General features: G+C 71.9%; 53 protein-coding genes and 1 riboswitch (1 of these 54 cut by a window edge). Of the genes, 37 read left to right on the top strand and 16 right to left on the bottom strand.

Annotation, left to right across the window (positions count from 1 at the left end):
• Positions 1-159: 159 nt before the first annotated feature.
• Positions 160-900 carry a GntR family transcriptional regulator gene (locus tag ACIRVH_RS13285; protein WP_403951763.1) on the bottom strand — a complete coding sequence of 247 codons (741 nt, stop codon included), beginning with the start codon at positions 898-900 and terminating at the stop codon, positions 160-162.
• A 225-nt stretch (positions 901-1,125) separates the two neighbouring features.
• Between ACIRVH_RS13285 and ACIRVH_RS13290 the strand changes: the two genes are divergently transcribed.
• The 8 genes from ACIRVH_RS13290 to ACIRVH_RS13325 all read left to right on the top strand — a co-directional run bounded on the left by ACIRVH_RS13290 (position 1,126) and on the right by ACIRVH_RS13325 (position 9,826).
• Positions 1,126-2,286 (top strand): ABC transporter substrate-binding protein, encoded by a 1,161-nt coding sequence (locus ACIRVH_RS13290; protein ID WP_403951766.1) that lies wholly within the window; start codon positions 1,126-1,128, stop codon positions 2,284-2,286.
• Positions 2,283-3,182, top strand: a complete 900-nt coding sequence (locus tag ACIRVH_RS13295; protein WP_403951769.1) for an ABC transporter permease — start codon at positions 2,283-2,285, stop codon at positions 3,180-3,182. Before ACIRVH_RS13290 ends, ACIRVH_RS13295 begins: the two co-directional genes overlap by 4 nt.
• Positions 3,167-3,985, top strand: coding sequence for an ABC transporter permease (locus ACIRVH_RS13300; protein WP_403951771.1), 819 nt, complete (start codon positions 3,167-3,169; stop codon positions 3,983-3,985). The genes ACIRVH_RS13295 and ACIRVH_RS13300 overlap by 16 nt, the downstream gene beginning before the upstream one ends.
• A gap of 3 nt (positions 3,986-3,988) precedes the next feature.
• Positions 3,989-5,065, top strand: coding sequence for an ABC transporter ATP-binding protein (locus ACIRVH_RS13305; protein WP_403951774.1), 1,077 nt, complete (start codon positions 3,989-3,991; stop codon positions 5,063-5,065).
• Between the two features lie 14 nt (positions 5,066-5,079).
• Positions 5,080-6,546 carry an HAD-IA family hydrolase gene (locus ACIRVH_RS13310; RefSeq protein WP_403951776.1) on the top strand — a complete coding sequence of 489 codons (1,467 nt, stop codon included), beginning with the start codon at positions 5,080-5,082 and terminating at the stop codon, positions 6,544-6,546.
• 92 nt (positions 6,547-6,638) lie between these two features.
• Positions 6,639-9,008, top strand: coding sequence for a nitrate- and nitrite sensing domain-containing protein (locus ACIRVH_RS13315; RefSeq protein WP_403951779.1), 2,370 nt, complete (start codon positions 6,639-6,641; stop codon positions 9,006-9,008).
• Positions 8,998-9,435 (top strand): roadblock/LC7 domain-containing protein, encoded by a 438-nt coding sequence (locus ACIRVH_RS13320; protein ID WP_403951782.1) that lies wholly within the window; start codon positions 8,998-9,000, stop codon positions 9,433-9,435. Before ACIRVH_RS13315 ends, ACIRVH_RS13320 begins: the two co-directional genes overlap by 11 nt.
• Positions 9,436-9,442: 7 nt before the next feature.
• Positions 9,443-9,826, top strand: coding sequence for a DUF742 domain-containing protein (locus tag ACIRVH_RS13325; protein WP_403951784.1), 384 nt, complete (start codon positions 9,443-9,445; stop codon positions 9,824-9,826).
• Here ACIRVH_RS13325 and ACIRVH_RS13330 read toward each other — a convergent pair.
• Complete coding sequence (locus ACIRVH_RS13330) at positions 9,801-10,631, bottom strand: helix-turn-helix domain-containing protein (protein ID WP_403951787.1); 831 nt, start codon at positions 10,629-10,631, stop codon at positions 9,801-9,803. The genes ACIRVH_RS13325 and ACIRVH_RS13330 overlap by 26 nt on opposite strands.
• Before the next feature lie 122 nt (positions 10,632-10,753).
• On the opposite strand from ACIRVH_RS13330, the gene ACIRVH_RS13335 reads away from it, so the two are divergent.
• A complete protein-coding gene (locus tag ACIRVH_RS13335; protein WP_403951789.1) occupies positions 10,754-11,176 on the top strand; it encodes a hypothetical protein in 423 nt (140 codons plus the stop codon).
• 6 nt (positions 11,177-11,182) lie between these two features.
• Positions 11,183-12,205 carry an NAD(P)-dependent alcohol dehydrogenase gene (locus ACIRVH_RS13340; RefSeq protein ID WP_403951791.1) on the top strand — a complete coding sequence of 341 codons (1,023 nt, stop codon included), beginning with the start codon at positions 11,183-11,185 and terminating at the stop codon, positions 12,203-12,205.
• 3 nt (positions 12,206-12,208) lie between these two features.
• Here ACIRVH_RS13340 and ACIRVH_RS13345 read toward each other — a convergent pair whose 3' ends face one another.
• A complete protein-coding gene (locus tag ACIRVH_RS13345) occupies positions 12,209-12,760 on the bottom strand; it encodes a Repetin (RefSeq protein ID WP_403951794.1) in 552 nt (183 codons plus the stop codon).
• A gap of 305 nt (positions 12,761-13,065) precedes the next feature.
• On the opposite strand from ACIRVH_RS13345, the gene ACIRVH_RS13350 reads away from it, so the two are divergent.
• Positions 13,066-13,854 carry a carbon-nitrogen hydrolase family protein gene (locus ACIRVH_RS13350; protein ID WP_403951795.1) on the top strand — a complete coding sequence of 263 codons (789 nt, stop codon included), beginning with the start codon at positions 13,066-13,068 and terminating at the stop codon, positions 13,852-13,854.
• Positions 13,855-13,928: 74 nt separating this feature from the next.
• Entirely contained in the window at positions 13,929-15,626 is a 1,698-nt protein-coding gene (locus tag ACIRVH_RS13355) for a flavin monoamine oxidase family protein (RefSeq protein ID WP_403951797.1), read from the top strand.
• Positions 15,627-15,659: 33 nt separating this feature from the next.
• Here ACIRVH_RS13355 and ACIRVH_RS13360 read toward each other — a convergent pair whose 3' ends face one another.
• Positions 15,660-16,589 carry an LLM class F420-dependent oxidoreductase gene (locus tag ACIRVH_RS13360; protein ID WP_403951800.1) on the bottom strand — a complete coding sequence of 310 codons (930 nt, stop codon included), beginning with the start codon at positions 16,587-16,589 and terminating at the stop codon, positions 15,660-15,662.
• A gap of 96 nt (positions 16,590-16,685) precedes the next feature.
• The gene (locus ACIRVH_RS13365; RefSeq protein WP_403951803.1) at positions 16,686-17,372 is read right to left on the bottom strand and encodes a DUF5995 family protein; all 687 of its coding nucleotides are present in this window, start codon (positions 17,370-17,372) and stop codon (positions 16,686-16,688) included.
• A 935-nt stretch (positions 17,373-18,307) separates the two neighbouring features.
• On the opposite strand from ACIRVH_RS13365, the gene ACIRVH_RS13370 reads away from it, so the two are divergent.
• Complete coding sequence (locus tag ACIRVH_RS13370; RefSeq protein WP_403952001.1) at positions 18,308-19,420, top strand: glycoside hydrolase family 6 protein; 1,113 nt, start codon at positions 18,308-18,310, stop codon at positions 19,418-19,420.
• Here the strand turns inward: ACIRVH_RS13370 and ACIRVH_RS13375 are convergent.
• Positions 19,402-20,802 (bottom strand): uracil-xanthine permease family protein, encoded by a 1,401-nt coding sequence (locus ACIRVH_RS13375; RefSeq protein WP_403951806.1) that lies wholly within the window; start codon positions 20,800-20,802, stop codon positions 19,402-19,404. The two genes, ACIRVH_RS13370 and ACIRVH_RS13375, sit on opposite strands and share 19 nt — an antisense overlap.
• Positions 20,803-20,943: 141 nt before the next feature.
• Between ACIRVH_RS13375 and ACIRVH_RS13380 the strand changes: the two genes are divergently transcribed.
• Together ACIRVH_RS13380 and ACIRVH_RS13385 are read left to right on the top strand one after the other, a co-directional pair.
• Positions 20,944-22,200 carry an alginate lyase family protein gene (locus ACIRVH_RS13380; RefSeq protein ID WP_403951809.1) on the top strand — a complete coding sequence of 419 codons (1,257 nt, stop codon included), beginning with the start codon at positions 20,944-20,946 and terminating at the stop codon, positions 22,198-22,200.
• A 119-nt stretch (positions 22,201-22,319) separates the two neighbouring features.
• Positions 22,320-22,778 (top strand): acyl-CoA thioesterase, encoded by a 459-nt coding sequence (locus tag ACIRVH_RS13385; protein ID WP_403951811.1) that lies wholly within the window; start codon positions 22,320-22,322, stop codon positions 22,776-22,778.
• Here the strand turns inward: ACIRVH_RS13385 and ACIRVH_RS13390 are convergent.
• Positions 22,738-23,952, bottom strand: a complete 1,215-nt coding sequence (locus ACIRVH_RS13390; protein ID WP_403951814.1) for an MFS transporter — start codon at positions 23,950-23,952, stop codon at positions 22,738-22,740. The two genes, ACIRVH_RS13385 and ACIRVH_RS13390, sit on opposite strands and share 41 nt — an antisense overlap.
• Positions 23,953-24,072: 120 nt before the next feature.
• On the opposite strand from ACIRVH_RS13390, the gene ACIRVH_RS13395 reads away from it, so the two are divergent.
• Positions 24,073-25,281, top strand: coding sequence for an ROK family transcriptional regulator (locus ACIRVH_RS13395; protein ID WP_403951817.1), 1,209 nt, complete (start codon positions 24,073-24,075; stop codon positions 25,279-25,281).
• Between the two features lie 253 nt (positions 25,282-25,534).
• Here ACIRVH_RS13395 and ACIRVH_RS13400 read toward each other — a convergent pair whose 3' ends face one another.
• A complete protein-coding gene (locus ACIRVH_RS13400; protein ID WP_403951819.1) occupies positions 25,535-26,278 on the bottom strand; it encodes an SDR family oxidoreductase in 744 nt (247 codons plus the stop codon).
• Between the two features lie 104 nt (positions 26,279-26,382).
• Positions 26,383-27,276 carry an RNA polymerase sigma-70 factor gene (locus ACIRVH_RS13405; RefSeq protein ID WP_403951822.1) on the bottom strand — a complete coding sequence of 298 codons (894 nt, stop codon included), beginning with the start codon at positions 27,274-27,276 and terminating at the stop codon, positions 26,383-26,385.
• Positions 27,277-27,534: 258 nt separating this feature from the next.
• Positions 27,535-27,665, top strand: a riboswitch (FMN riboswitch).
• A gap of 164 nt (positions 27,666-27,829) precedes the next feature.
• Between ACIRVH_RS13405 and ACIRVH_RS13410 the strand changes: the two genes are divergently transcribed.
• The 9 genes from ACIRVH_RS13410 to ACIRVH_RS13450 all read left to right on the top strand — a co-directional run bounded on the left by ACIRVH_RS13410 (position 27,830) and on the right by ACIRVH_RS13450 (position 35,199).
• On the top strand, positions 27,830-28,435 hold the full coding sequence (locus tag ACIRVH_RS13410) for a riboflavin synthase (RefSeq protein WP_403951824.1): 606 nt from the start codon (positions 27,830-27,832) through the stop codon (positions 28,433-28,435).
• Positions 28,432-29,073, top strand: a complete 642-nt coding sequence (locus ACIRVH_RS13415; protein WP_403951826.1) for a nicotinamide riboside transporter PnuC — start codon at positions 28,432-28,434, stop codon at positions 29,071-29,073. Before ACIRVH_RS13410 ends, ACIRVH_RS13415 begins: the two co-directional genes overlap by 4 nt.
• A complete protein-coding gene (locus ACIRVH_RS13420) occupies positions 29,070-30,407 on the top strand; it encodes a bifunctional 3,4-dihydroxy-2-butanone-4-phosphate synthase/GTP cyclohydrolase II (protein WP_403951828.1) in 1,338 nt (445 codons plus the stop codon). The genes ACIRVH_RS13415 and ACIRVH_RS13420 overlap by 4 nt, the downstream gene beginning before the upstream one ends.
• Positions 30,408-30,428: 21 nt before the next feature.
• Complete coding sequence (gene ribH / locus ACIRVH_RS13425) at positions 30,429-30,914, top strand: 6,7-dimethyl-8-ribityllumazine synthase (protein ID WP_403951830.1); 486 nt, start codon at positions 30,429-30,431, stop codon at positions 30,912-30,914.
• Between the two features lie 34 nt (positions 30,915-30,948).
• Positions 30,949-31,221 (top strand): phosphoribosyl-ATP diphosphatase, encoded by a 273-nt coding sequence (locus ACIRVH_RS13430; protein ID WP_028423093.1) that lies wholly within the window; start codon positions 30,949-30,951, stop codon positions 31,219-31,221.
• Between the two features lie 57 nt (positions 31,222-31,278).
• Positions 31,279-32,136, top strand: a complete 858-nt coding sequence (gene hisG, locus ACIRVH_RS13435) for an ATP phosphoribosyltransferase (protein WP_403951831.1) — start codon at positions 31,279-31,281, stop codon at positions 32,134-32,136.
• A 14-nt stretch (positions 32,137-32,150) separates the two neighbouring features.
• Entirely contained in the window at positions 32,151-32,603 is a 453-nt protein-coding gene (locus ACIRVH_RS13440; protein ID WP_403951832.1) for a PH domain-containing protein, read from the top strand.
• A 179-nt stretch (positions 32,604-32,782) separates the two neighbouring features.
• A complete protein-coding gene (locus tag ACIRVH_RS13445) occupies positions 32,783-34,117 on the top strand; it encodes a hemolysin family protein (RefSeq protein ID WP_403951835.1) in 1,335 nt (444 codons plus the stop codon).
• Positions 34,114-35,199, top strand: a complete 1,086-nt coding sequence (locus ACIRVH_RS13450; protein WP_403951838.1) for a hemolysin family protein — start codon at positions 34,114-34,116, stop codon at positions 35,197-35,199. Before ACIRVH_RS13445 ends, ACIRVH_RS13450 begins: the two co-directional genes overlap by 4 nt.
• A 120-nt stretch (positions 35,200-35,319) precedes the next feature.
• Here the strand turns inward: ACIRVH_RS13450 and ACIRVH_RS13455 are convergent, their stop codons facing one another.
• Both ACIRVH_RS13455 and ACIRVH_RS13460 read right to left on the bottom strand, forming a co-directional pair.
• Positions 35,320-37,182 carry an AAA family ATPase gene (locus ACIRVH_RS13455; protein WP_403951840.1) on the bottom strand — a complete coding sequence of 621 codons (1,863 nt, stop codon included), beginning with the start codon at positions 37,180-37,182 and terminating at the stop codon, positions 35,320-35,322.
• Between the two features lie 430 nt (positions 37,183-37,612).
• Positions 37,613-38,233 (bottom strand): uridine kinase, encoded by a 621-nt coding sequence (locus ACIRVH_RS13460; RefSeq protein WP_403952004.1) that lies wholly within the window; start codon positions 38,231-38,233, stop codon positions 37,613-37,615.
• Between the two features lie 255 nt (positions 38,234-38,488).
• Between ACIRVH_RS13460 and ACIRVH_RS13465 the strand changes: the two genes are divergently transcribed.
• The 5 genes from ACIRVH_RS13465 to ACIRVH_RS13485 all read left to right on the top strand — a co-directional run bounded on the left by ACIRVH_RS13465 (position 38,489) and on the right by ACIRVH_RS13485 (position 43,594).
• Positions 38,489-39,445, top strand: a complete 957-nt coding sequence (locus tag ACIRVH_RS13465) for a hypothetical protein (RefSeq protein WP_403951843.1) — start codon at positions 38,489-38,491, stop codon at positions 39,443-39,445.
• Between the two features lie 43 nt (positions 39,446-39,488).
• On the top strand, positions 39,489-41,030 hold the full coding sequence (locus tag ACIRVH_RS13470; protein ID WP_403951844.1) for an amino acid permease: 1,542 nt from the start codon (positions 39,489-39,491) through the stop codon (positions 41,028-41,030).
• 208 nt (positions 41,031-41,238) lie between these two features.
• Complete coding sequence (locus tag ACIRVH_RS13475; RefSeq protein WP_403951847.1) at positions 41,239-42,612, top strand: peptidase C39 family protein; 1,374 nt, start codon at positions 41,239-41,241, stop codon at positions 42,610-42,612.
• Between the two features lie 107 nt (positions 42,613-42,719).
• On the top strand, positions 42,720-42,860 hold the full coding sequence (locus ACIRVH_RS13480) for an SCO1431 family membrane protein (protein WP_403951849.1): 141 nt from the start codon (positions 42,720-42,722) through the stop codon (positions 42,858-42,860).
• 74 nt (positions 42,861-42,934) lie between these two features.
• A complete protein-coding gene (locus ACIRVH_RS13485; protein ID WP_403951851.1) occupies positions 42,935-43,594 on the top strand; it encodes a TetR/AcrR family transcriptional regulator in 660 nt (219 codons plus the stop codon).
• Between the two features lie 52 nt (positions 43,595-43,646).
• Here the strand turns inward: ACIRVH_RS13485 and ACIRVH_RS13490 are convergent, their stop codons facing one another.
• Positions 43,647-44,885: a glycoside hydrolase family 18 protein gene (locus ACIRVH_RS13490; RefSeq protein WP_403951854.1), complete on the bottom strand. Its 1,239-nt coding sequence runs from the start codon at positions 44,883-44,885 to the stop codon at positions 43,647-43,649.
• Between the two features lie 332 nt (positions 44,886-45,217).
• Between ACIRVH_RS13490 and ACIRVH_RS13495 the strand changes: the two genes are divergently transcribed.
• The 3 genes from ACIRVH_RS13495 to ACIRVH_RS13505 all read left to right on the top strand — a co-directional run bounded on the left by ACIRVH_RS13495 (position 45,218) and on the right by ACIRVH_RS13505 (position 48,936).
• The gene (locus ACIRVH_RS13495; protein ID WP_403951856.1) at positions 45,218-46,390 is read left to right on the top strand and encodes an acyl-CoA dehydrogenase family protein; all 1,173 of its coding nucleotides are present in this window, start codon (positions 45,218-45,220) and stop codon (positions 46,388-46,390) included.
• Between the two features lie 342 nt (positions 46,391-46,732).
• Positions 46,733-47,830: a hypothetical protein gene (locus ACIRVH_RS13500; protein WP_403951859.1), complete on the top strand. Its 1,098-nt coding sequence runs from the start codon at positions 46,733-46,735 to the stop codon at positions 47,828-47,830.
• A gap of 11 nt (positions 47,831-47,841) precedes the next feature.
• Positions 47,842-48,936 carry a phosphotransferase family protein gene (locus ACIRVH_RS13505; protein WP_403951861.1) on the top strand — a complete coding sequence of 365 codons (1,095 nt, stop codon included), beginning with the start codon at positions 47,842-47,844 and terminating at the stop codon, positions 48,934-48,936.
• A 21-nt stretch (positions 48,937-48,957) separates the two neighbouring features.
• On the opposite strand, the gene ACIRVH_RS13510 is transcribed toward ACIRVH_RS13505, so the two are convergent.
• On the bottom strand, positions 48,958-49,395 hold the full coding sequence (locus tag ACIRVH_RS13510) for a hypothetical protein (protein WP_403951864.1): 438 nt from the start codon (positions 49,393-49,395) through the stop codon (positions 48,958-48,960).
• 234 nt (positions 49,396-49,629) lie between these two features.
• Between ACIRVH_RS13510 and ACIRVH_RS13515 the strand changes: the two genes are divergently transcribed.
• The 4 genes from ACIRVH_RS13515 (at position 49,630) to fxsA (ending at position 53,717) form a co-directional block, all read left to right on the top strand.
• The gene (locus tag ACIRVH_RS13515) at positions 49,630-50,070 is read left to right on the top strand and encodes an Lrp/AsnC family transcriptional regulator (RefSeq protein ID WP_094220813.1); all 441 of its coding nucleotides are present in this window, start codon (positions 49,630-49,632) and stop codon (positions 50,068-50,070) included.
• Positions 50,071-50,122: 52 nt separating this feature from the next.
• Positions 50,123-51,724, top strand: a complete 1,602-nt coding sequence (locus ACIRVH_RS13520; RefSeq protein ID WP_403951868.1) for an amidohydrolase — start codon at positions 50,123-50,125, stop codon at positions 51,722-51,724.
• 535 nt (positions 51,725-52,259) lie between these two features.
• Positions 52,260-53,054: a polyprenol monophosphomannose synthase gene (locus ACIRVH_RS13525; RefSeq protein ID WP_403951871.1), complete on the top strand. Its 795-nt coding sequence runs from the start codon at positions 52,260-52,262 to the stop codon at positions 53,052-53,054.
• Between the two features lie 108 nt (positions 53,055-53,162).
• Positions 53,163-53,717, top strand: coding sequence for an FxsA family membrane protein (gene fxsA / locus ACIRVH_RS13530; protein ID WP_403951874.1), 555 nt, complete (start codon positions 53,163-53,165; stop codon positions 53,715-53,717).
• A gap of 164 nt (positions 53,718-53,881) precedes the next feature.
• On the opposite strand, the gene ACIRVH_RS13535 is transcribed toward fxsA, so the two are convergent.
• The 3 genes from ACIRVH_RS13535 to ACIRVH_RS13545 all read right to left on the bottom strand — a co-directional run.
• Positions 53,882-54,256 carry an RNA polymerase-binding protein RbpA gene (locus tag ACIRVH_RS13535; RefSeq protein ID WP_003977404.1) on the bottom strand — a complete coding sequence of 125 codons (375 nt, stop codon included), beginning with the start codon at positions 54,254-54,256 and terminating at the stop codon, positions 53,882-53,884.
• A 278-nt stretch (positions 54,257-54,534) separates the two neighbouring features.
• The gene (locus ACIRVH_RS13540) at positions 54,535-55,881 is read right to left on the bottom strand and encodes an MFS transporter (RefSeq protein ID WP_403951876.1); all 1,347 of its coding nucleotides are present in this window, start codon (positions 55,879-55,881) and stop codon (positions 54,535-54,537) included.
• Positions 55,882-55,942: 61 nt separating this feature from the next.
• A protein-coding gene (locus ACIRVH_RS13545; protein WP_403951878.1) for a glycerophosphodiester phosphodiesterase crosses the window boundary here: on the bottom strand, positions 55,943-56,214 show its end. It continues 496 nt past the right edge of the window; only the last 272 of its 768 coding nucleotides appear in the window; its start codon lies off the right edge, out of view; it ends in the stop codon at positions 55,943-55,945.

Below are 56,214 nucleotides of genomic sequence, written 5' to 3' on the forward strand. Positions count from 1 at the left end.
GGGGGGGGGTGGGGGCGGGGGGGGCGGCGGGGGCGGGGGGTCCGGGGGGTGGCGGGGGGGGCGCCCCCGCCCCCCCCCCCCGGGGGGGGGGGGGGCGGCCCCCCCCCCCCCCCAACCACAACTGACCCGCACCCGGCGCACGGCAAAGCGCCCCGAGCTCTATTCCGGGGTCTTCCGCGCCAGCGCGTTGTTGCCTATCGAGTTGCGCACGCTGAAGCTCACCGCGTCCGGCCGATACCGGTCGTCCGACCACTCCACCGGACGCCCTTCGCGGGTCGTGGTGACCCGCCGCACCCGCAGCAGCGGACTCGTGCGGCGAACCCCCAGCAACTCGGCGTCTTGCGCGCCGCAGGCGACCGCGTCGATGACGTGCTCGCCGTAGGCGAAGACCAGGCCCGTGTCGTCGTAGAGCCGTTGGGTGACGGAGGGGCACTCGGGCTCGATCGGCTCGACCGCCGGTGCGATCCAGTCGGCGTACACCGTCCGCTCCAGCAACACCGGCTCGCCGTCCAGGCCGCGGACCCGCAGCACGTGCAACACCTGCGTCCCGGCGGGCAGTTGGAGCCGTACCGCGTCCTCCTGCGTGGCCGGGCGGTACTCCTGTGCCACCACGTGTCCGGTGGCCTCGCGGCCCATCGCCCGCGCCCACTGGGCGAAGCTGCGCAGTTCCTCGAAGCTCTGGCTGCGCCGGCTGGCGAGGACCACGCGCCGGGCGCCCTGGCGGGAGCCGATCAGGCCCTCGGCGGTGAGAGCGGCGACGGCCTGCCGGACCGTGCCGCGTGAAACGCCGTAGTGCGTCGCGAGTTCCGCCTCCGAGGGCAGCCGGCTGCCGACCGTGTACTCCTCGCGGTCGATCGCGCGCCGCAGCTCGTCGGCGATCTCCTCGTGTCGCGCCGTCATGCTTCCCCTCTGCTCAGGTCGCTGTGCACAGCGTGACCAGCCTAATCGAGACCTGAGCGTGATCTGTAGCGGTCTGGATTGTGCACACAACAAGGGCTCAAAGTTTCGTCACGGTTTACAGACAGGACACCTGCGGCGGGCGTACTGTGACGCAACTTGTTCATACAAGTTCTCCGCAGTTCCCCAACGCACCGCCCAACCCTCGTGCGCACCCCTGGAGAGACCGTGACCGTGTCCCTGCCGAGAAACGCCGTCCTCGGCGGCTCCCTCGCCGTCGTCGCCGCGCTCGCGCTGAGCGCCTGTGGCGCCGCCCCCGACAACGCGTCCACCAAGACCAAGGACGGCAAGAACGCCGCCACCGCCACCTCCGCGGCCGACTTCGGCGGCCTCGACGCCCTCGTCAAGGCGGCCAAGAAGGAGGGCACGCTGCACATCATCGCGGTGCCCCGCGACTGGGCGAACTACGGCGCCATCATCGACGGCTTCCAGAAGAAGTACGGCATCAAGATCGAGGACGAGAGCCCCGACGGCTCCAGCCAGGACGAGATCAACGCCGTGACCTCGCGGAAGGGCCAGGACCGCGCTCCGGACGTCCTCGACCTCGGCTCCTCCTTCGCCCTCAGCGCCGCCCAGCAGGGCCTGCTCGCGCCCTACAAGGTGGCCTCCTACGACGAGATCCCCCAGGGCCAGAAGGACCCGCAGGCCCGCTGGTTCAACGACTACGGCGGCTACATCTCCATCGGCTGCGACGCCAAGCGCGTGAAGGCCTGCCCGACCACCTTCAAGGACCTCCTCAAGCCGCAGTACAAGGGCCAGGTCGCGCTCAACGGCAACCCGACCAAGTCCGGCTCGGCCTTCGGCGGTGTCTATGCGGCAGCCCTCGCCAGCGGTGGCTCGTTCGACAGCATCCAGCCCGGCCTCGACTTCTTCGCCAAGCTGAAGAAGAACGGCAACTACACGCCGGTCGAGTCCACCCCGGCCACGGTCGAGAAGGGCGAGACGCCCATCAGCATCGACTGGGACTACCTGAACGCCGGCTACGCCGACGAGTTCAAGTCCAAGGGCGTCGACTGGAAGGTCGCCATCCCGGGCGACGGCCAGTACGCCCAGTACTACTCCCAGGCCATCAGCAAGGACGCCCCGCACCCGGCCGCCGCCCGCCTGTGGCAGGAGTACCTGTACAGCGCCGAGGGCCAGAACCTGTGGCTCAAGGGCTACGCCCGCCCGGCGCTGATGACCTCGATGGAGAAGGCCGGCACCCTCGACAAGACCGCCGCCGCCAAGCTCCCGAAGGTCACCGGCACACCCTCCTTCCCGACCGAGGACCAGCAGGGCAAGGCGAAGACGGTCATCGCGCAGGGCTGGGGTAAGGCCGTCTCCGGATGACGACCGCTCTCCCCCGTACGGACGTGGCGCCCGTCGCTTCGGCGAAGCGGCGGCGCCGCGCCCCCGGCTGGCTGGCCGTGGTGCCGCTGCTGGCGTTCACGGCGATCGCCTTCGGGCTGCCCGCCCTGGCCATCCTGGACGGCGCCTTCACGGTCAAGGACCAGACGACCGGCGCCGCCTCCTACACGGCCGAGAACCTCTCGACCTCACTGCAGGGCCCGTACCTCACCGCACTGGTGGGCAGCGTGAAGCTGTCGGCGATCTCCGCCGCGCTCGGTGCCCTGCTCGGGCTGCCGCTCGCGCAGGCCGTGGTCAGTTCCCGCTCCCGCGCGCTGCGCGAGGCCGTGCTGACCGCCTCCGGTGTGCTCGCCAACTTCGGCGGCGTCCCGCTGGCCTTCGCCTTCGTCGCCACCCTCGGCAACGCCGGCGTGCTGACCGTGCACCTGGGCCTCACGGACAAGGGCTGGGACCTCTACAGCTTCTGGGGCCTGGTCCTCGTCTACCTGTACTTCCTGATCCCGCTGATGGTGCTCACCATCACCCCGGCCCTGGACGGGCTGCGCGTCCAGTGGCGGGAGGCCGCGCTCAACAACGGCGCCACCGGGGTGCAGTACTGGCGGCACGTGGCCCTGCCCGTGCTCGCGCCCTCGCTGCTGGGTGGTCTCGTGCTGCTGTTCGGCAGCGCCTTCGCCGCCTACGCCACCGCCGCCGCGATGGTGGGCAGCGCGGTGCCGCTGGTCACGCTGCAGATCGCCGACGCCCTCTCCGGCAACGTGCTGGTCGGCCAGGAGAACGTCGCCCTCGCCCTCAGCCTCGACATGGTGCTGGTGGCGGGCCTGGTCATGGCCGTGTACCTGCCCCTGCAACGACGGAGCGCCCGATGGCTCGACGCCTGACCCCCTGGCGCTGGGCCGTCCTCGGCCTGGCCGCGCTGTACTTCCTGGTGCCGCTCGCCGCGTCCGTGATCTTCACGGTCGACGTGCCCGGCCACGGCGTCACCTTCGACGCGTACACGCAGATCCTGTCCGCCGACGGCTTCACCTCCAGCCTGCTGCTCTCGCTGGAGATGGCCGTGGCCACCATCGTGGTCGTCCTGCTGCTGATGGTGCCCGCCGTGGTCGCGCTGCGGCTCGGCGCGCCCAGGCTGCGGCCGGTGGTGGAGGTCGTGTGCTCGCTGCCGCTGGTGGTGCCGCCGATCGCGTTCGTCGCGGGGATCGTCACCGTGCTGAAGTGGGGTCCGGACCACCTGTCCCGGACCCCGCTGTTCCAGACGTTCGTGGCGATCCAGAACCCGACCTTCCCGGTCGTGCTCGTCCTCGCCTACGTCGTGATGGCCCTGCCGTTCGTCTACCGCGCCCTGGACGCGGGCCTGCGCGCCATGGACGTGCGCACCCTCGTCGAGGCCGCGCGCAGTTGCGGCGCGTCCTGGCCGCAGGCCCTCGTCCGGGCCGTACTGCCGAACCTGCGCGGGGCGCTGCTGAACGCGTCGTTCCTCACGCTGGCCCTGGTCCTCGGCGAGTTCACCGTCGCCCGGCTGCTGGGCTTCCAGCCCTTCGCCGTGTGGATCTACAACGTCGGCGGCTCCCAGGCCCAGATGTCCGTCGCCGTGTCCGTGCTCAGCCTGCTCCTCACCTGGGCCCTGCTCCTCGTGCTCGCCGGTGCCGGCGGACGCACCCGAACTGCTTCCTCCCGGGGATGAACCATGACCGTCACCACGCTTGAGAAGGCGACCGCCGAGAAGGCCGCCACCGTCGAATTCCGGGGGCTGCGGAGGGAGTTCGGGACCACCGTCGCCCTCGACGGACTCGACCTGACCGTCCGCCCGGGGGAGTTCCTGGCCCTGCTCGGCCCCTCCGGCTGCGGCAAGACCACCGCGCTGCGCATGCTCGCCGGGTTCGAACACCCCGACTCCGGTGCCGTGCTGGTGGACGGCGAGGACGTCACCCACGTCCCGGCCCACCGCCGCGACGCCGGGATGGTCTTCCAGTCGTACAGCCTCTTCCCGCATCTGAACGCCGTCGACAACGTCGCCTTCGGGCTGCGCATGCGCAAGGTCCGGACGGCCGAACGGCGCTCCCGCGCCGCCGAGTTGCTGGAGCTGGTCGGGCTCGGCGACAAGGGGGAGCGGTTCCCGCACCAGCTCTCCGGGGGCCAGCAGCAGCGCATCGCGCTCGCCCGCGCCCTCGCCCTGCGCCCGCGCGTCCTGCTGCTCGACGAGCCGCTGTCCGCGCTGGACGCCAAGGTGCGCCTGACCCTGCGCGAGGAGATCCGCCGGCTCCAGCAGGAGCTCGGCATCACCACCCTCTTCGTCACCCACGACCAGGAGGAGGCCCTCTCGGTCGCCGACCGGGTCGCCGTCATGCGCGCCGGACGGCTCGAACAGTGCGCCGAACCGGCCGAGTTGTACGGCCGCCCCGCCACCGCCTTCGTCGCCGAGTTCGTCGGCACGATGAGCCGGATCCCGGGCGAGCTGAAGGACGGCACGGTCGAGGTGCTCGGCCTGCGCCTGCCGGCCGACGGCGAGGTGCCGAACGGCGCGGTCGACGTGCTGGTGCGGCCGGAGTCCGTCCAGGTGCGGGCCGACGAGCAGGGCAGCGCCCGAGTCGTCGCCACCGCCTTCCTGGGCGCCGTCGTCCGGGTCACCGTACGGCTCGCCGACGGCACCGAGGCCAAGGCCGACCTGCCCGCCCACGAGGCCGCAGAGCTCGGTGCCGGAGCCGCCGTCGGCGTGTCGCTGCCCGAGCGCCCGGTGCTGGTGGCCGAACGTATCCAGAAGTGAGGAACGACAACAACGTGACCCCCCACAACCCCGTACTCCCGCTGCAGGCCGTCCTCTTCGACATGGACGGCACGCTCGTCGACACCGAGCGCCTGTGGTGGGAGGCGGTCGAGCAGGTCGCCGGACGCCCGCTGAGCGAGGCCGACCAGCCGGAGGTGCTCGGCCGACCCGTCGAGCACACCGCCGCCTGGCTCGCCGCCGCCACCGGAGGGGCCGAGGCCGACCTAGCGGCCGAGCTGCACCGCGAGTTCGCCGACCGCGTCCGCACCGGGATCGTGCCCCGCCCCGGCGCCCTGGACCTGCTGGACGCGCTGGCCGCCGCCGATGTCCCGACCGCCCTGGTCACCGCGTCCCCGCGCGCGGTCGCCGACGTCGTGCTCGACGCCCTCGGCGCCGGACGGTTCGCGGTCTCCGTCACCGCCGACGACACCGCCCGCACCAAGCCGGCCCCCGACCCCTACCTCGCCGCCTGCCGGGCGCTCGGCGTCGACCCGGCCGCCTGCGTGGCCGTCGAGGACACCGAGACCGGTGTGGCCTCCGCCGAGGCCGCCGGGTGCGCCGTACTCGCCGTGCCGTCCCTCGCGCCGATCGGCGCGGCACCCGGGCGGACCGTGCGCGACAGCCTCGTCGGCGTCACGCCGGAGGAGCTGCGCCGGATGATCGCGCCCGAACTCCGCGTCATGAGCTGGAACCTGTGGCTCGGCGGCAGCGAGGTCGACGACCACCGCGCCAAGCAGGTCAAGGCCGTCCTGGAGAGCGGTGCCGACGTCGTCGGGCTCCAGGAGACCGCCGGTACGGCCGCCCAGGAACTGGCCGAGGCCCTCGGCTGGCACCACCACCGGGCCGGCGAGAACCTCGGCGTCATCAGCCGGCACCCGATCACCGCCCGCTTCGGCGACCCCGAGGTCGGCTTCTACGGCGCCGCCGGCGTCCGGATCCGGGTCGCTCCCGGCCGCGAGGTCGACGTGTGGACGGCCCACCTGCACTACACGCCGTACGGGCCCTACGAGGCCGTCTTCGACGGGCTCGGCGCACCCGAGCTGATCGCCCACGAGGACGTGCGGCTCGCACAGATGCGGGATGCGCTGCACCGGATCGCCGAGTCGTCCTCGGACGGCGTCCCGGTGGTCCTCGTCGGCGACTTCAACTGCCCCTCGCACCTGGACCGGCCGGACGTGGCCTGGCCGGTGACGCGGGCGGCGGCGGACGCGGGGTTCGCGGACTCCTACCGTGAGGTCCACCCCGACCCGGTGGCCGAGCCGGGGCACACCTGGTCGCCGATCCACCCGGTGCACGAGGACGGCAGCGGGCGTCCGGAGCCGCAGGACCGGATCGACTACGTCCTGCACCGCGGCCTGACCGCGCGGGACGCGCGGACCCTCGTCGTCGGCACCCCGCACCCGTGGCCCGACGTCGCGGGCAACGACTGGCCCTCGGACCACGCGGCCGTCGTGGCCACCTTCGCACTGCCATGGAAGTGACCCGTGGTTACCGCAGGTCACCATTGCGGACCAGGTGACGATCCCGTAGGTTGTGCCCGCTCTTACTGACTGGTAACACCGGCAGGTATCCCATGCGCTGGCCCGTCGGCCGTCCCACCACCGTCCGTGCGCGGATCGTGGCGCTCGCTCTCGCCCCGGCCGTCGCGCTGATGGCCCTGTGGAGCTTCGCCATGGTGTCCGTCACCGCCGAACTGCGTGCGCTGATCCGGCTCCAGGGGGTGTACGAGGACTTCGGCACCCCCGTGGACACCGCGATCGGGCAGATCCAGATCGAACGCCGGATGTCCGCCGCCTACCTGGGTGCCCGCCTGGACACGGCGACGGCGGGGGACCTGCTCGGCCAGCAGCGCCGTACCGACCGGGCCGTCGACGCCATGCGGCACGCGGTCCGGGACGGCGACCGCGGGCGGCTCACGGACCGGCAGCGGCAGGCCCTGGACACCGTGGTCGCCGCCACCGGCAAGCTGGAGGCGCTGCGCGAACGCGTGCTGTCCAGGAACATCACCTGGGACCGGGCGGTCGACGAGTACAGCACGCTCGTCGAGCCCGGCTTCGACGTGCAGTCCACGCTCACCGCGCTCCAGGCCGGACAGCTCGCCCGGGAGGCGCAGGTCGTCATCGAGCTGGTGCGGGTACGGGAGTTCGTGTCCCGGGAGGACGCCCTGGTCGCCGGGGCACGGGCGGCCGGGACCCTGACCGACCGGCAGTACGACACCCTGACCGCCACCATCGAGGACAGGCGCGTCTTCGAGCGGACGTACGTCCCGGACCTGCCCGCCGACTCGCGCGGCCTGTTCGAGGAGTTCCAGCGCGGTGACCTCCACCGCTCGCTGACGCAGGGCGAGGACGCGCTGCTGCGGTCCGGAGCCGCGGGAGCCGGGCGGGCCGTCGCGGCGGACACCTGGCGGACCACCTCCGACCGGGCCGTCAAGCGCTACATGCAGCTGTGCACCCGCTCCGCCGAGAACTCCGCGGCGCGCGGCCGGGACTTCGCCTACCACGAGCTGACCAAGGCAGCCGTCGTCGGCGCGGTCGGGCTGGCCGCCGTCGCACTGTCCCTGTGGTTCGCGGTGCGCGGTGCGCGGCGCATCTCACGGCGCCTGGAGACCCTGCGGGACGCGGCCGACGTGCTGAGCACCCGCAAGCTTCCGGACGTGATGCGCAGGCTGAGCGCCGGCGAGGACGTGGACGCGCTCGCCGAGGCGCCGCCGCTCGCCGCCGACGAGATCAGGGACGACGAGATCGGCCAGGTCGGCCGGTCCTTCAACACCGCGCGGCTCGCCGCCGTGGAGGCCGCCGTCAGGCAGGCCACCCTGCGCCGGGGCCTGTTCGCGGTGCTGCTCAACATCGCGCGCCGCAACCAGGCGCTGGTGCACCGGCAGCTGAAGCTCGTCGACACGCTGGAGCGGCGCACCGAAGACCCGGACATCCTGCGCCAGTTGTTCCGCATCGACCACCTGACGACCCGGATGCGCCGCCACGCGGAGAGCCTGATCATCCTCTCCGGCTCGGCGCCCGGCCGCCGCTGGCGCAGGCCCGTGCCGGTCGCGGACGTCGTCGCCTCGGCGGTGAGCGAGATCGAGGACTACGCGCGCGTGGTGGTGCCGCCGATGCCCGAGGTCGGCGTCGCGGCGGACGCGGTCGCCGACGTCGTCCATCTCGTCGCCGAACTCCTGGAGAACGCCACGGCGTTCTCGCCGCCGCACACCCAGGTCACCCTGCGCCCCGGACGGGTCGGCAGCGGCTTCGTGCTGGAGATCGACGACCGCGGTCTCGGCCTCGACGCCGAGCAGCGCGCGGAGGCCCACCGCACCCTCACCGACCCCGAGGCCTTCGACCCCACCCGGCACGACCGGCTCGGCCTGTACGTCGTCGGCCGCCTCGCCGCCCGGCACGGCATCGAGGTGAACCTGCGGGACTCGCCGTACGGCGGCACGACCGCGGTGGTGCTGCTCCCGGAGGGGGTGCTGGCGGCGGTGGAGCCGGCGGGCACACCCTCTGCCGGGGCCGAGGGACGGGACCCGGTGGCGCACCCGCCGGCCCCGGCCGAGCTGCCGAGGCCGGTCGAGCGGACCGCGCCGGTGCTGGAGCTGCCCACCAGGAAGCGGTCCACGTCCCGGGCCGCCCTCGCGCCCGGGCCCTCACCGCAGGAGCCCCGCAGGCCGGACGCCCCCGGCCCGGAGGCGGCCCCCCGCCCGGAGCCCGCCCCCGCCCTGCCCACCCGCACCCGCCAGGCCTCCCTCGTCCGCGAGCTGCGCGACGATCCGCCGCCCCGTGGCACGGAACCCGAGCGCGAGGTCGACGCCGACGAGATGAGGGCGATCTTCGGAGCCTTCCAGCGGGGCCTCGACCGAGGCCGCAAGGGCCTGCCGGCCACCACACACACAGACGACGCGACCACCGACGCCGACGAAGGGACGGACACCGACGATGCACGGTGACGACGAGACCCCCGAGAACCCGGTCCCGCCCGCCGGAGCGCCCGGCACGGATCTGGGCTGGCTGCTCGACGACCTCGTGGCCCGGACCGACCATGTCCGCCAGGCGGTGCTGCTGACCGCCGACGGCCTGCCGCTCAGCTGCTCGGAGGGCATGCGCCGGCGGGACATCGAGCACCTGGCCGCCGTCTGCTCCGGCTTCCACGGCCTCGCCCGCTCGGCGGGGGAGCGGTTCGAGGCGGGGGAGGTGCGGCAGACCATGGTCATGCTGGAGGACGCCTACCTCTTCATCACCCCGGCCGGGCACGGCAGCCGCCTCGCCGTGCTGAGCGAGGCGCGGACCGACGTCGGACAGCTCGCCCACGAGATGGCCCTGCTGGTCCGCCGCCTCGGCCGCCATCTGGACGCCGCCACCCGCTCGGCCCCCTGATCCCGCGGTGAGCGACGAGCACTGGTACGAGGACGAGACCGGGTCGATGATCCGTCCCTACACCGTGACCCGGGGCCGCACCCGGCCCTCGGACCGGCACACCATCGACCTGATGTCCCCGGTCACCGCCCTGGAGCCGGACGGAGCGACGCACGCGCAACTCGACCACGCCCGCACCGCGCTGCTCGACCTGATCCGCCGCGGCGCCCGCCCCGTGGCCGAGCTGGCCGCGGACGCCGACCTGCCCCTGACCGTCGTACGGGTCCTGCTCGGCGACCTGGCCGAGGCCGGTCTGATCCGCATCGACGAGCCGCGCCGCCTGCCGGTCAGCGGTCCGGCCGCCGATCCGGGGCTGCTGCGGGAGATCATGGCGCGGCTGAAGGAGCTGTAGCCGCGGCGCCGACGAGGTCGGTCAGCATCCCGGCGGTCTCCCGGTCCGCCGGCAGGAAGGCCTCCAGGCGCAGCTCCGCCACCGTGACGTCGGTGGCCGTGCCGAAGTGCGTGAGTGTGGTGATCAGTGTCAGCTCGCGGTCGTCGTCCGGACCGGGCGCCCGCAGCCGCAGGGGTACGGCGAAGCCCAGGTGGTCGGGCGACTCGCGGGGCCGCGCCGGTGCCAGCTCGGCGAGCTCGGCCGCCAGCCGCCGCAGCCGTTCGTCCGGGTTGCGCACGCTCTCGGCCCGGACCGCGTCGATGATGTGCCACGCCCACTGCTCCAGGTTGACGATGCGGGGCGCCAGGCCCTGCGGATGCAGCAGCACCCGGGGAACGCTCACCGGCGGGACGAGCAGGTGCGGGGCCACTCCGGTGATGAACGCGTGGAAGGCCGCGTTGGCCGACACGAGGTCACCGTGCCGGTCGACGACCACCGCCGGGTACGGCAGATGGCCGTCCAGGATCCTTTCGAGCGCCGTACGGATCGGTTCGAGCCGCGGATCGTCCAGGCTGCTCCGCGGGTACGCCGGTGCGAAACCGGCCGCGAGCAGCAATTCGTTGCGCTCGCGGATCGGCACCTCCAGGGACTCGGCCAGCCGGATGATCATCGACCGGCCCGGAGCCGACCGGCCGCTCTCGATGAAGCTGACGTGCCGCTGCGTGGTTCCGGCCCGGGTGGCCAGCTCCAGCTGGCTGACCCGCCGCCGGGTGCGCCACTCGCGCAACGCGCCGGGGAGGGGCCCTCTGGTCGTTTCACCGATCATGCCTCCTGTGTAGCGCGCCCGGCCGCGGCCGGGCGATACCCCGCGGGGAATTGCCGCCGGTACGCACGGCGCAGCAGGGTCGTGGCCGTACACCGGCCCTGCGCAACCGAGGGGAAACGACCATGTCCGACACCGACATCCGCCGCCTCACCGAGAAGTACGTCGCCGTCTGGAACGAACCCGACGCGGAGCGGCGCCGCACCGCGATCCGTGAGCTGTGGTCCGACGACGCGGTCCATGTGCTGCAGCCGCCCAAGGAGCTGGCCGAGGCCGCCGAGGGGCTGGGCTTCGACCGGCTCGTCCTGCAGGCACAAGGGCACGACGCGCTGGAGATCCGGGTGACGCGCGCCCACGAGGAGTTCGTCGCCCCCGGCACCTTCGTCTTCCGCTCGCGCGACGACGCCGACCGGCTCCACGACGTCGTCAAGTTCCACTGGGAGATGACGCCCGGGGACGGCGGCGAGGCCGCGGGCGTGGGCCTGGAGATCCTCGTGCTCGGCCCCGACGGCCGGATCGTCGGCGACTACCAGTTCATCGAGGGGTGACCGGCGATGATCCCTTCCACCGTACGCAGCTATCACCTCGGCCCCGGGGGCGGCCTGGACGCCCTCTCGCTGCGCACGCACGAGCCACGCACCCCCGGACCCGGCGAGGTCGCGGTCGCCGTCCGCGCCGTCTCGCTCAGCTTCCGCGAGCTGCTGGTGCTGCGCGGGACGTATGTGCTGCCCGTGAAGCCGGACGTCGTGCCGGTCTCGGACGGGGCCGGTGAGGTCGTCGCCGTCGGGCCGGACGTCCACCGGGTGCGCCCGGGCGACCGCGTCGCCTCCACCGTGTTCCCGCACTGGCTGGACGGCCCGCTGGAACCGGACCGCCTGCCGCAGCTCGGCGGCACCCTCGACGGCATGCTGACCGAGCTGGCGATCCTCCCCGAGGACGCCCTCGTCCACGTCCCCGACCATCTCACCCATACCGAGGCGGCGACGCTGCCCTGCGCCGCCGTCACGGCGTGGAACGCGCTGACCGGCGACGGCCGTGGAGTGCGCGGTGGACAGACCGTGCTGACCACCGGCTCCGGCGGGGTGTCGCTGTTCACGGTGCAGTTCGCGACACTCCTGGGCGCGCGGGTGATCGCCACGACCGGCAGCCCGGCCAAGGAGGAGCGCCTGCGCGACCTGGGGGCCGACGAGGTCGTCAACCACCGCGACGTCCCGGACTGGCACGGCGCGGTCCGGGAGCTGACCGGCGGGCGGGGTGTCGACCGTGTCGTCGACACCGCCGGGACGCTGGACCAGTCGCTGAGATCGGTCGCCGTCGACGGGCATGTCGCCCTCGTCGGGTCCGTCTCCGGCGACTGGTCCCCGATCGACCCCCGGCTGCTGTTCGGCGCCGCCGCCACCGTCCGGGCGGTGGCCGTGGGCAGCCGCGCCCAGTTCACCGCCATGAACGACGCCATCGCCGCGCACCGGCTGCGACCGGTGGTCGACCGGGTGTTCCCCTTCGAGGAGGCCGCGGAGGCCTACCGGTACTACGAGTCGGCGAGCCCGCTCGGAAAGGTGGTCATCGGCGTCGGGTGACCCTCACAGCGCCGGGTTCCACGGGACGACCTCGAAGTCGCCCGTGCCCTGCTTCACCTTCTCGAAGGGGGCCGACGACACGCACGGCGGCAGGTCCTTGGTGTCCGTCGGGCTGCCGACCCCGGCCCAGCTGTAGCCCAGCCGGTCGTGCCGGCCGAGGTCGTGGACCGTGACACCGACCCGCCTGCCCTTGGCCCCCGGCAGGTCCGAGGCCGTGATCACGCCGGACACGACGGCGACCTTCCCGCCGGTGACCAGGCAGTCCACCTTCGCCTTGGCCCAGGCGCCGTCCCCGTGCAGGTAGTGGCTGAACTCGAACGTTCCGGTGGCCTTCCGCGGATTCATGTTGTCCTTCGCCGCCAGATGCGCGTCGAAGGAGAAGGTGATGTCATCCCCGGCCGACCGGTACAGCTTGGCCGTGCCGGTGAGCGCGGCGGCCTCACGCTGGGGATGATGCACCCCGGCTCCGGAGGCCACCGCCGCGCCCGCCGTCCCGGCGGTGATCAGCAGGGCGGCGGCACAGGCGATGGCGGCGATCCTCGTACGACGCTGCATGACGGTCCTTTCCGCAGGTCAAGCGTGTGAACTGAACGCTCACCACTCTCCCGGCGACGGCCCGTCGGCACATCGCTCCGCAGGCGGCATCCCGCCTCCCCCGTCCGGCGGGGAAGCCCCGCCGTGACCTGCGCCTCCAGGTGGAGGGGAACCCCGCCTCGGGGCGCGCAACGAATCGCCGCCCGACCCCCCTGGCACGCAACGAACCGCGCACCGGCGCGCAACGGCTCCCGCTTGTCCGGCCGAGCGCGCCGACCGTACCTTTTTTGTGGCCCCAAAACCCCCCTTTCCGGTGAGGAACCCGCATGCGCACGGCACTGCTCCAGAGCTCCGGCCGCCCCGGCTCGATCGCCGAGAACCTCAAGGTCCTCGACGAGGCCGCGGGCCGCGCCGCCGCCGCTGGTGCCGCGCTGCTGGCCGCTCCGGAGATGTTCCTGACCGGCTACGCGATCGGCGACGCCATCGGCCGCCTCGCCGAGCCCGCCGACGGCGACTCCGCCGACGCGATCGCCGAGATCGCCACCCGGCACGGCCTGGCCGTCGCCTACGGCTACCCGGAGCGCGACGGCGAGACCGTCTACAACTCCGCCCAGCTGATCTCCGCCGAGGGCACCCGGCTCGCGAACTACCGCAAGACCCACCTCTTCGGCTGCTTCGAGCGCGACCACTTCACGCCGGGCGAGCAGCCGGTCGTCCAGGCCGAGCTGAACGGCCTGACCGTCGGCATGATGATCTGCTACGACGTCGAGTTCCCGGAGAACGTCCGCGCCCACGCGCTGGCCGGCACCGACCTGCTGATCGTGCCGACCGCGCAGATGCACCCCTTCCAGTTCGTCGCCGAGTCCCTCGTGCCGGTGCGGGCCTGGGAGAACCAGATGTACGTCGCGTACGTCAACCGGGTCGGCCCCGAGGGCGAGTTCGAGTTCGTCGGACTGTCCGTCCTCGCCGGCCCCGACGGCATCGCCCGCACCCGCGCCGGCCGCGGCGAGGAGCTGGTGTTCGCCGACGCCGACCCCGGCTTCCTGGCCGCCTCCCGCGAGGCCAACCCGTATCTGCAGGACCGCCGCCCCGGCCTGTACGGGTCCCTGGTCTGACCGCCCGAACCCTCCCCCTCCGTATCCCCCCCGAGCCCTCCCCGCCTCACCCCCGCGCAAGGAGTCCGTACCCCATGACGTCCACGGTGCCCAACGCCGTCGAGCACGCCGACGAGCAGCAGCCGCCGATCACCATGTTCGGCCCGGACTTCCCCTACGCCTACGACGACTTCCTCGCCCACCCGGCGGGGCTCGGCCAGATCCCGGCGACCGAGCACGGCACCGAGGTCGCCGTCATCGGTGGCGGTCTGTCCGGCATCGTGGCCGCCTACGAGCTGATGAAGATGGGCCTCAAGCCCGTCGTCTACGAGGCCGACCAGATCGGCGGCCGGCTGCGCACCGTCGGCTTCGAGGGCTGCGACGACTCGCTGACCGCCGAGATGGGCGCGATGCGCTTCCCGCCGTCCTCCACCGCCCTCCAGCACTACATCGACATGGTGGGTCTGGAGACCACGCCCTTCCCGAACCCGCTGGCCGAGGCCACCCCGTCCACCGTCGTGGACCTCAAGGGCGAGTCGCACTACGCCGAGACCGTCGACGACCTGCCCCAGGTCTACCGCGACGTCGCCGAGGCCTGGAACAAGTGCCTCGACGAGGGCGCCGACTTCTCCGACATGAACCGCGCCATGCGCGAGCGCGACGTCCCGCGCATCCGCGAGATCTGGGCGAAGCTGGTCGAGAAGCTCGACAACCAGACCTTCTACGGCTTCCTCTGCGACTCCGAGGCCTTCAAGTCCTTCCGGCACCGCGAGATCTTCGGCCAGGTCGGCTTCGGCACCGGCGGCTGGGACACCGACTTCCCGAACTCCATCCTGGAGATCCTGCGGGTCGTCTACACCGAGGCCGACGACCACCACCGCGGCATCGTCGGCGGCTCCCAGCAGCTGCCGCTGCGCCTGTGGGAGCGCGAGCCCGAGAAGATCGTCCACTGGCCGTACGGCACCTCGCTGAAGTCCCTGCACGTGGACGGCGAGCCGAAGCCGGCCGTGACCCGGCTGCACCGCACCGCGGGCAACCAGATCACGGTGACGGACGCGGGCGGCGACATCCGCACGTACAAGGCGGCCATCTTCACCGCCCAGTCCTGGATGCTGCTGTCCAAGATCGCCTGTGACGACTCGCTCTTCCCGATCGACCACTGGACCGCGATCGAGCGCACCCACTACATGGAGTCCTCGAAGCTGTTCGTGCCGGTCGACCGGCCGTTCTGGCTGGACAAGGACGAGGAGACCGGCCGGGACGTCATGTCGATGACGCTCACCGACCGCATGACCCGCGGCACCTACCTGCTGGACGACGGCCCGGACAAGCCCGCCGTGATCTGCCTGTCCTACACCTGGTGCGACGACAGCCTGAAGTGGCTGCCGCTGTCCGCGAACGAGCGGATGGAGGTCATGCTGAAGTCGCTCGGCGAGATCTACCCGAAGGTCGACATCCGGAAGCACATCATCGGCAACCCGGTGACCGTCTCCTGGGAGAACGAGCCCTACTTCATGGGCGCGTTCAAGGCCAACCTGCCCGGCCACTACCGCTACCAGCGGCGCCTGTTCACGCACTTCATGCAGGACCGGCTGCCCGAGGAGAAGCGGGGCATCTTCCTCGCCGGCGACGACATCTCCTGGACGGCCGGCTGGGCGGAGGGTGCGATCCAGACCGCGCTGAACGCGGTCTGGGGCGTCATGCACCACTTCGGCGGCGAGACCGACGCCGCCAACCCGGGCCCGGGTGACGTCTACGACGAGATCGCCCCGGTTGAGCTTCCCGAGGACTGACCGGGAATCGGACCAAGGCGCGGACGGCCGGACTCAGACTCCGGCCGCCCGCGCCTTTTCAAACACCTCGGCGGCGACGTCCTTGAGCTCCTGGGCGTCCCGCGCGGTGCCCTGGAGGTCGACGAGGATCTCCTCCAGACCGATCTGCGCGTGCGCCGCCAGGTCCTCGACGATCTGATCGACGTCGCCCTGGAAGGGGCGGCGGTCCGCGCCCTCGTACGCCTTGGGCAGCCGGACGCAGTTCACCCTCAGCACCGTCTGGATCGGTTCCTTCCGGCCGCGCTCGGCCGCCAGGTCCTGCAACTGCTGCCACTGCGCGGCGATCTGCTCCGCGCCCATGCCCACCGGCAGCCAGCCGTCGGCATGGTCGACGAGCCGGGTCAGCGCCTTCTTGTTGCTCGCAGCCAGGAGGATGGGGATCGGCCGCGCGGGCTTGGGCCCGACCACGGCGGACTCGATCTTGGTGATGCGGCCGTCGTAGCGGACCGGGTCCGGGCCCCACACCGCCCGGCACACCTCGATGATCTCGTCGAGCACCTTGCCGCGCTCCGCGATCGGCCGGACGCCCGCGGCAGCGTACTCGTCCAGCGACCAGCCGGTGCCGAAGCCGGCGATCACCCGGCCGCCGCTCGCCGCGTCCAGCGAGGCGAGGGCCTTGGCGAGCTGGAACGGGATGTGCAGCGGAGCGACCAGCACGCTGGAGCCGAGCCGGGCCCGCTCGGTGGCCGCGGCCGCCAGGGTGAGGGTGACCAGCGGGTCCGCCACGTTCCGGTACTGGTCGGGCCAGGGCAGGCCCTCGATGCCGTAGAGGCCCTGGGCGGCGGGCTCCGGGAAGAGGGCTCGCTCGAAGACCCACAGGCTGTCGTAACCGATCTCCTCGGCGGCGCGCGCCACGTCGGGCACGTCCTTGCCGAGGGAGTACTGCCGCATCTGGGGAAGACTCAGGCCGAGCCGGGTCGCCATACCGCTGCTCCTCTGCGCTGGGTGTTGAACCGTCAACGTACGGCGATGACAGGGCAGTTCCGCAGGAGGCTCGCCCACCGGCCGGATCCGGCCAGGTCAGTCGCACAGCGGGGTGAGCAGCATGCGGCCCGCGAAGCCGACCGCCGCGTCGAGGCGCTCGGTGAACTCCTCGACGACGTCCTCGCAGCGGCGCAGTGCCCACAGGGTCCGGGCCGCCGTCCAGGTCGCGTCCCGCGCCCGGTCCAGGCTCCAGGAGCCCAGCAGATGGGTGATCGGGTCGGCGATCTGCAGCAGGTCGGGACCCGGCATCAGATCCTCACGGATGCGCTCCTCCAGCGAGACGAGGAGGTCGCCCACGCGCTCGAACTCGTCCTCCAGATCGGCCGGTTCGCAGCGGAGCGTACGACAGGTGTCCACCACGGCGAGCGCCAGGTCGTGCCCGATGTGCGCGTTGATGCCCGCGAGCGCGAACTGCAGCGGCCGTACGCCGGGATGGCGGCGGAACTGGAACAGGGGCCGCCAGCAGGCGGGTGGACGGCGGTCCCGCTCCACCGCGTCGACCGCCGCCAGATACCGCTCGGCGAACCGCACGTCCAGCGCGGACGCCGCCCGCCGGTCCGCGAACTCCCCGGCGTCCAGGCGCCGGTCGACCTCCTCGGTGACGGCGAGGTAGACGCGGTTGAACACGCCGATCCCGTCCCGCTCGGGTAACTCCGCATCAAGAACACGCATACGCTCGATCACGGAGTCGACAGGCGTGCTGAGGTGTTCCGACTGCGCCATGGGGGAAGGGTCCCAGCCCCGCCCCACCCCACGCACCGACCACCCCGCCGCTTCGCCGGAACGGGGGAATGCGGGGCGGGGGAGGGGGAGAGGCATCGCTCGGGGAGAGCGGGGGGCAGTTTCGCGCAGGAGCGGTGGGGGCGGCGTGGCTCGGGAGGCGCGGGGGTGTCTTCCGGTGGGGGGCGGGGGCAGGGGCGACATCGCCCGTGGGGGAAGGGCGGGTGCGCTCGCGCGCTGTGGCCGAGGCGGCGCAGCCGGCGGTGAGGGCAGCGCCGTGCGGGAGGGGCGGGGCGACATCGTGCTGGAGGGACGGGAGCGGCACTGCCGGGTTGAGGCAGAAGCGGCTTCGCTCGGGAGGGCGAGGCGACTCCGCGCGCGGAGAAGCGGGGGCAACTTCGAGCGGGGTAGTGGCGGCAACGGCCTTGCCGGGAGAGGTAGGGGCGACATTGCCCGGAGGAAAGGGAGGGTGCGCTCGCGCGCGGCACCGAGCGGGAGGGGCAGGGGCAAAACCGGGCCGGAAGAGTAGGGGCGACTCCGCGCTGGAGGTACGGGAGCGGCACTGCCCGGGAGGGGCGGCACCGGCTTCGCCTGTGAGGGGCGAGGGCGACGTCGCGCGGGGTTGTGGCGGGAGCGGCATCGCCGGGAGGAGCGGGGCGCCACCGCCCGAAAGGATCGGGAGCGGCACCTGGCGAGAGGTGAGGGACCGGCATCGTCCGGGAGGTGCGGAGGGCGGTACCGCGCGGGCAGGGCCGGACGGGTAACGCCCGGGAGGGGCGGGCGGCGGCATCGCCCAGGAAGAGCGGGAGCGACTCCGCGCCGGCAGGGCGGGAGTGGCAGTGCGCGTCGGGAGGGGAAGGGGGAGCGTGTCAGGGTTACGTACTCGGCGGTTGGCCGTGCGTCGGGCGCGACGCAGGCGGGCCCGCAGGCGGGCGGTGATGGTCATGGTGGCCTCGGTGGTGACCCTGGTGGGCACCGTGACCGGGATGGTCTCGGCGCTGGACCACGGCCGGGGCTCCGACCGGGCTCGGCCCGAGGTGACCCACGTGCCGAGCCCCGTGCCCCGGCCCGCCCTCCCTGCGCCGTCGCCCTCCCCGTCGAGGACCACACGGACTCCCACGGCCCCGTCGAAGGAGCCGCCGGCCACCGGCCTCACCCCGACCCGCACCGAGAGAAAGCAGCGGACCGACCCCGTGACCCCCCGTCTCTACCGCCACCCCGACTCCCAGGTGCTGGACTGGGTCCGCGCCCACCCCGACGACCCGCGCACCGCGCTCATCGCGTCCCGGATCGCCGACCGGCCGGCCGCGGTCTGGTTCGCCGAGTACAGCCCGGACACCATCGCCGTCCGGGTCCGCGCGGTCACCGCGGGCGCGGCGGCCCAGGGCCGGGTTCCGGTGCTCGTGCCGTACGCGATCCCCGACCGCGACTGCGGCGGCGCCTCCCGGGGCGGGGCGCCGGACCTCGCGGCCTACGACGCCTGGATCGACGCCTTCGCCCGGGGGCTGGGCTCCGCCGAGGTGATCGTGATCCTGGAACCGGACTCGATCGCCCAGTCCGACTGTCTCTCGGCCGCGGACCGGGCCGCCCGCTTCGCCTCGCTGGCCCGCGCGGGCCGGGCCCTGAAGGCCGCGAACCCGCGCGCGCGGGTCTACTACGACGCGGGCCACTCCGGCTGGAACCCGCCCGCCGAGCAGGCCGCCCTCCTGAAACAGGCGGGAGCCGACGCCTCCGACGGCGTCTTCAGCAACGTCTCCAACTTCCGCACCACAGCCGACGAGATCGCCTACGACCGGCAGGTCCTCGACGCCCTCGGCGGACCGGCGAGCCTCGGCGCGGTCGTCGACACCAGCCGCAACGGCAACGGGGCGCCGCCCGACGGCCAGTGGTGCGACCCGGCCGGCCGCAGGATCGGCCGGGCACCGACCCTGACCACGGGCGAGGACCGCATCGACGCCTACCTGTGGGTGAAGCTGCCGGGGGAGTCCGACGGCTGCCGGGGCGCGGCCGGGACGTTCACGCCGTCGTACGCCTACGACTTGGCGCGCTGACCGTCCTCGTCCCCCTCGTCGTACGTGGACGTGCCCTCGTCCAGCAGCGGCTCCTGCGGCTTGAGGTGGGCGGGCGCGAAGGCGCCCAGGACGTGGTAGCCGGTGATGACGACCAGCGTGCCCAGCGCGATCCCGCTCAGCGTGAAGTTCTCGCCGAACTTCATGGAGACGTTGCCGACGCCGATGATGATGCCCGCGGCCGCCGGGACCAGGTTCAGCGGATTGCGCAGGTCCACCTTGGCGCTGATCCAGATCTGCGCGCCGAGCAGGCCGATCATGCCGTACAAGATGACGGTGATGCCGCCGAGGACACCGCCCGGGATCGCGGCCACGACCGCCCCGAACTTCGGGCAGACGCCGAAGAGCAGCGCGAAGCCGGCGGCGGCCCAGTAGGCGGCCGTCGAGTAGACGCGGGTCGCGGCCATGACGCCGATGTTCTCGGAGTACGTGGTGTTGGGCGGACCGCCCACCGCGGTGGACAGCATGGAGCCGACGCCGTCGGCCGAGATGGCCGTACCGAGCTGGTCGTCCAGGCGGGTGCCGGTCATCTCGCCGACCGCCTTGACGTGCCCGGCGTTCTCCGCGACCAGCGCGATGACGACGGGCAGCGCGACCAGGACCGCCGACCACTGGAAGGACGGCCCGTGGAAGGTGGGCAGTCCGATCCAGTCGGCCTTGGAGACGCCTGAGAGGTCGAGCCGCCAGTGGTCGGTGACCTTGCCGCTCGCGTCCACCGAGTGGATCTTCCCGAAGATCAGGTCGGAGGCCCAGGAGATGCCGTACCCGAAGACCAGGCCCAGGAAGATCGCGACACGGGACCAGAAACCACGCAGACAGACGACCGCCAGACCGGTGAAGAACATCACCAGCAGCGCCGTCCACTGGTCCTGCGGCCAGTACGTGGAGGCGGTCACCGGGGCCAGGTTGAAGCCGATCAGCATGACCACCGCGCCGGTGACGATCGGCGGCATGACCGCGTGGATGATGTGCGCCCCGAAGCGCTGCACCGCGAGACCCACGAGGAACAGCGCGGCGCCGACCACGAAGACCGCGCCGGTCACCGTGGCGCTCGTACCGCCCTGCGCGCGGATGACGGCGGCCACGCCCACGAACGACAGGGAGCAGCCCAGATAGCTCGGCACCCGGCCGCGGGTGGCGAGCAGGAAGATCACGGTCGCCACGCCCGACATCATGATCGCCAGGTTCGGGTCGAGGCCCATGAGGACGGGTGCCACGAACGACGCCCCGAACATCGCCACGACGTGCTGGGCGCCGAGGCCCACCGTGCGCGGCCAGGAGAGCCGTTCGTCGGGGCGTACCACCGCTCCGGGTGCGGGCGTGCGCCCGTCGCCGTGCAGTTTCCAGCGCACGCCGAGGTCCATGGTGGGGTTTCGCTTTCTCTGTACGTGAAGACGGTCCGGACCATTGTCACGGTTACCTGGCCGCTCTACGCTCACACGGTCCTACTCATGAACTGCGTTCACATACCTGATCAACCTGATGCATGATGATCGGAGTGCTCGATGAGTGGAAGATCCCGTGCGACCGTACTGCTGGCCGCCGTGGTGACCTTCGCGGCCGTGCTCGTGCCCTCCGCCCACGCGGCACCCAAGGCCCCCCGGACGGCCGCCCTGGACGGCACCCGCCTCCAGCAGACCCGGTCCCGTCTGGAGCACGATCCCCGGCTCCGGCGCGCGCTCGAGGGCCTGACCGCCCGCGCGGACGCCTGGCTCGACCAGGGTCCCTGGACGGTCGTCGACAAGCCGAAGCCCGCCCCCGGCGGCGACGTCCACGACTACCTGAGCCAGGCCCCCTACTGGTGGCCCACCACGACCCCCACCGCCGACAACCCCTGGGGCTGTCCGTACGTCCAGCGTGATGGCCGGCGCAATCCCGAGGTGGACAGCGGCACCGACCGGCAGGACGTGGAGAAGGTCTTCGACTCCGCCTACGACCTCTCGCTGGCCTGGTACTACACCGGCAAACGGAGCTACGCCGCGAAGGCCGGGCAGATCCTGCGCACCTGGTTCCTCGCCCCGGCCACCCGGATGAACCCCAATCTGAACCACGCCCAGTTCATCCCCTGCAAGTACGACGGCCGGGCCATCGGCATCATCGACTTCTCGCAGTCGTACACGAGCGTGCTGGACGCCCAGGCGATCCTCGCCACCGGTGCCCCCGGCTGGAGCGCCCAGGACCGCACCGCGATGGGCAAGTGGAACACCGACTTCCTCGGCTGGCTGAAGAACAGCGACTTCGGCAGGCAGGAGGGAGCGGCCGCCAACAACCACGGCACCTTCTACGACATGCAGCTCGCCGCCCTCGCCTACGCCACCGGCGACACGGACCTGGCCCGGCGGACCGTGCTGGACGCGCGCGCAAAGCGGATCGACCCGCAGATCGCCGCCGACGGCAGCCAGCCGCAGGAACTCGCCCGCACCCGCAGCTGGCACTACTCGACCTTCGACCTCGTCGCCTACACCCGCCTCGCCGCCATCGGCCGGCACGTGGGCGTGAACCTCTGGGCCTACCGGGGGCCGGACGGGCAGAGCCTGTTCAAGGCGGTGGACTATCTGCTGCCGGCCGCGACCGGTGCCACCGCCTGGCCGCACCCCGAGCTGGAGTTCTACCGCTACGCGGCGAGCGACGTCGTCCACGCGGCGGCGGACGCCGGTGACGCGGCGGCGAAGGCGGCCGTGCCCGACCTCCAGGCGCCTCCCGGCGGTGACCTGTGGGCGCTGCGCCCCGCCGCAGAGCAGCTGGACTCGATCGCGGGCTGACTCGGGCTGACCGGGTCAGGCCAGGTCTGACCAGCCCCCTTCACGGCCAGGGCTCCTGAGCGGTCGCTTAGTATGGGGTGACCCCACCGCCCCGTACCGCACGTTCAGGAGCCCCTCCCGTGACCGCCGAAGCCCCGATCGCCCCCGCCGTCGCACATGGCCGGCTGATCCCCGTCACCGTCCACTTCGACGACCTGGACGCGCTCGGGCTGCTCCACAACGCCCGCTATCCGCTGATGGTGGAGCGCGCCTGGGCCGAGCTGTGGAACGAGTACGGCATCCGGTTCGACGGCGACTGGGTGGCCGCCGGTGACGCCTGCAACGCCGTCCGGGAACTGCGGATCAGCTACGAGGCACCCGTGACCCGGCCCGGCAGCTACGCCGTCCACCTCTGGCTGGAACGGCTCGGCACCACCGGCCTGACCTACGGCTTCCGCTTCTGCTCGGCCGACGGCGCGCAGACCTACGCGCAGGGCGCCCGGGTCCTGGTCCGGCTGGACGCGACGACCCTGCGCCCCGCGCCGTGGAGCGACTCCTTCAGGGCCGTGGGTCGGGAACTGCTGCGGCCCGCGGACTGACCTGCGTCCGGCCGCCGCGCCCGGCGGTGCGCAGCACCCCCGCGAACACGGCGAGCCCGCAGGCCAGCACGGTCACCACGCCGAACGAGACCACCAGGCTGGTCGCCTGCGCCACCCCGCCGATCAGGCTCGGCGCGATCAGCCCCGAGGTGTAGGTGATGGTCGCCACGCCCGCTATCGCCTGGCTGGGGTTGGGACCGGCGTGACCGGCCGCCGCGAAGCACAGCGGCACGACCACCGCGATCCCGAGCCCCATCAGTGCGAACCCGGCCATCGCCACCGCGGGATGCCCCGCGACGACGACCAGCAGGCCGCCGAGACCGGCCAGGACCCCGCCGGCCCGGACGGTGCGGACCGCTCCGAAGCGGTTCACCACCGCGTCCCCGGCGATCCGGGCCACCGCCATGGTGAGCATGAACCCGGTCGTCGACGCCGCCGCCAGACCGGCCGAGGTGTCCAGCCGGTCCCGCAGGAACACCGCCGACCAGTCCAGGCTCGCCCCCTCCGCGAACACCGCGCAGAAGCCGACCGCGCCGATCAGTAGGGCCGAGCGGGGTGGCAGGGCGAACCGCGGCGGCGGCTCCTCGTCCTCGGCGGGCTGCAGGTCGAGCACCCAGCCGCAGGCCAGCAGGCCGAGCAGCGTGAGGACGACGGCGGCCGGCGCGAAATGCAGGCGCGCGTCCGAGCCCAGGTGGGCGGCGAGCGTACCGGCGGCCGAGCCGATGAGCGCGCCCGCGCTCCACATGCCGTGCAGTCCGGACATGATCGACTTCCCGAGCAGCCGTTCCACCTCGACACCCAGCGCGTTCATCGCCACGTCGGCCATGCCCGCGGTGGCCCCGTAGGTGAACATCGCCAGGCACAGCGTGTACAGGTTCGGCGCGAAGGACGGCAGGACCAGCGACAGCGTCCACAGCGCCATCAGCCCGCGCAGCGCCGTACGGCTGCCGAAACGGTGGCTGATCCGGCCCGCGAGCGGCATCGCGCACGAGGCACCGAACGCCGTGAACGCGAGTGCGAACCCGAGCTGTCCCGCGCTCAGTGAGGCGTGGTCCTGGATCCACGGCACGCGGGTCGCGAAGGAACCGGTCACGGCACCGTGCACGGCGAACACGGCGGCCACGGCATACCGGGCGCGCCTGACCTCGTCTCGCGAGTACCCCACGTCACCCATGTTCCAGCCCCTCCCCGGGAGTTCCCCACCGCTTCCTCGCGACGTCGGCGTAAACTATCAGGGACCCTGCCTGATAGATAGTGAGCAGTACGGCCGCCCGCGTCTGGGAGGATTCCGGTCATGCCCGCATCACCCAGCACCGCCCGGGCCATCAACGACCGGCTCGCCCTGCGCCTGTTGCAGCAGGAAGGCCCGCTGACGGCAGGGCAGTTGAAGCAGCTGACCGGACTGTCCCGGCCGACGGTCGCCGACCTCGTCGAACGGCTCACCGCCTCCGGTCTGATCACGGTGGTCGGCGAGTCCGGCGAGCAGCGCCGGGGTCCCAACGCCCGGCTCTACGGCATCGTCGCCGACCGTGCCCACCTGGCCGCGCTCGACGTCCGCACCGGGGGTGTCTTCGTGCTGGTCTCCGACCTCGTCGGGCGGGTGCTGGCCGAGGCGGCCGTGCCGATCGGCGGGGACACCGGGACCGGGCCCGCCGTGGAGCAGGTGGTGGCGGCGGTGGAGCGCACCGCCAAGGAGGCCGGCGCCGACCGGCTGCACACCGTCGGCATCGGCGCGCCCGGCCTGGTCGACCCCGCCACCGGCGACCTGCGTGACTCCGGCGGCCTGCCCGCCTGGCACCGGCGCCTGGCCGCGGCCCTGCAGGAACGGCTGCCCGAGGCCCGGGTCACCGTGGAGAACGAGACCAACCTGGCCGCCCTGGCCGAGCAACGGGAGGGCGCCGCCCACGACCGGGACACCTTCGTCCTGCTCTGGCTGGGCCATGGCGTCGGCGCCGCGGTCGTCCTGGACGGGACACTCCGTCGCGGTGCCTCCGGCGGCACGGGCGAGATCGGCTTCCTGCCGGTCCCGGGAACGACCGCACTGCCGTCGGCGACGGACTGCGACGGCGGCTACCACTCGCTGGCCGGGGCGGCGGCGGTCGGCGCACTGGCCCGGGAGTACGGCCTGCCGAGGGCGGAGCCGATGGACGGGCCCGGCGTCGCGGTGGTGGTGGGCGAGGCGGTCGCGGAGGCGACCGGCCCGCCCGGCGGGGGTTCCGGCCCCGCCGATCGCTTCCTCGACGCCCTCGCCCACCGGGTCGCCATCGGGGCCGCCTCCGTCGCCTCCATCCTCGACCCGGGCTGCGTGGTCCTGGGCGGAGAGGTCGGGCAGGCCGGGGGAGCGGTGCTCGCCGCACGCGTGGAGGAGCGGCTCCGCCGTATGTCACCGCTGGCCACCGAGGTACGGGCCAGCAGCCTGGGCGGCGCCGCGGTCCTGCGCGGAACCCTGCTGACGGCCCGGGACCGGGCCCAGGACGAACTGTTCGCACCGGCGGAGCGCTAGGCCTGTCTGACGTTCCCGCCTGCCCCGTGGCGTCTGGCATGCCCCCCCACGCTCGGATTAGCGCGCGGGGGGACCCCCATGCCGCGTTGCCGAACCGCCCGCGTGACTCCTCCCCCACTCTCGACTTCGCTCGTGCGGGGGCACCCCCATCGCCGCCGCGCGGGCCGTCCTCCGGGCGGACGACGGGAATGGTCAGGCAGGCCCTGGAGCCTGTCGTCCAGGGCGTCGGCGGAGCGTCGCTCGTGCCGGGGCGTCACTGTCCGAAGCGGCGGGCCAGGTACTCCTCGAACGTCCCCTTGCCCACCGCCTGCTCCGGTGCCAGATGGCCGCCCGCGCGGAAGGCGCGGTACGTCTTCCCGAACAGCGGCATGCCGAGCACGGGCCGGCGCCGTCCCGTCGCCCGGAGGCAGGCGCGGGCCAGCGAGTCGAGCGTCCGCACTTCGGGCCCACCCATGTCCGGCACCCGCCCCGCCGGTGCCGCGAGCGCCAACTCGGCCAGGCGGTCGGCCACTTCGGCCACCTCCACCGGCTGGTCCGACACCCCGGACGGCACCAGCACGACGGGCGACTTGGCCAGTCCCTGGACAACCGTCACCACCAGGTCGTGGAACTGCGTCGCCCGCAGCACGGTCCAGCCGAGCCCCGACTCCTCGATCCGCCGCTCCACCGCGAGCTTGGACCGGTAGTAGCCGAACGGCACCCGGTCGACGCCGACGATGGAGATGTACACCAGGTGGCCCACCCCGGCCCGCCGCGCCGCCGCGATCAGGTGGTCGGCCGCCTGTTCGTCGCCGCCGCGCGGAGAGCTCGCGCAGTGCACGACCGTCTCCACGCCGTCCAGGGCCGCGTCCAGGCCGGGCCCGCCCTCGCGCAGGTCGACGGCGTAGGGCCGGCTGTGCCGGCTGAGCACCCGCAGCTCGTGCCCCTCCGCCCGCAGCCGCTCGGTGACGAGCCGTCCGAGCGTGCCGGTTCCGCCGGTCACCAGGATCGTGGTCATGCTGTTTCCGTCCCTCCGGACTCCGGGACGCCCCGGCCGGAGCGCCCTTCGTCAGCTGAGACCGCGCAGCCCCGGGAAATGTGACAAGCCCCGGCGAGCCCCGGTCACGGGCGGGTCAGCTGCCGCCGCACATACTCCAGCTTGTCCGGGTTCATCACGGCCCACACGCCCACGACCAGCCCGTCCACCAGCTCGAACTCGACGATCCCGACGAGCGTGTCGCCCACCCACGAGGCCACTCCGATCGCGCCGTTGACCTCGACCACCGTGTACTCCAGGCCTACGGCGAAGCGCTGCGAGGCGCCCGCCGCGAAGCGGGCGACCTTCTCCCGGCCCACGATCGGCCGCAGGGCCGCCGTGACCTTGCCGCCGCCGTCGCTCCACCAGGTCACGTCCGCCGCGAGCAGCTTCTCCAGGCCGGTGAGGTCACCCTCCCGGGCCGCCGTGAGGAACGACGTGACCAGCTCCTCCCGCCGCTCGGGAGCGGGGTCGAACCGGGACTCCGTCGCAGCCACCCGACCCACCGCCCGCCGGTACACCTGACGGCAGTTGGCCTCGCTCAGGTCCAGGACGCCCGCGATCTCCCGGTGGCCGTACCCGAACGCCTCGCGCAGCACGTACACCGCGCGCTCGGTGGGCGTCAGCCGCTCCAGCAGCACCAGCATCGCCATCGAGACCTGCTCGCGCGCCTCCGTCGACTCCAGCGGCCCGAGCGTCCCGTCGGAGGTGACCACCGGCTCCGGCAACCACTCCCCGACGTACTCCTCGCGGCGCGCCCGGGCCGAGGTCAGCCGGTTCAGGCACAGGTTGGTGACGGTCCTGGCGAGCCACGCCCCGAGATGCTCGATGACCGCGCGGTCGGCGCCGCTGAGCCGCAGATACGCGTCCTGCACCGCGTCCTCCGCCTCCTGCGCGGAGCCGAGCAGGCGGTAGGCCAGGCCGAACAGCCGGGGGCGGTGGGACTCGAACTCGTCGGCGAGCAGGGGTGGCGTCGTCATGGGCCCACCCTGTCAGAGGCATGACGACCCGGCGGCGGGCAAGGGCCGTCGTCACCGCCACCGGGCCCGCCCGCACCCTAAAAGGACTAGACCAGTACGGTCAATGGGTCCGGACCAAGGTCAACCCTCGCTCTCCGTAGGGCAGTTGACCAGGCCGGTTCCAGTGCGCAAGTCCAGCGACACGTGCTGTGAGGGAGCCCACACCCTCCGCCTGCCTGGAAGGCGACCCGGCGTGGCACACTGGCCGTGTACCAGAAGCAGCGCACTCCGGGGTCGGTGAAAGTCCGAACCGGCGGTTACAGTCCGCGACCCGGTCGCTTCCAGCGGCCGGTTGACCAGGTGAAATTCCTGGACCGACGGTTAAAGTCCGGATGGGAGGCAGTGCGCGGCGGGCGGGCATGTTCGTGTGCGCGCCGCCGTATCTGGGCTCGTCCGTGTGCGGACGGGTCCCTTTTCGGCGTCGGCTGAGCCCACGGAGTTGCTCACCCGTACATTCTGTCGTCATCGACAGGCCCCGGAGTCCGTGCCCTAACGAGGCAGGAGGACCCGGGAAGTGTTCACCGGAATCGTCGAAGAGCTGGGTGAGATCACCGCCGTCGAGAATCTCGGCGACGCCTCCCGTTTCCGGCTCCGCGGCCCAGTCGTGACCGAGGGCGCGCAGCACGGCGACTCCATCGCCGTGAACGGCGTCTGTCTCACCGTCGTGGAGCACGAGGGTGACGAGTTCACGGCCGACGTGATGGCCGAGACCCTGAAGCGTTCCAGCCTGGGCGTGCTCACCGTCGGCTCCCGGGTCAACCTCGAACGCCCCACCGCCGTGGGTGCGCGCCTCGGCGGGCACATCGTGCAGGGCCACGTGGACGGCACCGGTCAGGTGCTGGCCCGCACGCCCTCCGAGAACTGGGAGATCGTCAGGATCTCGCTGCCCGCGGACCTCGCCCGCTACGTCGTCGAGAAGGGCTCCATCACCGTCGACGGCATCAGCCTCACCGTCGTCGAGGCGGGCCCGGACTACTTCACCGTCAGCCTCATCCCGACCACCCTCGACCTGACCACGCTCGGCCACAAGCAGCCCGGCGACCCGGTCAACCTCGAGGTGGACGTCATCGCCAAGTACGTGGAGCGGCTGCTCGCGGCCGGTCAGGGGGCCGGCCGGTGAGCTGGCTGAACTCCGAGGCGCTCACCATGTTCGGCCAGCACATCATCTGGTCCGACATGGTCGGCAACATCCTGGGCCTCATCACCCTCGCCCTCGGCTGGCGCCGCTCCCTGTGGACCTGGCCGGTGCAGTTCCTGTCCGGCCTCGTCCTCTTCGCCGCCTTCTACGGCCATTTGACCGGCAGCGCCGGCAAGCAGGCCGTCGTCATGGCCGTCGCCCTGTACGGCTGGTGGCAGTGGCAGCGCAGCAGGGGCACGGCCGAGGACGGGCACATCGCCCCCCGGTTCGCCACCTGGCGCGAGCGCGCGGCGATGCTCGCCGCTGCCGCCGCGGGCACCGTCGCGGTGGCCCTGCTGTTCACGGCCTACCCGAAGCTGTCCTGGGACCCCTGGCCGGACGCCTACATCTTCGTCGGCACCATCGTCGCCATGTACGCCCAGGCCAAGGGCATGGTCGAGTTCTGGTTCGCCTGGCTGCTCGTCGACCTCGTCGGCGTGCCCCTCAACTTCGCCAACGGCTACGCCTTCTCCGGTTTCGTCTACGTCATCTACGGCGCGCTCGTCCTGTGGGGCATGCGCGACTGGTGGCTGCGCTCCCGCCGGACCGCGCAGCCGGTCCTGGAAGGAGCACCGGCATGACTACGGCACCCGTCCTCTACAGCCCCGACGACATCGAGGACTTCACGCTCGACCCGGTCGAGCAGGCCATCGCCGACATCGCCGCCGGCCGCCCGATCGTGGTCGTCGACGACGAGGACCGCGAGAACGAGGGCGACCTCGTCGTCGCCGCCGAGAAGGTGACCCCCGAGATCGTCGCCTTCATGATGAGCGAGTGCCGGGGTCTGATCTGCGCGCCCATGGAGGGCGACGAACTCGACCGGCTGCAGCTGCCGCAGATGGTCGCGGACAACACCGAGTCGATGAAGACGGCGTTCACCGTCTCCGTCGACGCCTCCGCCGCGCACGGAGTCACCACCGGCATCTCGGCCGCCGACCGCGCCACCACGCTCCAGCTGCTGGCCGACGGCGTCGCCGAGCCCACCGACTTCGTCCGCCCCGGCCACATCTTCCCGCTGCGCGCCCGGGAGGGCGGCGTCCTGGTCCGCAACGGCCACACCGAGGCCGCGGTCGACCTCGCCAGGCTCGCGGGGCTGCGCCCGGCGGGCGCCATCGTGGAGATCGCCGGTGAGGACGGCCGGATGCTGCGGCTGCCCGAGCTGATCCCGTTCGCCCGCAAGCACGGCCTGACGATCATCTCCATCGAGGACCTGATCGCCTACCGCCGAAACAGCGAGCCCACCGTCCGCCGCGAGGCCGAGACCCGCCTGCCCACCGCGCACGGCACCTTCACCGCCTACGGCTACCGGTCCACCCTCGACGGCGTCGAGCACGTCGCCCTCGTGCACGGCGAGATCGGCGAGGGCGAGGACGTCCTGGTCCGCGTCCACTCCGAATGCCTCACCGGCGACGTCTTCGGCTCCCTGCGCTGCGACTGCGGCCCCCAGCTGGACACCGCCCTGGACCGCATCCAGGAGGAGGGCCGCGGAGTCGTCGTCTACCTGCGCGGACACGAGGGACGCGGCATCGGCCTGCTGTCCAAGCTGCGCGCCTACGAGCTTCAGGAGCAGGGCCACGACACCCTGGACGCCAACCTCGAACTCGGCCTGCCCGCCGACGCCCGCGACTACGGCGCCGGCGCGCAGATCCTCGCCGACCTCGGAGTCCGCAGCGTCCGCCTGATGACCAACAACCCCGACAAGACCGACGCGCTGCTGCGCCACGGCCTGAAGGTCACCGGCCGCGAGCCGATGCCCGTCCAGGCGGGCGAGCACAACCTCCGGTACCTGCGCACCAAGCGGGACCGGATGGGGCACGACCTGCCCTGGCTGGACACGCCGGCCGTGGCAGCCCCTGCGGCCGCGTCCGCGACAGCCCCTGTGGCCGCGACCGCGGCCACCTGCGCCAACCAGTAAGCGAAAGCACTAAGGAGAGACGTGAGCGGCAAGGGTGCACCGGAACTGTCCGTACGCAACGCGAGCGACCTCAGGGTCGCCGTCATCGCGGCGCAGTGGCACGAGAAGGTGATGGACGGTCTGGTGGACGGCGCCCTGCGTGCCCTGCACGAGCTGGGCATCGACGAGCCGACCCTGATCCGGGTCCCCGGCACGTTCGAGCTGCCGGTCGCCGCCAAGGTCCTCGCGGGCCGCGGCTACGACGCGGTGGTCGCCCTCGGTGTCGTCATCCGCGGCGGCACCCCCCACTTCGACTACGTGTGCCAGGGCGTCACCCAGGGCCTCACCCAGGTCGCCGTCGAGACCGGCGTCCCCGTCGGCTTCGGCGTGCTCACCTGTGACACCGAGGAGCAGGCCCTGGACCGGGCCGGCATCGAGGGCTCCAACGAGGACAAGGGGCACGAGGCCGTGACGGCCGCGGTGGCGACGGCGGCCACGCTCCGCTCAGTATCTGAACCCTGGCACTAGGGAGTCCCCCGAACCGCGTAGGGTGGGGCTCACCATGTCCAAGAAGACGTTCGAGGAGCTCTTCACCGAGCTCCAGCACAAGGCCGCCCACGGCGATCCCGCCTCCTCCCGCACCGCCGAGCTGGTCGGCAAGGGCGTCCATGCCATCGGCAAGAAGGTCGTCGAGGAGGCCGCCGAGGTCTGGATGGCCGCCGAGTACGAGGGCAAGGAGGCGGCCGCCGAGGAGATCTCGCAGCTGCTGTACCACGTCCAGGTGATGATGGTCGCCCGCGGGATCTCCCTCGACGACGTCTACGCCCACCTGTAAACGCACGCCCTGAAGAGTCCCCAGCACACTCCCCTTCACGCAAAGGAAGCCGACCTCATGCTGCGCATCGCCGTCCCCAACAAGGGTTCACTGTCCGGCCCTGCGGCGGAGATGCTGCATGAGGCCGGCTACCAGCAGCGCCGGGAGTCCAAGGAGCTGCGGATCGTGGACCCGGAGAACGAGGTCGAGTTCTTCTACCTCCGCCCCCGCGACATCGCGATCTACGTCTCCTCCGGCCGCCTCGACATCGGCATCACCGGCCGCGACCTGCTCGTCGACTCGGCCGCCGACGCCGAGGAGATCCTGCCGCTCGGCTTCGCCCGCTCCACCTTCCGCTTCGCCGCCAAGCCCGGCACCGCGAACGGCATCGAGGACCTGAAGGGCAAGACGGTCGCCACCTCCTACGAGGGGATCGTCGCCAAGCACCTCGCCGACAGCGGCATCGAGGCCTCCGTCGTCCACCTCGACGGCGCCGTCGAGACCGCGATCGAGCTGGGCGTCGCCGAGGTCATCGCCGACGTCGTCGAGACCGGCACCTCGCTGCGCAACGCGGGCCTGGAGGTCTTCGGCGAGCCGATCATGAAGTCCGAGGCCGTCGTCATCCGCCGCACCGGCGCCGACGGCGACGAGGCCGCCGAGTCCAAGGTCCAGCAGTTCCTGCGCCGCCTCCAGGGCGTCCTGGTCGCCCGGACCTACGTGATGATGGACTACGACTGCCGCGTCGAGCAGCTCGAGAAGGCCGTCGCCCTGACGCCCGGCCTGGAGTCGCCGACCGTCTCCCCGCTGCACAACGAGGGCTGGGTCGCCGTCCGCGCCATGGTCCCCGCCAAGGAGGCGCAGCGGATCATGGACGACCTGTACGAGATCGGTGCCCGGGCCATCCTGACCACGGCCATCCACGCCTGCCGCCTCTGAGAATACGCACCGAGATGTCCGACCAGACCCCCCTGCCCACCCTCCCCGTCACCTTCCGGCCGGGCCGCACCCGGGCGATCCTGCTCACCGCCGGAGTCGCGATCTTCCTGGTGATCTCCGGGATCGCGATGCTGCTGGAGCAGCTCGGCCCGGGGGAGCGGCTCAGCTTCGTCATCACCGGGGCCCTGATCTTCTGGGCGCTGGCCCAGCTCGCCCGGGTGAAGGTCGTCGCCGACGAGACCGGCGTCACCGTCGTCAACATCGCCAGCAAGCGGCACCTGGCCTGGGCGGAGATCCTCCAGGTGAACCTCCGTCCGGGCGACCCCTGGGTGTTCCTCAACCTCAGCGACGGCACCAGCCTGCCCGCGCTCGGCATCCAGCCGGGCATCGCCAAGGAGCACGCCATCGCCGACGCGAAGACGCTCCGGGCGCTGGCCGAGGCCCACTCGATGCGGGATCTGCCGTAGAGGGCCATGTCTTGATTAATCTGTTGGCGGAGGCGTTTTCGTTGCGCCTCCGCCACTGATGTTGCCCCCCTGGTCTTCAGAGGCCCCCTGCTACCCGAGGAGTGACTCCCTCCAGCGATGGACGGATCGTCCTGTAGTACCTGCGCCGCCCCCTCCCGACATATCGAGGCGGCGGCATCATGACCATCCCCCTGCTGCTCCTCGGAGCGGCGTTCCTGCTGATTCTCGCCAACGGCTTCTTCGTGGCGGCCGAGTTCGGCCTGGTCACGGTCGAACGCCCGGACGCCGAGAAGGCCGCCGCCGAGGGCGACAAGCGCGCCCGTACGGTCGTGGAGTCGCTGAAGGAACTGTCCTTCCAGCTCTCCGGCACCCAGCTCGGCATCACCATCACCTCCCTCGTCGTCGGTATGCTCGCCGAACCGGCCCTGGCCCAGCTGCTGCGCGGCCCGTTCACGGCGATCGGCATCCCCGAGGGCGCCGTCTCCGGTGTCGCGGTGGTCGTCGGCATGCTGCTGGCCTCCGCGGTCCAGATGGTGATCGGTGAACTCGTGCCCAAGAACTGGGCGGTGTCCCGGCCGCTGCAGGTCGCGCGCTTCGTCGCGGGCCCCCAGCACCACTTCTCCCGCCTGTTCCGCCCGGTGATCGCTGTGCTCAACACGGTCGCCAACCGGCTGGTGCGCGCCCTCGGCGTCGAACCCACCGAGGAACTGGCCTCCGCCCGCACCCCGGGCGAACTGGTGTCCCTGGCCCGGCACTCGGCCCAGGCCGGCGCCCTGGAACAGGACACGGCCGACCTGTTCGTGCGCACCCTGTCCCTGGGCGACCTGACCGCGCAGCACGTCATGACCCCGCGCGTGAAGGTCAGCGCCCTCCAGGACACGGCCACCGCCGAGGACGTCGTCAACCTGACCCGCGCCACCGGTCTGTCCCGCTTCCCGGTCTACCGCGAGAAGATCGACGAGATCGTCGGCATGGCCCACCTCAAGGACGCGCTGGCGGTGCCCGTGCACGACCGGCTGCGCATGCCGGTCGGCCGGATCGCCCGCAAGGCGCTCCTCGTCCCCGAGACACTGCCGGTCCAGCCCCTCCTGGCCCGGCTGCGCAGCGAGCAGCCCATCGCGGTCGTGGTGGACGAGTACGGCGGCACGGCGGGTGTGGTCACCCTGGAGGACATCGTCGAGGAACTCGTCGGCGAGGTCCGTGACGAGCACGACGCCAAGGACATGCCCGAGCTGGCCCCCGCCCCGCCGGAGGACGGCAGGCCCGCCTGGGACGTCGACGGCAGCTGCCGTGTCGACATCCTGCAGCGCATAGGCCTCGACGTACCCGAGGGACCGTACGAGACCGTCGCCGGCCTGGTCGCCGACCTGCTCGGCCGGATCCCGGCCCCCGGCGACCGGGCCGAACTGCCCGGCTGGCGGCTGTCCGTCCGCCAGGTCGGCCACTACCGCGCCGAACGGGTCCGCCTGGTCCGGACGGTCCCGGCGACGAACGTCATGGAGGCCGTCCGATGAGCGTCCTCCAACTGGTCTTCGCCGCGCTGCTGGTGCTCGCCAACGGCTTCTTCGTCGGCGCCGAGTTCGCGCTCGTCTCCGTGCGCCGCAGCCAGATCGAACCGCTCGGCACGGCCCGGGCCCGGCAGGTGCTGTACGGCCTGGAGCGGCTGCCGCAGATGATGGCGGCCGCACAGTTCGGCATCACCGTCTGTTCCCTGACACTCGGCGCGGTGGCCGAGCCGACCGTGGCGCATCTGCTGGAGCCGCTGTTCGAGGCGATCCACCTGCCGCACGGCATGATCCACCCGCTGGGCTATGTGATCGCCCTCGCGGCCGTGGTCTTCTTCCACCTCGTGATCGGCGAGATGGTGCCGAAGAACCTCGCGATGGCGGCCCCCGAGAAGGCCGCGCTGTGGCTGAGCCCCGGTCTGGTCGCCTTCGCCCGCGTGTGCCGGCCGATCACGGTGGCCCTCGGCGCCTGCGCCCAGGCCATCCTGCGGCTCTTCCGCGTCGAGCCCAAGGACGAGGTCGAGGCCGTCGTCACCAGCGAGCAGCTGAACCGCCTGCTGGAGGACTCCGGCCAGGCGGGCCTCCTCGGCCCCGAGGAGCGGGAGCGGCTGGAGGACGCCCTGGAACTGGGCTCCCGCCCGGTGACGGACGTCCTGCTGCGGCGTGAGTCCCTGGTGACGGTGACTCCGTCGGTCACGCCGGGGGAGATCGTCGACCTGACGGCCCGCACGGGCTACTCCCGCTTCCCGGTGGCGGTCGGGACGGGTGCCTTCATGGGCTACATCCACGTCAAGGACGTCCTGGACCTGGAGGACTCCGGCCGGGCCGTCCCCCAGCACCTGTGGCGCCCCATGGCCACCCTGCGCGCGGAACTCCCTCTGGACGACGCCCTGACGGTCATGCGCCGGGCGGCCACCCACCTGGCCCAGGTGGCGGACGCCTCCGGCAGGGTCCTGGGCCTGGTGGCCCTGGAGGACGCCCTGGAACTCCTGGTGGGCGAGGTCCGCGACCCCGCCCACCGCGAGAGCCCGGAACCGAAGCTCTCCGAGCCGAGGACCAGCGGCGAACCGGAGGAAGCACTGGCTACCTGACGCCGTCTCCGTCCGTGGGCGCGCGGGGGCTGGTCGCGCCCACGCGGCGGAGCCGCAGATCGACACAGCCCCGCGCCCCTGGGGAGTTGCGGTGCCGTCGGCTGCGTAGGCGCAGCGGTACTACATGGCCGACGGATCGTGCGGTCCCCGTCCCGACAGGACCTCTCCGTACGCCTGCATCAGATCCGGCAGTCGCAGCGTCGCCAGGTCCTCCCGGGACAGCGCCCCCGGATACGTCGACAACCGCAGATCCCGGTACGCGCAGCTCTTCTCGTACAGCGTCCGCAGAAACCGGCCGTTCCCCAGCTCGTCGATCCACCCCTGATCGACCACGTGCCCGGCGATGGACCGCAGCTCCTCCAGCGCCTCCTCGTCCCACAGATCCCCGTTCTCCGCCGCGAGCACCTTGCCGATCTCGGTGAGCTCCAGCGGCCGGTAGGAGGGGAAGTCCACCCGGGTGGTGAAACGGGAGGAGAGGCCGGGGTTCGCGGCGAGCAGCCGGTCCATGCCCTCGGGATAGCCGGCGAGGATCACCACCAGGTGGTCCCGGTTGTCCTCGGCCCGCTTCAGCAGCACCTGCAGCGCCTCGTCCCCGTACGCGTCCCCCTTGCCGTACCCGGTGTTGGACAGCGAGTACGCCTCGTCCACGAAGAGCACCCCGCCGATCGCGGAGTCGATCAGCTCGTTGGCCTTCACGGCCGTCTGCCCGAGATACTCCCCGACGAGATCGGCCCGCTGCGCCTCCACGAGGTGGTCGCCGCCGAGCAGACCGAGCGCGTAGAACACCCGGCCGAGGATCCGGGCGACCGTGGTCTTGCCGGTCCCCGAGGGACCCGAGAACACGAAGTGCCGTTTCGGCGGCTGCACGGGCAGCCCCTGCCCGGCCCGCAGCCGCGCCATGTTCAACTGCGCGGACAACGCCTTGACCTGGCGCTTGACCGGTTCGAGACCCACCATGCGCTCCAGCTCGGCGAGCGCCTCCTCGAGTAATGCGGCGTCGGTCGGTCCTGCCGGCAGGGACGAGGACGGCATTCCGCTCTTCACCCGCACCGCCGGATCGGGGACCGACGGCACCGGTCCGGCCGGCAGGTCCGGGTCCGGGAACCTGAGGTCGCGCCCCTCGGTGCCGAAGAGCGGGTCGAGCGTGTCCGGGCCGTCCATCGCGTCGGCACCGGCACCGGTCAGGGTGATCGCCGCGAGGTCGGCCGGATCGTCGTACCCGTCGCCCTCGGCGATCGCGGCGAGCCGGGCCGAGGTGTCCATGAAGGCCGGGTCGACCCGGTGCACCGCGCGGTACAACGGCATGGCCGCGGCACTGCGCCCGGTCCCCTCGTGCGCCCGCGCCAGCCAGTACCGCAGCTCCTTGCGCTGCGGCTGCTCGCTGCGGCAGCGCATCAGGGCCGCCGAGAGAAGCGGTTCGGCCTGGCCGTACATCTCCAGCCGGACCCGCGCCATGCCGCCGAACAGGCCCGCCTCGATGCCGAGCAGGGGATCGTCGAGCAGCGGATCGGTGTGCCGGACCAGTTGGTCCCAGTCCTTGACGAGATAGGCGCGGCACGCGTGCAGGAAGCGGACCTGCGGGTCGGTGTCCACCGGGGGCAGCCCGGCCAGTGCCCGGTCCAGCTCCGGGACGTGCCGCCCGTCCAGCCAGTGCGAGGCGTGCGCCAGCAGCAGATCGCGGGGGCTCTCCAGCACCGGCTGCACCCACCAGCCCAGCCAGTACCAGGAGTTGAGGGTCCGGCGGTGCCGGGCGCGCTGCTCCCCGAAGCGGTCCCGGTGCCGGAACATTCTGAGCAGCGCTGTCGTCGTGTCGACCCGCAGCGCGTGCAGCCCGAGCCAGGCGTCCGCCATCCCCGGGTCCATCCGCGCCGCGGCGCGGAACTCCTCCTCCGCCTGCGGATAGGCACCCATCGTGTAGGCGTCCACACCTCGCAGCCAGGCGAGGTCGGCCGGGGGCTCGGGGCCCTGCGTGCCGAAGTCCATCACGTCCCCCACAGACCGTGCCCCCGTTGGTTCACCGCCGGGCAGTCGCCCGACGGCCGCCGCGGTCGAACCGCCGTGCCGCGGACCGGAGTTGCAGGTGCGCGAGGCAGCCGCTCGAAGGTCGCACCGAGGGCATCGTACCCGTGGGACGACCGCGCACCGAAGGGTGCCGCACAGGCCGTTTGACGAGGTGGGAGCAGACGGGGCGCACACGGAACGGTGACCGAGGGTGAGCGGATCGGTGCGCGAGGCGCCCTGGATCCGGGCCGCGGGCAGAACGAAGCCCCCGATCACGGGGGAACAACCGGGGGCTTCGCGTATGTGGGCGGCTCCGAATGGCCGCACATTGAGAACGTAAGACCTGTACGGTCCCCGGGTCAAGCGCCCCTGATGCAGTCAAAGAAGTTCCCCCGCAAGGGTCTTCACAAGTTCACCACACCGCGGACGATCCATCACCCTGGGTGACCATACGGTCCGGTTCTGCGGCCCTCGCGGGCCCCGGCCGTACCGCGTACCCCTGCGGCGTCTGGCGCACCAGGAGGTCGGCATGGGGGCGCGAGGGGTCGCCGGCGAAGTGCGCGTGCTCCGCCTGGACCCACCCGGCCCAGAACTCCCGCTGCTCCTCTCCGTCCCGCAGCCGGCCCCGTGCCCAGGACTCCTCGCGAGGCAGCTCCATCCACAGCAGCTCGGCCAGATACGGTCGCAGCGCCCGCCGGCCGGCGCCGACCCCCTCGATCACGACGACGGGAGCGGGCGGCAGCGGGAGTGGCGGGCCGAACGCGCGGGCCCGCCAGTCGTAAGGGGTGTACTGCGCGCTCTCGCCACGGGAGAGGGGCTCGATCACCTGGGTCAGCAGCCGGTCGGTCCAGTCGAAGAGCTGCTCATGGCTGGCGATGTCGTCCAGGTGCAGCACGGGCGCCCCGCCGAGCGCGGCGGCCAACCGCCCGGCGAAGGTGGACTTTCCGGAGCCTGCGTGCCCGTCGACGGCGATCAGCCGGACCGGCCCCACGGAGGGGGGAAGCCCGCGCAGCCGGGCGGCGAGGTCGTGAATGGCGATTCCCGAGGTGTGGTGCGGTGTGGGGGTGTTTTCCGGAAACAGTCTAGTAGCGGCCCATAGTGACTGGACCAATCGGGTGGCCGAAAAAGTCACTCCTTGAACCACTGGCTGACCGCCGGTCAATCGAAAGGATTAACATTCTCGGACCGTTGACCGGTATGTGAAACCCGGCGTTCCCGGTGCACCGAATGCTGAGTAAGGTGCCTGGTGCGCAACTGCGATGCGCCGAACGGGGACGGACAGGGGGACATGGTCGCGGAGTTATTCGAAGGGCACTATGTATGGCATCCGGCGGCCGACGACCGTGTCCTGGCGAGCGTATGCGTCGATGTGCGCGCCGGCCGATATCGATACGCGTCCGAGGCCCTCGCCGAGACGCGTTCCGACTTCGCCCTGCGCGCCCACCGCTCGCTGGTGCTGGCCTCCGAGGCGGCCGGTACCGACCTGGTGGAACGCTGGCTCGCCGAGGAACCGACCCCCGAAGCCGCGCTGATGTGGGCCCGGGTCGCGGTGCAGCGCGCGACCCGGGCCGCCGACGCACGCGACGAGCGGGCCGAGGCGCTGGAGCGGATCGCGCTGACCGCCTGCGACCGGGCGGGCGCCATGGCCCCCGACGACCCCACCCCCTGGGTCGCCAAGCTGGCCATGGCCCGGCTGCACCGGCTGCGCGACCCCGCACCGCAGGGCCTGCTCACCGCCCCGCCCGGACCCTGGCGGCTGTTCGCGCACATCCTGTCCCTGGACCCGTGGCACCGCGAGGGCCACCACCGCTTCCTGTCGTGCTTCTTCACCCGCCACGGCGGCTCGGTCAACGCGGCGTGGGACGTCGCCGCCTTCCTCAGCCAGCGGGCGCCCGCCGACTCCGCCCTCCGGCTGCTGCCGCTGGTCGCCCTGGTGGAGAGCTACAACCCCACCCAGCTGCTCGCCGACCGTGTCTGGGAACAGCCCCAGTGGCGCTCCACCGCGCTGGCGATCTACCAGAACTGGCTGCCCGCGGCGGCCGGTTACCGCTTCACCCCGGTGCTCGACCTGGCCTACCTCGCGCACGCGCTGGTCATGGCCCAGCGCGAGTTCGAGGCCCGGGCGGTCTTCACGGCGATGGGGCCGTACGCCTCGCGCATGCCCTGGAGTACCTTCGGTGACCCCGCCGAACAGCTCTCCCGGGCCCGGCGTGCCTGTGGTCTGCCCGTCCCGGGAGCCGCCTGATCCCGCACGTGCTCTGTCCCCCCACCGAGAGAAAGGCAGATCTGTGTCCGAACGGATATCGACTCCACGGGCGAAGGCTCGTGGGGGAGAGGACCCGGTCGTCATCGACGACGACGCGACCCTGCATGCGATGGGATATCCCCGGAAACTCACCCGGCGTTTCCAGGCGTTCGACAATTTCGCGATCTCCTTCACCATCATCAATATCCTCTCGGGTATTTTCTCGTCCTTCGGATACGGCATGAACGCGGGCGGCCCCCGCATTCTCGTGTTCGGCTGGATCGGCGTGTCCGTCATGGTGCTGTTCATCGGCGCCGCAATGGCGGAGGTCGCCTCCGCCTATCCGACGAGCGGTGCGCTGTATTTCTCGGCGGGCAAACTCGCCAAGCGGCACAAGGGCGCCTGGTCCTGGTTCACCGGCTGGCTGAACTTCGTGGGCCAGATCGGCGGCACCGCCGCCACCGGCTATGCCGCGGCCACCTTCATCCAGGCCTTCATCGCCCTGCAGTGGACCTCGTACCGGCCCACCGCGCACCAGACGGTCCTGATCACGGCCGTGATCATCGTGCTGCAGGGCCTCGCCAACACGTACACCGTCCAGCTCGTCGCCGTGCTGAACCGGATTTCCGTATGGTGGCTGCTGATCGGACTCGTGGTGATCGTCAGTACACTCATCGTGATGCCCGACCATCATCAGCCGGCGTCCTTCGTGACGCATTTCGAGAACAACACCGGCTTCACGAGCGGGCTTTACGGCGGGATGCTCGGGCTGCTGGTCACCAGCTGGACCTTCACCGGGTTCGACGGCAGCTTCCACATGTCCGAGGAAACGGTCCGCGCGACGGTGAACGCACCGCGGGGCATCACCCGCTCCATCGGCTATTCGGCGATCACCGGGCTGATCCTGATGCTGGCACTGGTCTACAGCATTAGCGACTACGGCAAGGTGGCGGGCTCCTCCGCGCCGCCCGTCCAGATTCTCATCGACGGCCTCGGCCTGGGCACCGCCAAGGTGATGCTCCTCATCGTCATCGGCGCGATGCTCTTCTGCGGCCTCGCCAACCTCACCAGCAACACCCGCCAGATCTTCGCCTTCTCCCGGGACGGTGCCATGCCCGGCTCGCGCCTGTGGCACTCGGTCTCTCCGCGCACCCGTACGCCCGTGAAGGCCGTGTGGCTCGCGGTGGCCTGCTCGCTCGCCCTGGTGGTCCCGGGCTGGTGGTCGCACACGGCGTTCACCGCGATCGTCAGCGTCAACGTGGTGGGGCTCTTCCTCGCCTACGCCGTGCCGATCTTCCTGCGGCTGCGGCTCGGTGACGAGTTCCAGCCCGGCCCCTGGCACCTGGGCCGCTGGGGCAGGCCGATCGGCTGGCTCGCGGTGATCTGGATCGGGCTCAGCAGCGTCCTGTTCATGCTGCCGCAGGCCTCGCCGATCACCGTCGACTCCTTCAACTACGCGCCCATCGCGCTGGCCGCCGTCCTGGTCGTGGCCACGGTGTGGTGGTTCGCCACCGCACGCCGCCGCTTCCAGGGTCCGGTCAGCTACGGCGGTCCCGACGAGGTCGCCGCGATGGACCTCGTCTGACCCGCACCGACCATGGCCCCGGCGCACTGCACTCCGTCCGCGCCGGGGCCGTCGTGCACCTCCCCGCGAGCCGCTCCAGTGGCCCAGACCAATATTGGTGGCGCGCCGTGCGCGTAAGTGCTGGCAGGGGCATGCCGTCTCCTCCATAGTTGGCGCACAACCACACCGGACCAGGAACGACTCGGATACTTGGGGGTTGACCGAGCCCATGAGCAGAGCCCAGCGACCGTCCCGCCGCACCGTCCTCACCGCCGCCTTGGTCGCCGCGGTCACCTCCGGGGCCGTACCCGCGGCCGCCGCCACCGCGAAGGCGACCGCTGCCGACGCGGACGACCCCGCGCAGGGGCCGGCCCGTCCCATCGACCACCACGCCTGGACCACGTACCGCGACTGGCGCAGCGGCACCTCCGAGGGCGTCCGGGCCGTCTCCGGCCTTCGCCCCGGCGCCGAGATCGCCACCGCCGCAGGCCGCACCGACTACACCGACCCGCACACCGGCACCACCGCGGCCTGGGAGTACGCGACCTGGACCTCCCCGGTCCACCGGCTCGCCGTGCCCGCGACGGAGGTCATCGCCTCCTGGAACGCGCACACCCCCGACGGCACCTGGCTCCAGGTCGAGCTGCGGGGCACGTACTCCGACGGCACCGACACACCCTGGTACGTGATGGGCCGCTGGGCGTCCGGGGACCGGGACATCAAGCGGACCTCGGTGGACGGCCAGAAGGACGGCAAGAGCGCGATCTGGACCGACACTTTCGCCGTCGACGACGCGAGCACCGGCCTGCGGCTGGCCTCGTACCGGCTGCGCCTGACCCTCTACCGCAGGCCGGACACCCGGCTCACCCCGACCGTCTGGCGGCTCGGTGCGATGGGATCCGACATCCCCGACCGCTTCACCGTGCCGGCCTCCACGCCCGGGCTCGCCGGGGAACTGGGCGTCCCGCGCTACTCGCAGGAGATCCACAAGGGCCAGTACCCGGAGTACGACAACGGCGGCGAGGCCTGGTGCAGTCCCACCTCCTCGCAGATGATCGTCGAGTACTGGGGCGGCCGGCTCACCTCCGAGCAGCTGTCCTGGGTCGACCCGTCCTACGCCGACCCGCAGGTGGACCACGCGGCCCGCTTCACCTACGACTACCAGTACCAGGGCTGCGGCAACTGGCCCTTCAACGCCGCCTACGCGGCCACGTTCAAGGACCTCCAGGGCGTGGTCACCCGGCTCGCCTCGCTCACCGACCTGGAGACGCTGATCGAGGCCGGCATCCCGGCCATAACGTCCCAGTCCTTCCTGAAGACCGAGCTGACCGGCGCCGGGTACGGCACCTCGGGTCACCTGATGACCGTGATCGGCTTCACCGCGGACGGCGACGTGATCGCGGGCGACCCGGCCTCGGCCGACGACGCGGCGGTACGGCGGGTCTACCTGCGGCGCGAGTTCGAGAACATCTGGCTGAGGACCAAGCGGTACAACGCCTCCGGCAAGGTCGTCTCCGGCACCGGAGGGGTCTGCTACCTCTACTTCCCGGCCCACCCGAATCCGCGCCAGCGCAAGGCGCTCAAGGCGGTGGGGGTGTGCTGACCCGGCCCGTGTGAGCAAGGTCTCCGCCGCAAACGCCGTCGCGGGTGGCAAGGTGGACAAATGGGTGGGGGGATTCCACTCCGTACGTCCGACCTCTGCGAGAAACCATGACCGCACAGCAGGCCACCGCCACCCGCGTCCGCACCGGCGGCCCCCAGGAAGACGGCCCGAAGATCCTCGAGCACGTCATGGGCTGGGTGCTTGTCGCGGTGGTCGCGATGCTCGTGACCCAGCTCGGCCTGCTCTGACCCGACGCCTTACCCGGTCGGCATGTTCTGACATACTTCGGATGTCCCACCGACCTCCTAGACCAGGGTCGAAATTGAATATGCGTCAACAGCGTGCCGCCGTCCGTCCCCGGGCGCGCGGCACCGAGCGTTCCGTGGCGCGTCGCGCCGAACTCATCGCCATCGGGCGGAGGCTGTTCGCCGACACGTCCTACGACGCGCTGTCCATGGACGACATCGCCCGGCAGGCGCATGTCGCCAAGGGGCTGATCTACTACTACTTCCAGTCCAAGCGCGGCTACTACCTGGCGATCATCCGGGACTCCGTCGCCGACCTGGTCACCTTCGCCGCGAGCGGCCTGGAACTCCCCGCCGTGGACCGCGTCCACCGCACCGTCGACACCTACCTGCGCTTCGCCGAGCACCACCAGGCCGCCTACCGCACCATTGTCAGCGGCGGGGTCGGCTTCGACACCGAGGTGCACGCCATCCGGGACGGTGTGCGCGAGGCGATCATCGACACCATCGCCGAGGGCGCCTACGGCGGCAGCGACATCGCCCCGCTCGCCCGCATGGGTCTGCTCGCCTGGGTGTGCAGCGTCGAGGGGGCCACCCTCGACTGGATAGACCGCCCCGCAGTCTCCCGCGACACCATGCGCGACCTGCTGGTGAAGACGCTCGGCGGATCCCTGCGCGCCGTGGCGGAACTGGACCCGTCCTACCCGGTCCCGCTCCCGGCCCGCCGCGACGCCTGACGGCGAGGAGCGGAGGCTCGTGGTCCTCCGCTCCAGGCCCCCTGCTCCGGGGCTAGTCGATCGCCTTGATCAGCTCACCGTTCGTGGTGTCGCCGCTCAGCTCCCAGAAGAAGGTGCCGCCGAGGCCCTGCTGGTTCTTGTACGTCATCTTCGTGGCGATGGTCGCCGGGGTGTCGTAACTCCACCAGTTGTTGCCGCACTTGGCGTAGGCCGTGCCGCCCACGGTGCCGGTCGCCGGGCACTTGGTCCTGAGCACCTTGTAGTCGTCGATGCCCTGCTCGTACGTCCCCGCCGCCGGGCCCGTCGCCGTGCCGCCCGGCGCCGCCTGCGTGACCCCGGTCCAGCCGCGCCCGTAGAAGCCGATGCCGAGCAGCAGCTTGGCTGCGGGAACGCCGAGGCCCTTCAGCTTGGCGACGGTCGCCGAGGTGTAGTAGTTCGCCTTCGGGATGCCCGAGTAGGAGTTCAACGGGGAGTGCGGGGCGGTCGGGCCGGTCGAGTCCCAGGCGCCGAAGTAGTCGTACGTCATCGGGTTGTACCAGTCGACGTACTGCGCCGCGCCCGCGTAGTTCGCCGCGTCGATCTTGCCGCCGGCGGTGGCGTCGGCGGTGATCGCCGCGGTGACCAGGCTGCCCGAGCCGAACTTGGACCGCAGGGCCGCCATGACGTTCTTGAAGGCCTCCCGGCCGCTGGTGTCGCAGGTGTTGCCGCAGGCGTTCGGGTACTCCCAGTCGATGTCGATGCCGTCGAAGACGCCCGCCCACTTGGAGTTCTTCACCAGGTCGTAGCAGGACTGGGCGAAGGCGGCCGGGTTCTTCGCGGCCTCGCCGAAGCCGCTGGACCAGGTCCAGCCGCCGAAGGACCACAGGACCTTCAGACCGGGGTGCTTCTTCTTCAGCTTCAGCAGCTGGTTGAAGTTGCCGCGCAGCGGCTGGTCCCAGGTGTCGGCGACCCCGTCCACGGACTCGGCGGCGGTGTAGGCACGGTCGGTGGCGGCGTAGGAGTCGCCCATGGCGCACTTGCCGCCGGTGACGTTGCCGAACGCGTAGTTGATGTGGGTCAGCCTGGCCGCGGAGCCCGAGGTCTCGATGTTCTTGACGTAGTACTTGCGGTCGTACGTGCCCCATTCGGTGAAGTAGCCGACGACCTTGGAGCCGGCCTTCAGCTGGGGAGCGGCCGGCGCGGCCGCGGTGGCGGTGCCCGCCCCGGCCGGCAGCCCGGCTCCCAGGACGGCGGAACAGGCGGCGGCGACCAGCGCCCGGAACCCTGCGCGGGGGCGGTGGGGAGTGTGCATCGGGTGGCTCCTCGTGGGGGAGAGGGGAACGCGCGCCGATTGGCATGAACGCGGTAAAGCGTTGGTCATGCACGGTAGGAGGACTAGACCACTGCGTCAATGGTTCGGACCAATTTCGGAGGTGGGGAGAGTTCCGATTGGATTCTTGAAGTAAGCGGTCGTTAACTGGTGACGGGAGGCCGCTGATCGGGCATACTCACGGCACAGAGCCGCTGGTCAGCCGCTTCCGAGACCCGGGAGCGGGCGCCTTCGGCGAACCGGAACGACCAGGCGGAGCCGCCCCACCCACGGCGCATCCGCTGATGTGCCCGAACAGGGAGGAGACCGACGCGATGTCCGACCGCGACCCGCAGCCGGTGGAGCGTCAGCTGCCGACGGAAGAGGCGAGGGATCTGCTCGCGCTCGTCCGTGAGATCGCGCAGCGCGAGATCACGCCGAAGGCGGCCGAGGAGGAGGACGCCGGACGCTTCCCGCGCGAGGTCTTCACCCTGCTCTCGAACTCGGGCCTGCTGGGGCTGCCGTACGACTCCGAGTACGGCGGCGGCGAGCAGCCCTACGAGGTCTACCTCCAGGTCCTGGAGGAGTTGGCCGCGGCCCGTCTCACCGTCGGCCTCGGCGTCAGCGTGCACACGCTCGCCTCCTACGCCCTCGCCGCCTACGGCACCAAGCAGCAGCAGGTCGAGCACCTGCCCGCGATGCTCGGCGGCGGCCTGCTCGGCGCCTACTGCCTCTCCGAGCCGTCCTCCGGTTCGGACGCGGCCTCCCTGCGCACCAAGGCCGTCCGGGACGGCGACGGCTGGGTGATCACCGGCACCAAGGCCTGGATCACGCACGGCGGGATCGCCGACTTCTACACCGTGATGGCCCGCACCGGCGACGACGGCCCGCGCGGGATCACCGCGTTCCTGGTGCCGGGGGACGCCGAGGGGCTGAGCGGCGCGGCGCCCGAGAAGAAGATGGGCATGAAGGGCAGCCCCACCGCCCAGGTCCACTTCGACGGCGTGCGGGTCTCCGACGACCGGCGCATCGGTGAGGAGGGCCAGGGCTTCTCGATCGCCCTGTCCGCGCTCGACTCCGGGCGGCTCGGCATCGCTGCCTGCGCCATCGGCGTGGCCCAGGCCGCACTGGACGAGGCGGTCGGCTACGCCACCGAGCGCCGGCAGTTCGGCCGCCCCATCGCCGACTTCCAGGGCCTGCGCTTCATGATCGCCGACATGGCGACCCAGATCGAGGCCGGCCGCGCGCTGTACCTCGCGGCCGCCCGGCTGCGCGACGCGGGCAGGCCGTTCGCCAAGCAGGCGGCCATGGCCAAGCTGCACTGCACCGACACGGCGATGAAGGTCGCCACTGACGCCGTGCAGATCCTCGGCGGCTACGGCTACACCGCCGACTTCCCGGCCGAGCGCTACATGCGCGAGGCGAAGGTCCTGCAGATCGTCGAGGGCACCAACCAGATCCAGCGGATGGTCATCGCCCGTCACGTGGCAGGGCCGGAGGGTCGCTGAACTGCCCCCTGCGCACCGTCGGGGCCGCCAGCCTGACCCACTCCGGGTCGTGGCGGCCCGGCAGGGTGCGGCCCCGGTCCTCCCAGGTGCGCATCAGGGCACGGTAGATGGGCGGGTCCTGCGGCGCGGGCGGCGGAACCGATTCTGCTGGGCGGGGCACGAAGATGCGGCGCTGGCGCCCGGTCGCCCAGTACGTGACGGTCATGCCTGGGGAACGCGACGGACACCGGCCAGGTCACGGGCGGGCGGAATCGAGCGCGAGTTCACGGGCGTCCGGTTCCGGCTCTGGTCTCCTCCGAGCATCTGACGTACCGTCAGCGAACTGTCTCCCAGGGGGTGTCCGTGGCCGACGACCGTCCCGTACCGCTCGACGAGTACCCCGTCCACCAGGTGCCGCTGTCCATGAAGCACGTGGCGACCGGGGACCGGAACGCCTACGACCGCTGCATCTTCCACGTCTTCGACCACACCGGCCGCGCCCTGCTCATCCTCGGCCTCGGCGTCTACCCCAACCTGGGCGTGATCGACGCCTACGCGACCCTTCGCACCGGTGACACCCTGCACGCCGTCCGCGCCTCGGACGCGCTCGGCGACGACCGGATGCGGCTCGCCGTCGGCCCGCTGCGCATCGAGGTCCAGGAGCCGCTGGGACGGCTGCGCCTGGTCTGCGAGGACGACCTGTCGTACGACCTCACCTGGACCGCGGCCTTCCCGGCCCTGTGGGAACCCCACCACCTCCAGCGCCGCGGCGACCGGCTCACCCTGGAGGGGCGCAGGTTCGTCCAGGCGGGCACGGTGACGGGCGTGATCCGGGCGGGCGGCGAGGAGTTCGACGTCTCCTCGGAGGGCTGGACCGGCACCCGGGACCGCAGCTGGGGCGTACGGCCGGTGCCGGGGGAGGAGGGCGGACGGCTCGCCGAGGACCACCCGACCGAGGGCTTCCACTGGATCTGGTGCCCGGTCCGCTTCGAGGACCGCTTCCTGATGGTCATCGTCCAGGAGGACGCCGACGGCCACCGCTCCCTGAACGACGCCACCCTGCTCCGCCCCGGCCACCGCGACCGCCAACTGGGCTGGCCCCAGGCCGAGATCACCTATCGCTCCGGCACCCGCCACCCCGAGCGCGCGGTCATCCACCTCGGCGACCCGCGCAAACCGCTGGAGCTGGAGGCGGAGATCCTGGCCTCCTCGCCGCTCGCGGTCGGCGCCGGCTATCCGCCGGCGGACGACTGGCAGCACGGAACCTGGCAGGGCCGGGGATGGGTCGACCGTCGTACCTACGACATGGCGTCGCCGCACCCCCTCGCCGCCTACGGCGTCACCGACCACTCCGCCCGCTTCCGGATGGACGGACAGACGGGCTACGGCATCTTCGAGCACGGTTCGTTCGGCCGGCACGACCCGAGCGGCTTCACGGGCTTCGACTCGGTCGCACCCTGAGGGAGGACGAGATGGCCACGGCACCGCGGCCGCGCACCAGCACCCGCGACCCCGAGGAACTCACCCGGCGCCTCACGGCCTGGCTCGGCACCCGGCTGCCCGGGGCCAAGGCCGTCGGCGTCACCGTCCCGGCCTCCAACGGGATGTCCAGCGAGACCCTGCTGTTCGACCTCGAGCACCCCCGACCACCCCTGCGTTCCTGCGCGTTGCGGCTCGCGGCGGACCCGGCGGCGTACACCGTCTTCCCGGAGTACGACATGGCCCGCCAGTACCGCACCCTGAAGCTCGTGGCCGACCGCACCGACGTTCCGGTGCCCCGGGTGCTGTGGCTGGAGGAGGACCCGGAGCCGCTCGGGGCGCCGTTCTTCGTCATGGAACGGGTCGCCGGACGGGTGCCGCCGGACGTCATGCCGTACACGTACGAGGGCAGTTGGCTGCACGCGGCGAGCGACGCGGAGCGCGACCACCTGGAGGCCGCCACGGTCGCTCTGCTCGCCCGGCTGCACGACCAAGTTCCCCTGCATGAAGCCGAGTTCCTCGCCGTCCCGGAGGAAGGCGACGCCCTGCGCCGGCATGTGACGGCCCAACGGGCCTACTACTCCTGGGTGATCGACGGGCTCGCCCGCTCACCCCTGATCGAGGCCGCGTTCGACCGGCTGGAGCAGCTGTGGCCGCGCGAGCCCGGCACACCCGTCCTCACCTGGGGCGACGCGCGGATCGGGAACGTCGTCTACGACGGCTTCGACCCCGTCGCCGTCCTCGACTGGGAGATGGCGGCCCTCGCCCCGCGCGAGGTGGACCTCGGCTGGACCGTCTACCTGCACCGCTTCTTCCACGACCTCACGGTCGCCTCCGGACAGCGCGGACTGCCCGACTTGCTGCGCCGCGACCGCATCGAGGCCCGCTACTCCGGACTGACCGGCCACACCCCGCGGGACATGGAGTTCTACACCCTCTACGCGGCCCTGCGGCACGCGATCGTCATGCTGCGCGTCGCGTACCGCCAGGCGCACTTCGGAGAGGTCGCCGTCCCGGCGGACCCGGACACACTGATCCTGCACCACGGCAGTCTGCGCGCCATGGTGCAGGGCAGCTACTGGGATTGAGCCGGGCCGGTCCGCGGGGACTCAGGCGGCCTGGCGACGCATCTCCGGTACGCGCATCGGGCGCGAGCCCGGGCCGCCGACGTGCGAGAAGGGCTGCGTCCGCCAGTTCAGACCCTGGGGGAGCGTGAGCAGCAGGGCCATGTCCTGCTCCTGCGGCTCGAAGGACTCGTCCGCGGGGCGGGCGTCGGCCGCCGCACGGCCCGTGCCCGCGCAGACCGTGAGCCCGAACGGGTTCCACGGCGAGGCGCACAGCGCGTGCTCCGGCAGGATCTCCTCGTCCGCCAGGAGCGCGATCGGCTGCGCGCAGTCCGGGCAGATCACCCGGTACATCTCGAAGGTGTCGTAGGCGTCGAGCTCATCGGCCTCGAGGGCGTCGGGTTCGACACCCTCCGGCTCGGGCTCGACCACCGGCTGCTGCCGCTTGGACGCGGAACGACCAGGGCGCTTGAGACTCTGCATGGGTTTCTCCCCCTAAGGCTGGGCCGTGAAGGCACTGCGGCCTCGACCACACCAAGCACTTCCCGTCCGCTCCAGGCGGTAATCACGAGAACATCACGGAGGCCGTTCGGGTGCTGTGGCGTTCGTCACATGCCGTGCGCAGGTGCCCAGTGCGGTCCTTTTTGCGCCGGAGCGGGTGTGACCTGCGTTGCTGAGCTATCCGAGGAGATCAACCGCACGGTAGGTTTTGGCGCCATGGAGGAGCTGGACCGTCAGATCGTGCAGCTGCTCGTCAAGGACGGGCGGATGAGCTACACCGACCTGGGCAAGGCCACGGGCCTGTCCACGTCGGCGGTGCACCAGCGGGTGCGCCGGCTCGAACAGCGTGGTGTCATCCGCGGCTACGCCGCGGTGGTCGACCCGGAGGCCGTCGGGCTGCCCATGACGGCGTTCATCTCGGTGAAACCCTTCGACCCCAGCGCCCCCGACGACATCTCGGACCGCCTCGCCGGCGTCCCCGAGATCGAGGCCTGCCACAGCGTCGCCGGCGACGAGAACTACATCCTCAAGGTGCGCGTGGCCACCCCGCACGAACTGGAGGAGCTGCTCGCCCGGGTCCGCACCCTGGCCGGCGTCTCCACCCGCACCACCGTCGTGCTGTCCACCCCCTACGAGGCGCGTCCCCCGAAGATCTGAACCGGCCGCCCCGGTGCCCCCGGCCTCCCGTGCACGCGAGAGACTGTGGGGCATGAGCGAGCAGTCCGCCGACCCCAAGACCGTCCTCCTGCGCCGCGGAGAGGTCCACAGCCCCGCCGACCCCTTCGCCACCGCGATGGTGGTGGAGCGCGGCCAGGTCGCCTGGGTCGGCTCCGAGGGCGCCGCCGACGCCTTCGCCGACGGCGTGGACGAGGTGGTCGACCTCGACGGCGCCCTGGTCACCCCGGCGTTCACCGACGCCCATGTGCACACCACCGCCACGGGCCTCGCCCTGACCGGCCTGGACCTGTCCGACGCCCCGTCCCTGGAGGCGGCCCTCGCGCTCGTCCGCGACTTCGCCGCGGCCCGCCCCGACGACCGGGTCCTGCTCGGCCACGGCTGGGACGCCGCCCGCTGGCCCGGCGGCCGTCCGCCGACGCGCGCGGAACTCGACGCGGCCACCGGCGGCCGCCCCCTGTACCTCTCCCGCATCGACGTCCACTCGGCGGTCGTCACCTCGGCACTGCTCGACCTCGTGCCCGGTCTCGGCCCGGTCGACGGTCCGCTGACCGCCGACGACCACCACGCGGCGCGCGAGGCCGCCCTCGCCGCCATCACCCCCGCCCAGCGCGCCGAGGCCCAGCGCACCGCCCTCGCCCACGCCGCCTCCCTCGGGATCGGCTCCGTGCACGAGTGCGGCGGCCCGAAGATCTCCTCCGAGGACGACTTCACGGACCTGCTCAAGCTCGCCGCCGAGGTGCCGGGGCCGCGCGTCATCGGCTACTGGGCGGAACAGGATGTCGACAAGGCGCGCGCACTGGGCGCCCGCGGCGCCGCAGGCGACCTCTTCGTGGACGGCGCCCTCGGCTCGCACACCGCCTGCGTGCACGAGCCCTACGCCGACGCGACCCACACCGGCACCGCCTACCTGGACGCCGACGCCGTCGCCGGCCATGTCGTCGCCTGCACCGAGGCCGGGCTCCAGGCGGGCTTCCACGCCATCGGCGACGTCGCCGTCGACGCCGTGGTGGAGGGCGTGCGCGCAGCCGCCGAGAAGGTCGGCCTCGCCCGCGTCCGCGCAGCCCGGCACCGTGTCGAGCACGCCGAGATGCTCACCCCCGAGACCGTCGCCGCCTTCGCCGAGCTGGGCCTGATCGCCTCGGTCCAGCCCGCCTTCGACGCGCTCTGGGGCGGGGAGGACGGCATGTACGCCGCCCGCCTCGGCGCCGAGCGGGCCCGCACCCTCAATCCGTTCGCCGCCCTGCTGCGTGCCGGTGTGCCGCTCGCGTTCGGCTCCGACAGCCCGGTCACCCCGCTCGACCCCTGGGGCACCGTCCGTGCCGCCGCGTTCCACCGGACCCCGGAGCACCGGGTCTCCGTGCGTGCCGCGTTCACCGCGCACACGCGCGGCGGCTGGCGGGCCATCGGCCGCGACGACGCGGGCGTCCTGGTGCCCGGCGCGCCCGCCGACTACGCCGTCTGGCGGACCGACGAACTGATCGTCCAGGCCCCCGACGACCGCGTGGCCCGCTGGTCCACCGACCCGCGCTCCGGCACCCCCGGCCTGCCCGACCTCACACCGGGCCGTGACCTGCCGGTCTGCCTGCGCACCGTCGTGGGCGGGCGGACCGTGTTCGTAGGGCCGGGCGAGTGATCTCCCGGGGTGGCGCGGTGGTGATCGTTCCCCGCCGCGGCGTCGCCCGACCTGCGAATCCTCTGGGTTCACCACGGTCGGGTGGGCATCGGTGCAGGTCAGACGGTTGTTGACAGTCGACGGCCGGGGGCCGGTAGGTTCGGCCGAGTCCACCACCGGACGCCCGACCGGGGAGTGTTCGCGCACTCGTCGCAGCGCCGCTGGGTCAGGGACGGTGTGCCGCACCGGGGCACCGTCACTGGGAGCCAGGCTCAGCGCCCGCGCCGACGAGGGAACGTTCCGGCCGGTCGGCAAGGTGTGACCCGGGTGGGGCCCGGGTGCTCAGTAGACAACGGCTTTCGGTCGTCCCGCAGCCAGCGGGGCCCAGGTCGGCCCGAAGGGCGCCGGGCCCCCATCCGTCGCGGCACGCAGGTGCCGAAAAGTACGTTCTTACCCCACTCTTGTGGAATCGACACCAGCGTACGAACGAGAGGGAACGTCATCCCAGGCCGCGGCCACTATGGTGGACGCCTGCGTACGACACGAAGGGGCAGCAGTGAACGACGGCGACGGGGCCCTCGCGGCCAAGGCCCAGGGGAGGCAGTTCGGTCCGCTCGGCACGGCCTTGGTGATCATCCCGACCTACAACGAGGCGGAGAACATCAAGACCATCGTCGGCCGGGTGCGCAAGGCCGTCCCCGAGGCGCACGTCCTGGTGGCGGACGACAACAGCCCCGACGGCACGGGCAAGCTGGCCGACGAGCTGGCCGCCGAGGACGAGCACGTCCAGGTACTGCACCGCAAGGGCAAGGAGGGCCTGGGCGCCGCCTACCTCGCGGGCTTCCGCTGGGGCCTGGAGCACGGCTACGGCGTGCTGGTCGAGATGGACGCCGACGGCTCCCACCAGCCCGAGGAGCTGCCCCGGCTGCTCACCGCCCTCAAGGGCGCCGACCTGGTGCTCGGCTCGCGCTGGGTGCCCGGCGGCCGGGTGGTGAACTGGCCCAAGTCCAGGGAGTTCCTCTCGCGCGGTGGCAGCACCTACTCGCGCCTCCTGCTCGACGTGCCGATCCGCGATGTGACCGGCGGCTACCGCGCGTTCCGCCGCGAGACCCTCGAAGGGCTCGGACTCGACAAGGTCGCCTCGCAGGGGTACTGCTTCCAGGTCGACCTGGCCCGGCGCGCGGTCAGGGCCGGCTACCACGTCGTCGAGGTGCCCATCACGTTCGTGGAGCGGGAACTCGGCGACTCCAAGATGAGCCGGAACATCGTCGTGGAGGCGCTGTGGCGGGTCACCGCCTGGGGCGTCGGCGAGCGCGTCGGCAAGCTCACGGGCAAGGGCAAGCAGGCCTAGGGCTGGCCTAGGGCCTGTCCGCGGCTCCACAGCTGCGGCTGATCGTCCCCGTATCCCGCCCGTGTCCCGCTTATCTCGCACTGAGCCGCGTCCAGGCACACTGGGAGCATGACGACTGGCGTTCCCACTTCTCCGTCCACCGCCCGGCCCCGGCGTTCCCGGCTGCGCAGGTACCTGCCGCCGGGCATCGCCGTGTGGCTGGTGCTGGAGATCTGGCTGCTGACGCAGGTCGCCGGTGTGGCGGGCGGTCCCACCGTGTTCCTGCTCCTGGTGGCGGGCTTCGTCGCCGGCTCCGTGGTCATCAAGCGGGCCGGGCGGCGCGCCTTCCAGAACCTCAACGAGGCGCTGCAGAGTGGCGGGTCGCCGACGCGCGGCGGCGGCAACGGCCTGATGATGCTCGGCGGCCTGCTGCTGATGATCCCGGGCCTGATCTCCGACGCGGCCGGCCTGCTCCTGCTGCTCCCGCCCGTCCAGAAGGCCGTGGGCCGCTTCGCGGAGCGCACCCTCGACCGGAGCCTGCGCAAGGCCGCCCCGGGCACCCTGGGCGACGCCTTCCAGCAGGTCCGCATCCACCGCCCCGACGGCAAGGTGGTGCAGGGCGAGGTGATCAGGCAGGACACCGGCCGGGAGCCGGGCGAGCAGTGGCCACCCCTGACCCGCTGAGTCGGGCCGGGCTGCGCGGCTGAGTCGAGAGCTCGGCCGCGCGGCCGTCTGCGGGCAGCACCACACGCAGCTGTTTCCAGCAGGCGACTGTCTCCGGGCAGCGCGAAACCGCGGGCGCCGTACGTCTTCACGTACGGCGCCCGCGGTTACTCGTGTGTCTCGCGTTACGCGCTCTTGCGGCTGTCTCGCGGGTGAACGGCGATGTTCATCGCCCCCGAACGCAGAACCGCCAGACGCTCCTCGAGGACCTCTTCGAGCTCCTCACGGGTGCGCCGCTCCATCAGCATGTCCCAATGGGTACGCGCGGGCTTGGCCTTCTTCTCCTCAGGGCCGTCGCCGTCCACCAGGAGTGCCTGGGCCCCACAGACCTTGCACTCCCACTCCGGCGGGATCTCCGCCTCGACCGAGAAGGGCATCTCGAAGCGGTGCCCCTTCTCACATGCGTACTCCACGGCCTGGCGCGGAGCCAGGTCGATACCGCGGTCCGTCTCGTAGCTGGTCACTACGAGGCGCGTACCGCGAAGAGCTCGCTCACTCATGAATCGTGCCTCCCGGGCTTGTCGCCCACAGGACAGGTGTCGCTGTCGTCGTCATCCGGTCAACGTCCGGTCGGCGGTAAAGATTCCCGTTCCGAGTCCCGTTCCGGGTCATGCGTCGCCGTCGTAGCCGCCCCTTGTTCTACCCACAGGCGCCCGGTTTGTCACATCTGCTAGCAGATGTCACCCAGCGTTTCGGCATCTTTGACGCGCAGTAACGGTACGCCTGGCAGGCCAAACGCGTACACTACCGCCCTTTCGCGCCGAACGCTAAATCGTTCCTAGATCCTTTCCGGAACCGGGTTTCCCGCCTCGCCGATCGCCTGCCGCACCGGCACCCTCGCGAGCAGGACGAAACCGATGACGAAGAAGGCCACCAGCGAGATGATCGCGGAGCGATAGCTCCCGGTCAGCTGGTAGGTCACCCCGAACAGCAGCGGGCCGAGCCAGCTCATCCCGCGGTCGCTCATCTCGTACGCGGAGAAGTACTCGGCCTCCTTGCCCGGCGGCACCAGATGCGAGAACAGCGACCGGGACAGCGCCTGGCTGCCGCCGAGGACCAGTCCGATTCCGGACGCCAGCACGAAGAACCACACCGGCGCCCCGGCGGGCAGGAAGTAGCCTGCCCCCAGCGTGACCGTCCAGGCCACCAGCGAACCGAGGATCGTCCGCTTCGCCCCGTAGGTCCGGGCCAGCCGCCCCATCGTCAGCGCCCCGGCCACGGCCAGCACCTGCACCAGCAGCACCGCACCGATGAGCGTCGACTGCCCGAGTCCCAGCTCCTCGGAGCCGTAGACCGAGGCCTGGGAGATCACCGTCTGGATGCCGTCGTTGTAGATGAGGTACGCCAGCAGGAAGCCGAGCGTCAGCGGATGCCGGCGCATGTCCCGGACGGTCGCAGTGAGCTGCCGCAGCCCGGGGGCCGTCGCGCGCTCCACGCGCGCGTGCCGGTCGCGCAGCCGGCTCAGCGGTACGAGCGTGAAGACGCCCCACCACAGTCCGGCCGAGGCCAGACAGACGCGGACCGCAGCCGTCTCGGAGAGGCCGAACGAGTCGTGCGCCGAGTACAGGACGAGGTTGGCCACGAGGACCAGGGAGCCCGCCGCGTAGCCGAAGGCCCAGCCCCGGGAGGAGATCGCGTCGCGCTCCTCGGGCGGGGCGATCTGCGGCAGGTAGGAGTTGTAGAGCATCATCCCGACGGACTGCGCCGCGTTCGCCACGATGAGGAGCACCCCGCCGAGCAGATAGCGGTCGCCGTCGAGGAAGAACATGCCCGTCGTCGCGGCGGCCCCCGTGTACGCGGCGGCCCCGAGCAGCGGCTTCTTCCGGCCGGTGCGGTCCGCCGCCGCGCCCACCAGGGGCATCAGGACGACGGCCACGATCACCGACAGGGACACCGAGTAGGCGAAGAAGGAGCCCGCCCGGACCGGTATCCCCAGCGGATGCACATAGCCGTCGGCGTCGGCCGCCTTCTCGGCCACCGCGGTGAGGTACGGGCCGAGGAAGACGGTCAGAACGGTCGTCGAATAGACCGAGCACGCCCAGTCGTAGAAGTACCAGCCGCGCTGTTCGCGCCGCAGCCCCGCGGCCTCGTCGGCCGCATGTGTCCGCACGGTCTCGGTGCCCACCCGTGCCCTCGCTTCCCCGCAGAAGTGCCGTGCGAAGGCGCGGCCCGGTCGCCCCGGGTGCTCAGACCCAGACGCCGCGGTCCTCCATGACCTTGCGCAACGTGTCGATGTGATCGGTCATGATGCCATCGACACCCAGGTCCAGGAGCCGGTGCATCCGCTCCGGTTCGTTGATCGTCCACACGTGCACCTGGAGTCCGAGCGCGTAGGCGGCGCGGACGAAGCGCTCGTCGACCACCGGGACGCCCGACTGGGCCTCCGGAACCTGCGCGGCGACCGCGGAACGGCGCAGCGAAGCCGGCAGCCCCCAGGAGCGCAGCCGCAGACTGAGCA

Origin of the sequence: Streptomyces sp. NPDC101165 (assembly GCF_044768135.1) — a bacterium.
Lineage (GTDB): Bacteria > Actinomycetota > Actinomycetes > Streptomycetales > Streptomycetaceae > Streptomyces.

Bases quoted from the DNA above. Each gene is read 5' to 3' on its own strand.
- ACIRVH_RS13285 (WP_403951763.1), bottom strand. From the start codon at position 900: ATGACGGCGCGACACGAGGAGATCGCCGACGAGCTGCGGCGCGCGATC.
- ACIRVH_RS13295 (WP_403951769.1), top strand. From the start codon at position 2,283: ATGACGACCGCTCTCCCCCGTACGGACGTGGCGCCCGTCGCTTCGGCG.
- ACIRVH_RS13300 (WP_403951771.1), top strand. From the start codon at position 3,167: ATGGCTCGACGCCTGACCCCCTGGCGCTGGGCCGTCCTCGGCCTGGCC.
- ACIRVH_RS13305 (WP_403951774.1), top strand. From the start codon at position 3,989: ATGACCGTCACCACGCTTGAGAAGGCGACCGCCGAGAAGGCCGCCACC.
- ACIRVH_RS13315 (WP_403951779.1), top strand. From the start codon at position 6,639: ATGCGCTGGCCCGTCGGCCGTCCCACCACCGTCCGTGCGCGGATCGTG.
- ACIRVH_RS13320 (WP_403951782.1), top strand. From the start codon at position 8,998: ATGCACGGTGACGACGAGACCCCCGAGAACCCGGTCCCGCCCGCCGGA.
- ACIRVH_RS13330 (WP_403951787.1), bottom strand. From the start codon at position 10,631: ATGATCGGTGAAACGACCAGAGGGCCCCTCCCCGGCGCGTTGCGCGAG.
- ACIRVH_RS13335 (WP_403951789.1), top strand. From the start codon at position 10,754: ATGTCCGACACCGACATCCGCCGCCTCACCGAGAAGTACGTCGCCGTC.
- ACIRVH_RS13340 (WP_403951791.1), top strand. From the start codon at position 11,183: ATGATCCCTTCCACCGTACGCAGCTATCACCTCGGCCCCGGGGGCGGC.
- ACIRVH_RS13345 (WP_403951794.1), bottom strand. From the start codon at position 12,760: ATGCAGCGTCGTACGAGGATCGCCGCCATCGCCTGTGCCGCCGCCCTG.
- ACIRVH_RS13350 (WP_403951795.1), top strand. From the start codon at position 13,066: ATGCGCACGGCACTGCTCCAGAGCTCCGGCCGCCCCGGCTCGATCGCC.
- ACIRVH_RS13355 (WP_403951797.1), top strand. From the start codon at position 13,929: ATGACGTCCACGGTGCCCAACGCCGTCGAGCACGCCGACGAGCAGCAG.
- ACIRVH_RS13360 (WP_403951800.1), bottom strand. From the start codon at position 16,589: ATGGCGACCCGGCTCGGCCTGAGTCTTCCCCAGATGCGGCAGTACTCC.
- ACIRVH_RS13365 (WP_403951803.1), bottom strand. From the start codon at position 17,372: ATGGCGCAGTCGGAACACCTCAGCACGCCTGTCGACTCCGTGATCGAG.
- ACIRVH_RS13370 (WP_403952001.1), top strand. From the start codon at position 18,308: ATGGTCATGGTGGCCTCGGTGGTGACCCTGGTGGGCACCGTGACCGGG.
- ACIRVH_RS13375 (WP_403951806.1), bottom strand. From the start codon at position 20,802: ATGGACCTCGGCGTGCGCTGGAAACTGCACGGCGACGGGCGCACGCCC.
- ACIRVH_RS13380 (WP_403951809.1), top strand. From the start codon at position 20,944: ATGAGTGGAAGATCCCGTGCGACCGTACTGCTGGCCGCCGTGGTGACC.
- ACIRVH_RS13390 (WP_403951814.1), bottom strand. From the start codon at position 23,952: ATGGGTGACGTGGGGTACTCGCGAGACGAGGTCAGGCGCGCCCGGTAT.
- ACIRVH_RS13395 (WP_403951817.1), top strand. From the start codon at position 24,073: ATGCCCGCATCACCCAGCACCGCCCGGGCCATCAACGACCGGCTCGCC.
- ACIRVH_RS13400 (WP_403951819.1), bottom strand. From the start codon at position 26,278: ATGACCACGATCCTGGTGACCGGCGGAACCGGCACGCTCGGACGGCTC.
- ACIRVH_RS13405 (WP_403951822.1), bottom strand. From the start codon at position 27,276: ATGACGACGCCACCCCTGCTCGCCGACGAGTTCGAGTCCCACCGCCCC.
- ACIRVH_RS13420 (WP_403951828.1), top strand. From the start codon at position 29,070: ATGACTACGGCACCCGTCCTCTACAGCCCCGACGACATCGAGGACTTC.
- ACIRVH_RS13430 (WP_028423093.1), top strand. From the start codon at position 30,949: ATGTCCAAGAAGACGTTCGAGGAGCTCTTCACCGAGCTCCAGCACAAG.
- hisG (WP_403951831.1), top strand. From the start codon at position 31,279: ATGCTGCGCATCGCCGTCCCCAACAAGGGTTCACTGTCCGGCCCTGCG.
- ACIRVH_RS13440 (WP_403951832.1), top strand. From the start codon at position 32,151: ATGTCCGACCAGACCCCCCTGCCCACCCTCCCCGTCACCTTCCGGCCG.
- ACIRVH_RS13445 (WP_403951835.1), top strand. From the start codon at position 32,783: ATGACCATCCCCCTGCTGCTCCTCGGAGCGGCGTTCCTGCTGATTCTC.
- ACIRVH_RS13450 (WP_403951838.1), top strand. From the start codon at position 34,114: ATGAGCGTCCTCCAACTGGTCTTCGCCGCGCTGCTGGTGCTCGCCAAC.
- ACIRVH_RS13455 (WP_403951840.1), bottom strand. From the start codon at position 37,182: ATGGACTTCGGCACGCAGGGCCCCGAGCCCCCGGCCGACCTCGCCTGG.
- ACIRVH_RS13465 (WP_403951843.1), top strand. From the start codon at position 38,489: ATGGTCGCGGAGTTATTCGAAGGGCACTATGTATGGCATCCGGCGGCC.
- ACIRVH_RS13475 (WP_403951847.1), top strand. From the start codon at position 41,239: ATGAGCAGAGCCCAGCGACCGTCCCGCCGCACCGTCCTCACCGCCGCC.
- ACIRVH_RS13480 (WP_403951849.1), top strand. From the start codon at position 42,720: ATGACCGCACAGCAGGCCACCGCCACCCGCGTCCGCACCGGCGGCCCC.
- ACIRVH_RS13490 (WP_403951854.1), bottom strand. From the start codon at position 44,885: ATGCACACTCCCCACCGCCCCCGCGCAGGGTTCCGGGCGCTGGTCGCC.
- ACIRVH_RS13495 (WP_403951856.1), top strand. From the start codon at position 45,218: ATGTCCGACCGCGACCCGCAGCCGGTGGAGCGTCAGCTGCCGACGGAA.
- ACIRVH_RS13505 (WP_403951861.1), top strand. From the start codon at position 47,842: ATGGCCACGGCACCGCGGCCGCGCACCAGCACCCGCGACCCCGAGGAA.
- ACIRVH_RS13510 (WP_403951864.1), bottom strand. From the start codon at position 49,395: ATGCAGAGTCTCAAGCGCCCTGGTCGTTCCGCGTCCAAGCGGCAGCAG.
- ACIRVH_RS13515 (WP_094220813.1), top strand. From the start codon at position 49,630: ATGGAGGAGCTGGACCGTCAGATCGTGCAGCTGCTCGTCAAGGACGGG.
- ACIRVH_RS13520 (WP_403951868.1), top strand. From the start codon at position 50,123: ATGAGCGAGCAGTCCGCCGACCCCAAGACCGTCCTCCTGCGCCGCGGA.
- fxsA (WP_403951874.1), top strand. From the start codon at position 53,163: ATGACGACTGGCGTTCCCACTTCTCCGTCCACCGCCCGGCCCCGGCGT.
- ACIRVH_RS13535 (WP_003977404.1), bottom strand. From the start codon at position 54,256: ATGAGTGAGCGAGCTCTTCGCGGTACGCGCCTCGTAGTGACCAGCTAC.